The 42,070-nt window shown below is 76.1% G+C and carries 37 protein-coding genes and 1 tRNA gene; 11 read left to right on the top strand and 27 right to left on the bottom strand.

Going from position 1 to position 42,070, the window contains the following annotated elements:
* Positions 1-313: 313 nt before the first annotated feature.
* On the bottom strand, positions 314-841 hold the full coding sequence (locus D459_RS0127925) for a pyridoxamine 5'-phosphate oxidase family protein (protein WP_020380366.1): 528 nt from the start codon (positions 839-841) through the stop codon (positions 314-316).
* A gap of 109 nt (positions 842-950) precedes the next feature.
* Here D459_RS0127925 and D459_RS0127920 point away from each other — a divergent pair, with 109 nt between their 5' ends.
* Positions 951-3,854, top strand: a complete 2,904-nt coding sequence (locus tag D459_RS0127920) for an FAD-binding and (Fe-S)-binding domain-containing protein (RefSeq protein WP_017596289.1) — start codon at positions 951-953, stop codon at positions 3,852-3,854.
* 194 nt (positions 3,855-4,048) lie between these two features.
* On the opposite strand, the gene D459_RS0127915 is transcribed toward D459_RS0127920, so the two are convergent.
* The 3 genes from D459_RS0127915 to D459_RS0127900 all read right to left on the bottom strand — a co-directional run bounded on the left by D459_RS0127915 (position 4,049) and on the right by D459_RS0127900 (position 6,158).
* The gene (locus D459_RS0127915; RefSeq protein ID WP_241485144.1) at positions 4,049-4,501 is read right to left on the bottom strand and encodes a hypothetical protein; all 453 of its coding nucleotides are present in this window, start codon (positions 4,499-4,501) and stop codon (positions 4,049-4,051) included.
* A 622-nt stretch (positions 4,502-5,123) separates the two neighbouring features.
* On the bottom strand, positions 5,124-5,609 hold the full coding sequence (locus tag D459_RS0127905; RefSeq protein WP_026120819.1) for a hypothetical protein: 486 nt from the start codon (positions 5,607-5,609) through the stop codon (positions 5,124-5,126).
* 237 nt (positions 5,610-5,846) lie between these two features.
* Positions 5,847-6,158, bottom strand: a complete 312-nt coding sequence (locus D459_RS0127900) for a hypothetical protein (protein ID WP_017596287.1) — start codon at positions 6,156-6,158, stop codon at positions 5,847-5,849.
* A 176-nt stretch (positions 6,159-6,334) separates the two neighbouring features.
* Here D459_RS0127900 and D459_RS0127895 point away from each other — a divergent pair.
* A tRNA-Asn gene (locus D459_RS0127895) sits at positions 6,335-6,407 on the top strand.
* A 97-nt stretch (positions 6,408-6,504) separates the two neighbouring features.
* Here the strand turns inward: D459_RS0127895 and D459_RS0127890 are convergent.
* The 3 genes from D459_RS0127890 to D459_RS0127880 all read right to left on the bottom strand — a co-directional run bounded on the left by D459_RS0127890 (position 6,505) and on the right by D459_RS0127880 (position 9,675).
* Positions 6,505-7,341: an ABC transporter ATP-binding protein gene (locus D459_RS0127890; protein WP_017596286.1), complete on the bottom strand. Its 837-nt coding sequence runs from the start codon at positions 7,339-7,341 to the stop codon at positions 6,505-6,507.
* Complete coding sequence (locus D459_RS0127885; protein WP_017596285.1) at positions 7,338-8,438, bottom strand: FecCD family ABC transporter permease; 1,101 nt, start codon at positions 8,436-8,438, stop codon at positions 7,338-7,340. Before D459_RS0127885 ends, D459_RS0127890 begins: the two co-directional genes overlap by 4 nt.
* A gap of 172 nt (positions 8,439-8,610) precedes the next feature.
* Positions 8,611-9,675 (bottom strand): FecCD family ABC transporter permease, encoded by a 1,065-nt coding sequence (locus tag D459_RS0127880; protein WP_017596284.1) that lies wholly within the window; start codon positions 9,673-9,675, stop codon positions 8,611-8,613.
* Between the two features lie 159 nt (positions 9,676-9,834).
* Between D459_RS0127880 and D459_RS0127875 the strand changes: the two genes are divergently transcribed.
* Positions 9,835-10,830 (top strand): ABC transporter substrate-binding protein, encoded by a 996-nt coding sequence (locus D459_RS0127875; protein WP_017596283.1) that lies wholly within the window; start codon positions 9,835-9,837, stop codon positions 10,828-10,830.
* 96 nt (positions 10,831-10,926) lie between these two features.
* Here the strand turns inward: D459_RS0127875 and D459_RS0127870 are convergent, their stop codons facing one another.
* The 15 genes from D459_RS0127870 to D459_RS0127800 form a co-directional block, all read right to left on the bottom strand.
* Entirely contained in the window at positions 10,927-11,838 is a 912-nt protein-coding gene (locus D459_RS0127870) for an SAM-dependent methyltransferase (RefSeq protein WP_017596282.1), read from the bottom strand.
* Between the two features lie 204 nt (positions 11,839-12,042).
* Complete coding sequence (locus tag D459_RS0127865) at positions 12,043-12,477, bottom strand: thioesterase family protein (protein ID WP_017596281.1); 435 nt, start codon at positions 12,475-12,477, stop codon at positions 12,043-12,045.
* A complete protein-coding gene (locus D459_RS0127860; protein ID WP_017596280.1) occupies positions 12,477-13,484 on the bottom strand; it encodes a 3-hydroxyacyl-CoA dehydrogenase NAD-binding domain-containing protein in 1,008 nt (335 codons plus the stop codon). The genes D459_RS0127865 and D459_RS0127860 overlap by 1 nt, the downstream gene beginning before the upstream one ends.
* A gap of 272 nt (positions 13,485-13,756) precedes the next feature.
* Complete coding sequence (locus D459_RS0127855) at positions 13,757-14,656, bottom strand: BKACE family enzyme (protein WP_017596279.1); 900 nt, start codon at positions 14,654-14,656, stop codon at positions 13,757-13,759.
* Positions 14,653-15,696 carry a TetR/AcrR family transcriptional regulator gene (locus D459_RS33105; RefSeq protein ID WP_020380365.1) on the bottom strand — a complete coding sequence of 348 codons (1,044 nt, stop codon included), beginning with the start codon at positions 15,694-15,696 and terminating at the stop codon, positions 14,653-14,655. Before D459_RS33105 ends, D459_RS0127855 begins: the two co-directional genes overlap by 4 nt.
* 306 nt (positions 15,697-16,002) lie before the next feature.
* Positions 16,003-17,184, bottom strand: coding sequence for a 4-hydroxybenzoate 3-monooxygenase (locus tag D459_RS0127845; RefSeq protein WP_017596277.1), 1,182 nt, complete (start codon positions 17,182-17,184; stop codon positions 16,003-16,005).
* Between the two features lie 43 nt (positions 17,185-17,227).
* Positions 17,228-17,638, bottom strand: a complete 411-nt coding sequence (gene pcaC / locus D459_RS0127840) for a 4-carboxymuconolactone decarboxylase (protein WP_017596276.1) — start codon at positions 17,636-17,638, stop codon at positions 17,228-17,230.
* Between the two features lie 174 nt (positions 17,639-17,812).
* A complete protein-coding gene (gene pcaD, locus D459_RS0127835) occupies positions 17,813-18,598 on the bottom strand; it encodes a 3-oxoadipate enol-lactonase (RefSeq protein ID WP_017596275.1) in 786 nt (261 codons plus the stop codon).
* Between the two features lie 387 nt (positions 18,599-18,985).
* Positions 18,986-20,326, bottom strand: a complete 1,341-nt coding sequence (locus tag D459_RS0127830; RefSeq protein WP_017596274.1) for a lyase family protein — start codon at positions 20,324-20,326, stop codon at positions 18,986-18,988.
* 121 nt (positions 20,327-20,447) lie between these two features.
* The gene (pcaG, locus tag D459_RS0127825) at positions 20,448-21,008 is read right to left on the bottom strand and encodes a protocatechuate 3,4-dioxygenase subunit alpha (RefSeq protein ID WP_017596273.1); all 561 of its coding nucleotides are present in this window, start codon (positions 21,006-21,008) and stop codon (positions 20,448-20,450) included.
* A complete protein-coding gene (pcaH, locus tag D459_RS0127820) occupies positions 21,005-21,769 on the bottom strand; it encodes a protocatechuate 3,4-dioxygenase subunit beta (protein ID WP_017596272.1) in 765 nt (254 codons plus the stop codon). The genes pcaG and pcaH overlap by 4 nt, the downstream gene beginning before the upstream one ends.
* A gap of 23 nt (positions 21,770-21,792) precedes the next feature.
* Entirely contained in the window at positions 21,793-22,971 is a 1,179-nt protein-coding gene (locus D459_RS0127815) for a thiolase family protein (protein WP_017596271.1), read from the bottom strand.
* On the bottom strand, positions 22,968-23,771 hold the full coding sequence (locus D459_RS0127810) for a CoA-transferase subunit beta (RefSeq protein WP_017596270.1): 804 nt from the start codon (positions 23,769-23,771) through the stop codon (positions 22,968-22,970). Before D459_RS0127810 ends, D459_RS0127815 begins: the two co-directional genes overlap by 4 nt.
* The gene (locus tag D459_RS0127805; protein WP_017596269.1) at positions 23,768-24,607 is read right to left on the bottom strand and encodes a CoA transferase subunit A; all 840 of its coding nucleotides are present in this window, start codon (positions 24,605-24,607) and stop codon (positions 23,768-23,770) included. Before D459_RS0127805 ends, D459_RS0127810 begins: the two co-directional genes overlap by 4 nt.
* A 186-nt stretch (positions 24,608-24,793) precedes the next feature.
* Entirely contained in the window at positions 24,794-25,612 is an 819-nt protein-coding gene (locus D459_RS0127800; protein WP_017596268.1) for an IclR family transcriptional regulator domain-containing protein, read from the bottom strand.
* A gap of 368 nt (positions 25,613-25,980) precedes the next feature.
* Between D459_RS0127800 and D459_RS0127795 the strand changes: the two genes are divergently transcribed.
* From D459_RS0127795 to D459_RS0127770, 6 genes are all read left to right on the top strand, one after another.
* Complete coding sequence (locus D459_RS0127795; protein ID WP_017596267.1) at positions 25,981-26,946, top strand: ABC transporter substrate-binding protein; 966 nt, start codon at positions 25,981-25,983, stop codon at positions 26,944-26,946.
* Positions 26,943-27,812 (top strand): ABC transporter permease, encoded by an 870-nt coding sequence (locus tag D459_RS0127790; RefSeq protein WP_017596266.1) that lies wholly within the window; start codon positions 26,943-26,945, stop codon positions 27,810-27,812. Before D459_RS0127795 ends, D459_RS0127790 begins: the two co-directional genes overlap by 4 nt.
* Entirely contained in the window at positions 27,809-28,630 is an 822-nt protein-coding gene (locus tag D459_RS0127785) for an ABC transporter permease (RefSeq protein WP_017596265.1), read from the top strand. Before D459_RS0127790 ends, D459_RS0127785 begins: the two co-directional genes overlap by 4 nt.
* Positions 28,631-28,791: 161 nt before the next feature.
* Positions 28,792-29,583: an ABC transporter ATP-binding protein gene (locus tag D459_RS0127780; RefSeq protein WP_017596264.1), complete on the top strand. Its 792-nt coding sequence runs from the start codon at positions 28,792-28,794 to the stop codon at positions 29,581-29,583.
* Positions 29,580-31,211 (top strand): thiamine pyrophosphate-dependent enzyme, encoded by a 1,632-nt coding sequence (locus D459_RS0127775; protein WP_017596263.1) that lies wholly within the window; start codon positions 29,580-29,582, stop codon positions 31,209-31,211. Before D459_RS0127780 ends, D459_RS0127775 begins: the two co-directional genes overlap by 4 nt.
* 44 nt (positions 31,212-31,255) lie before the next feature.
* Positions 31,256-32,716: a benzaldehyde dehydrogenase gene (locus D459_RS0127770; protein ID WP_017596262.1), complete on the top strand. Its 1,461-nt coding sequence runs from the start codon at positions 31,256-31,258 to the stop codon at positions 32,714-32,716.
* Positions 32,717-32,774: 58 nt separating this feature from the next.
* Here the strand turns inward: D459_RS0127770 and D459_RS0127765 are convergent, their stop codons facing one another.
* The 4 genes from D459_RS0127765 to D459_RS0127750 all read right to left on the bottom strand — a co-directional run bounded on the left by D459_RS0127765 (position 32,775) and on the right by D459_RS0127750 (position 37,563).
* Positions 32,775-33,620: a carbohydrate ABC transporter permease gene (locus tag D459_RS0127765; RefSeq protein ID WP_017596261.1), complete on the bottom strand. Its 846-nt coding sequence runs from the start codon at positions 33,618-33,620 to the stop codon at positions 32,775-32,777.
* A gap of 89 nt (positions 33,621-33,709) precedes the next feature.
* A complete protein-coding gene (locus D459_RS0127760) occupies positions 33,710-34,747 on the bottom strand; it encodes a carbohydrate ABC transporter permease (RefSeq protein ID WP_017596260.1) in 1,038 nt (345 codons plus the stop codon).
* A gap of 24 nt (positions 34,748-34,771) precedes the next feature.
* Complete coding sequence (locus tag D459_RS0127755) at positions 34,772-36,163, bottom strand: ABC transporter substrate-binding protein (RefSeq protein WP_017596259.1); 1,392 nt, start codon at positions 36,161-36,163, stop codon at positions 34,772-34,774.
* Positions 36,151-37,563, bottom strand: a complete 1,413-nt coding sequence (locus tag D459_RS0127750; protein ID WP_017596258.1) for a glycoside hydrolase family 15 protein — start codon at positions 37,561-37,563, stop codon at positions 36,151-36,153. Before D459_RS0127750 ends, D459_RS0127755 begins: the two co-directional genes overlap by 13 nt.
* A gap of 218 nt (positions 37,564-37,781) precedes the next feature.
* Here D459_RS0127750 and D459_RS0127745 point away from each other — a divergent pair, with 218 nt between their 5' ends.
* Together D459_RS0127745 and D459_RS0127740 are read left to right on the top strand one after the other, a co-directional pair.
* Positions 37,782-38,525, top strand: a complete 744-nt coding sequence (locus D459_RS0127745) for a RibD family protein (RefSeq protein ID WP_017596257.1) — start codon at positions 37,782-37,784, stop codon at positions 38,523-38,525.
* Between the two features lie 119 nt (positions 38,526-38,644).
* Complete coding sequence (locus tag D459_RS0127740; protein WP_017596256.1) at positions 38,645-39,079, top strand: deaminase; 435 nt, start codon at positions 38,645-38,647, stop codon at positions 39,077-39,079.
* A 525-nt stretch (positions 39,080-39,604) separates the two neighbouring features.
* Here the strand turns inward: D459_RS0127740 and D459_RS0127730 are convergent.
* Positions 39,605-40,927, bottom strand: coding sequence for an alkaline phosphatase family protein (locus D459_RS0127730; RefSeq protein WP_017596254.1), 1,323 nt, complete (start codon positions 40,925-40,927; stop codon positions 39,605-39,607).
* Positions 40,928-42,070 lie beyond the last annotated feature (1,143 nt).

Raw genomic sequence — 42,070 nt, 5'->3', positions numbered from 1 at the left:
CCTGCCTCTGCCGTCGCCGCCGGTTCGGACCTTCGCTCTGCGGGGCGCCGCGCCCGACCGACCGGCTGGTCCCCACTCCCGCCTTCGCCGCCCGCTTGAACCCTCGCCCCGTGGGGCGCCGCGTCCGGCTGGGACGCCCGGCCCCGCCCCTTCCTGCGCCGTCGCCGCCGGTTTGAGCCGTCACCCTGTGGGGCGCCGCGCCCGACCGACCGGCCGGCCCCTTCCTCTCCTCTGTGGTGGGCGGTGTGGCAACGGGCACTGGAAACCACCCGCTCTGACAGGACCGCAGCGTCGAGATCATCGGGGCGGGCGGTCAGGTCCGGCGGGTCTCGGTGACGCCGGCGCCCGGGCGCCAGTGCCGGATCACCAGGCGGTCGCCCTCCACAGAGGTGAGGACCGCGTCGGTGAGCAGCAGCCGGAACAGGTGGAAGGGGCCCGCGGGTTGACCCGGGTCCCGGTGGCGCTCCACCTCCCCGGGGTCGGTGACCTCCACCGCCACCCCGGAGACCTTCGCGTCGCCCTCCTCCATCGGCTCGCCGGCCGCCACCTCGCCGGGGTTGGCGTGCATCGCGAAGCGGCCGTCCCGCTGCAGGTCGCGTGCCTTGACCGCGCCGGGCATCGAACCGAGGGCCAGGTCGGGCCCGCGGAAGGCCACCTCGGTGCCGCTGACCCGGGGCGCCCCGTCCCGGCGCAGGGTCGCCAGCACGTGGTGCGGCGTCCGGGCGAACCTCCGCCGGATCCGCTCGGCGAGCTCCGGCGCCTCCGCGGCGAACTCCTCCCAGGTGCGCGCCTCCCGCACGGTCCCGGCGTCCGTGGTCGAAACACTGCTGCTCTGCTCCATGCCGCCAGTCTGCGGCGGATTCCTGCCACCCCCTGTCAGGTCGGATCGCCGCCGCCCGGACCGCGGGGCGCGGTTGTCACTCCGGTGGCGGCGCGCCACGCTGGTGGGCATGGCCGATCCGCGAACCCCAGCGGCACTCGGCGACATCGACACCGCGGGCTTCGAGCGTGCGCTGCGCGCCGAGGTCTCCGGCGAGGTCGCCTTCGATGCCGGAGCACGAGCCCTGTACACCGCCGACGCCTCCAACTACCGGCACGTCCCGCTGGGCGTGGTCCTCCCGCGCACCGTCGACGACGTGATCGCCGCCGTCGCCGCCTGCGACGCCTACGGGGTGCCGCTCACCCCGCGCGGGGGCGGCACCAGCATCGCCGGCAACTCCATCGGCCCCGGCCTGGTCCTCGACGCCTCCCGGTATCTCACCGCGGTCGAGGAGGTCGACCCCGGCGCGCGCACCGCCCGGGTGCAGCCCGGCGTGGTGCTGGACGCGCTGCGCGCCGCGGCCGCCCCGCACGGCCTGACCTTCGGCCCCGACCCCTCCACGCACAGCCGCTGCACGCTCGGCGGCATGATCGGCAACAACGCCTGCGGCTCGCACTCGGTGGCCTGGGGGACCACCGCGGACAACGTCGAGGAGCTGGACGTGCTGCTGCACGACGGCACCCGGATGACGGTGGGCCGCACCTCGCGGGAGGAGTTCGACCGGGAGGCGGCCCGCCCCGGCCGCCGGGGGCGGGTCTACGCGGCCCTGCGCGACCTGGTCGACGCGTCAATGGGCGACCTGCGCACCGGCATGCCGCGGCTCTCCCGCCGGGTCTCCGGCTACGGGCTGGACCGGCTGCTGCCGGAGCACGGCGGGCACGTCGCCCGGGCGCTCACCGGGACCGAGGGCGGCTGCGTGACGGTGCTCGGCGCCACCGTGCGGCTGGTCCCGGTGCCGCCGGCGCGGGCGCTGGTGGTACTCGGCTACCCCGACGCCCCGGCCGCCGCCGACGCCGTGCCCGAGCTGCTGGAGCACGGCCCGCTCACCGTGGAGGGGCTCAACGAGCGCCTGGTGGCCGGGCTGGACCGGCCCGGGGCCCGCTCCGGGGTGTCCCTCCCCGACGGGCGGGCCTGGCTGATGGTGGAGGTGGCCGGGGAGGACCCGGCCGGCGCGGCGGCCGCGGGCGAGGCGATGGTGCGCGCGCTGTCCGCCGGGGCCCGGCCGACCGGTTCGGCCGTGGTCACCGACCCGGCGCACACCCGGGCGCTGTGGCGGATCCGGGAGGAGGGCGCCGGGCTGACCTCGCGCACCGCGGACGGCCGGGAGGCCTGGTCGGGCTGGGAGGACGCCGCGGTCCCGCCCGAGCGGCTCGGCTCCTACCTGCGCGGCTTCGACCGGCTGCTGGACCGGCACGGCCGGGACGGCGTGGCCTACGGCCACTTCGGCGAGGGCTGCCTGCACGTGCGGATCGACTTCGAGCTGGGCACGGCCGAGGGGCGGCGCGGGTACCGCGCGTTCCTGGAGGACGCCGCCGACCTGGTGGCCGAGCACGGCGGGTCGGTCTCCGGCGAGCACGGCGACGGCCAGGCCCGCTCGGAGCTGCTGCCCCGGATGTACCGGCCGGAGCTGATCCGGGCGTTCGAGGCGTTCAAGGCGGTGTGGGACCCGCGCGGGCTGATGAACCCGGGCGCGGTGGTGCACCCCCGGCCGCTCGACGCAGACCTGCGCGTCGCCGCCTCCGGGCGGCCCCCGCTGACCGTGCTCGCGCACGGCGCGGACCGCGGCGACTTCGCCAAGGCGCTGCGCCGCTGCTCGGGCGTGGGCAAGTGCCGCCGGCACTCCGGCCCCGGCGTGATGTGCCCCAGCTACATGGCCACCGGGGAGGAGAAGCACTCCACCCGGGGGCGGGCCCGGCTGCTGTTCGAGATGCTCAACGGAGAGGTGATCACCGACGGGTGGCGCTCCGAGGAGGTCCGCGACGGCCTCGACCTCTGCCTGTCCTGCAAGGGCTGCCTCAGCGACTGCCCGGTCGACGTGGACATGGCGGCCTACAAGGCGGAGTTCCTGCACCACCACTACAAGGGGCGGGTGCGCCCGGCCTCGCACTACTCGATGGGGTGGCTGCCGGTGTGGGCGCGGCTGGCCGGCCTGGCCCCGGCGGAGGTGAACCGGATCGGGCGGGCGGCGCCGGTGGCCGGCGCGGTCAAGCGGCTCGCCGGGATCGCCGCGGAGCGGTCGCTGCCGGAGTTCTCCCGGACCACGTTCCGGCGCTGGTTCCGGCGGCACCCGCCGGCCCCCGGCCACCGGGGGGAGGTGGTGCTGTGGCCGGACACCTTCGGCGACTGGATGCAGCCGGGGGTGCTGGTCTCGGCGGTGCGGGTGCTGGAGGACGCCGGGTTCCGGGTGGTGCTGCCCAAGGGGCCGGTCTGCTGCGGCCTGACCTGGGTCTCCACCGGCCAGCTGGGGGTGGCGCGCGCGGTGGCGCGGCGTGCCCTGCGCGCGCTGGCGCCGCTGACCGCGGCCGGGCTGCCGGTGGTGGGCGCGGAGCCGAGCTGCACCGCGGCGCTCAAGTCGGACCTGGTGGAGCTGGTGCCGGGGGAGGAGAGCGAGCGCACCGCCGCCGCGGTGCACACCCTGGCCGGCTTCCTCCGCGAGCACGCCCCGGACTGGGAGCCGCCCCGGGTGCGGGCCCGCGCGGTCGGGCAGGTCCACTGCCACCAGCACGCGGTGCTCGGCTTCGACGCCGACCGGGAGCTGATGGAGCGGGCCGGGATCGAGGTGGACCTGCCGGACTCGGGCTGCTGCGGCCTGGCCGGGAACTTCGGCTTCGAGGACGGGCACTACGAGGTGTCCCGGGCGATCGGCGAGCGGGTGCTGCTCCCGGCGGTGCGCGCGGCCGGCCCCGGCGACCTGGTGATCGCGGACGGCTTCAGCTGCCGCACCCAGATCGTCCAGGAGACCGGCCGCACCGCCGTCCACCTGGCCGAGGCCCTCGCCGCCGGCCTGCCGCCCGGCCCGCGCCCCCGGAACTGACCGCCGCCCTCCGGGGGACCCCGCCCCGGGCTGCCGCGCGGTGGTCCGGTGCGCTTCGCGGAACCGTAGTCGCGGGCCGGGGCGGGGCCGCGGCCGGCGGGCCGCTCGGCGCCGGGCGGGGGAGAAGGGGGGAGAACAGGGAAGGGGCCCCTGAACGCAGGAGCCCCTTCCGTCGGACCGATCGCGGGGGCGGGTCACACGCCCCAGAAGTCGCGGCCGCAGGGGTACTCGCTCTCCGAGAGGTACTCCGGGAGGTCGTCGCTGAGCAGCGCGGAGTGCTCGGCGGCGCTCATGTTGTACTCCTCGCGGGCGCCCATGCAGTCGTACATGTCGGCGAAGAGCGTCTCGATCTGCTCCACGCTGGCGCCCTCGTCGGTGGAGGCCTCGGCGAAGTCCTTCATCGAGCCGTCCAGGTCGTCGCTGAGGGTCTCCACCTCGTTGAGCAGGCCGGGCAGGTCGGCGGACTCGTAGGCGTCCTGGGCCTCCTGCTCCTGGGCGGCCTGCTCGTCCTCGGTGATGCCGAGCTGCTCGCGGAGGCCCGCGGCGTCGTCCTCGGAGGCCGCGAGCGACTCTTCGGCGCTGGTCTTGCCCAGGTAGAGCCAGACCGAGGCGCCGGCCCCGCCGAGGGCGAGGACGAGCACCACCACGAGCGTGATGATCAGGCCGGTGGGCCGCTTGCCGCCGGAGCCTGAGGAGGACGGGGAGGGGGACGGCGCCCCGGACGGGGGCCAGGGCTGCTTCGGACCGCCGGGGCCGACCGGGCCGCCGGGACCGCTCGGGGCACCGGGGCCCGCCGGGCCGCCCGCGGGACCACCGAGGCCGCCCGGAGGGGTGGGCCGGTTCGGCGGCATGCCAGCCGGGCCCGGCGCCCCGGGCACGGGGGGTCCGCCGGGCGGCGGGGTGCCGGGCGCTCCCTGAGCGCCGGGCGCCCCCGGGCCGGGTGCGGAGCCCCCGGTGGGGGCGCCGCGGTAGGGGTCGGAGGGGCCGGGGGGAGGAACAGGCGGGTTAGGGGACCCCATGGTTCTCCTGTCGTCGACGCTTCGTGGCCTGCGGTGCCGGTCGTCAGCGCCCACAGGCCGAGATTCTCTCAGGGGCCGTACGGCCGCGGGGTCCACTGCCGGCGGGAGTGCGGACAAGGACCGGCTCGGTCACCACGGTAGAGGTACTTGAACACGGATTGTCCCCAGGGGCGGTGGAAAACAGCGAATCGTCCGGCTTCGGCCGCGGGCCGAACGGGATCGGCGGGGCGGGAGGTCTCATGCGCCGCGGTCAGATCCCGGTCTGCTCGCGGATCAGGGCCAGTGCGCGCTCGGCCTCGGCGCGGACCCGGGGATCGCCGGGGTCGACGCCCTCGTCCAGGTGGATCCGCCAGTCGATCCGGGATCCGCCCGGGGGCCGCCGGGCCACCAGCCGGAACCCGGCGCCGCCGGCCCCGGGCAGCGGCACGTGCCGGCCGGCCACGATGGTCGAGGTGACCCGCTCGTGGACCACCTCGGGCAGGCGCCCCGGCTCGGCCACCGGGAAGACGTGCTCCCCGGAGCCCTCTTCGGTGAACCGGAGCCCCTCGTCGTCCCAGCGGGCGCGGTCGATCCGCTCCCAGGGCACCCGGTGCCCGCCGGGCAGGTGCAGCGCGCCGGTCGTGGCGACGAGCACGCCGCCGTCCCCGGCGGCGTGGGCGAGTACCCGCTCCCCCCGTTCCAGCCGCAGGCCGGATCGGACCTCTGGGGGAAGGGAGGTACGGCGGAAACGGCTCATGGAGCCACTCTAGAACCCCGAAGCGGACCGGAGGAGGGCCGGGCCTCCGCCTGCGGCCGGGGACCGGGTCCGCCCCGGCGGCGCCGACCGCCGGGCCCGCCGGCCCGGCCGGGCGCTCCGGAAGAGGCGGGACGCCGCCGTCCCCGGGCCGGCGGCGGGGCCGAGCGGTTCGGCCGCGCCCCGCTCGCTCGGCGCCGGCCGCCCACCGAGCGGGCGGGCGGCGCAGGGCGGCCGGGGCTAGATCCGGGAGTCCTGGGGCGGGACGGCCGCCGCGCCCTCCTGGTCCAGGTGCTCGCTCTCCTCCTGGGTGGGGCGGGCGAGGAAGTCCTTGACCGAGGTGACCGGGAGCCGCTCCTCCACCTTGCCGTAGACCGCCCGGCCCGCGCCGGCCACCTGGGAGCCGACGGCGTTCGCCGCGTCCTGCACCGCGGGGTTGCGCACGATCTTCCGGGCGGTGCCCGCGATCTGCTCGTAGCGGCCCCGGCCGGCCTTGGCCCCGAGGACGTAGCCGATCGCCAGGCCGGCGATGAAGGTGATCCGATAGCGCATGCGTCCCCCTTGGCGTCGGTACCGCTGTCGTGTCCGACGTTACCCGCCGGGCGGTGCGCCGACGGTGAGGCGGGCGCCCGGTGCCTCCCGAAAAGGTGTCACGAGCACGCTCCGGGGTGCGCTAGAGTAATACCTGTCGCCGAGGGGGACGCCCCCCGAAGCGGCAGGGAACACCATCCCGCGTAGCTCAATCGGCAGAGCAGCCGGCTGTTAACCGGCAGGTTATTGGTTCGAGTCCAATCGCGGGAGCAGTAGGCGAAAGGCCCTCTCGAAACGGGAGGGCCTTTCGTTTTGCGTGCATTTCCGGCCGGGCGCCGCGGGGAGCGGGCCCGGCCGGGGCCGGGGGTCACGTCCGGTCGGGGGAGAGGACGCCGACCGGGACGACCAGTGGGCCGCCGGTGACCGGGTCGGGGACGATCCGGGAGTCCAGCCCGAAGACGCCGGCGACCAGTTCGGGGGTGAGCACCTCGGCCGGCGGGCCGCAGGCGCGGATCTCCCCGGCGCGCATCGCGACCATCAGGTCGCTGTAGCGCGCCGCGAGGTTGAGGTCGTGCAGCACCATCAGCACGGTGCGGCCGTGCTCGGTGTTGAGTTCGCGGACCAGCTCCAGCACCTCGACCTGGTGGGCCAGGTCGAGGTAGGTGGTGGGCTCGTCGAGCAGCAGCAGGTCGGTGCCCTGCGCCAGCGCCATGGAGATCCAGGCGCGCTGCCGCTGGCCGCCGGAGAGCCGCTCCAGCGGGCGCTCGGCCAGCTCCAGCATGCCGGTCATCCGCAGCGCGTCGGCGATGGCCGCGGCGTCCTCGGCGGACCAGCGGCGGTACCAGCTCTGGTGCGGGTGGCGGCCGCGCGACACCAGGTCGGCCACTGTCAGCCCGGGCGGGGCCTGCGGCGCCTGGGGGAGCACCGCGACGGTCTGCGCCACCTCGCGCGGGGGCAGCGAGCCGACCGGCCGGCCGTCCAGGAGCACCTGCCCGGAGCTCGGCCGCAGCAGTCGGCCGAGCGCGCGCAGCAGGGTGGACTTGCCGCAGCCGTTGGGCCCGATGACGGCGGTCACCGCGCCGTCGGCGAGGGCGAAGTCGAGGTCGCGCGCGATGACCGCGTCGCCGTAGCCGAGGGTGGCCCGCTCGGCGCGGAGCCGGGCGCCCTCGGCCGGAGCCGGGGTGGAGGGATCGGCGGACGTCACAGGCGGGCCTCCCGGTGCCGGACGATGATGAGGTACATGAGGAACGGGGCGCCGAGCACCGCGGTGAAGACGCCCACCGGAAGCTGGATCGGGAACAGCCCGGCGGCCAGCTGGTCGGCGCCGAGGGTGAGCGCCCCGCCGAGCAGCGCCGAGGCCAGCACCGGGGGCTCGGGGGAGCGGCACATCCGGAGCGCGATCTGCGGCGCGGCCAGCGCGACGAAGTTGATCGGCCCGGCCGCCGCGGTGGCCGCGCAGACCAGCAGGGCGGCGCAGAACAGCAGGCCGGCGCGGACGCGGTCCACCCGCACCCCGAGGCCCAGGGCGGTGTCGTCGCCCAGCCCGAGCGCGCCCACGGTGCGCGCCGCGATCAGCGCGGTCGGCAGCAGCACCGCCAGCGCGACCGCGGCGGCGCCGACCCGCTCCCAGTCGGCGGCGTGCAGGCTGCCGGTGACCCAGGTCTGCGCGCGGGCGGCGTCCTGGACGTCGCTCCAGGTCATCGCCCAGTAGACCAGGTTGGAGCAGACCAGGGAGACGGCGATGCCGATGAGCAGCAGCCGGCCGCTCTGCACCCCGGCCCGCCAGGCCAGGGCGAAGACGGCGAACGCGGCGGCCAGGCCGCCGGCCACCGCGCCCGCCGGGACGCCGAACTGCGCGGCGGCCCCGCTGACCCCGCCGGCGCTGCCGCCGACCACGATCACCGCGACCGCCCCCACCGAGGCGCCCCAGCCGATGCCCAGGGTGTCCGGGCTGGCCAGCGGGTTGCGCGCGATGCCCTGGAGCAGCGCGCCGGAGAGCCCGAGCGCCGCGCCGACCAGCGCGCCGGTCAGGGCACGCGGCATGCGCAGCTCGAACACGATGAAGCGCTGCCCGTCGTCGCCCCCGCCGAGCAGCACCCGGACCACCTCGGCGATCCCCATCGGGTAGTCGTCGAAGGCGACCAGGGCGCGGGCGAACAGCGCCAGCAGTACCGCCGCGGCCAGCACGGACACCGCGGCCGCGCGCGGCCGCCAGGCCCACGAGGCGGGGCCGAGCCGCAGCACCCTGCGGCCGGGCGGGGCGTAGTCGCCGCTCTCTGCGGCGGCGGAGCGGGGCGTCATGGGGCGGTCGGTCCTCCGGGTTCGGTCGGGCGGGCGGGGGAGGGGGAGGAGGCGAGGGCGGGCGTGCCGCCGGCCGGTGCTCCGCGCCCTGCGGGGCGGCCTCCGCGGCCGCGCCCGGCCGCGAACGGCGCGGGCCCCGGTCCGCGCTCGGTCCTGCGGTTCGGCGGGGGCATCAGGCGGCGACCTGCCGGCCTCGGCGGATCAGCGCGATGAAGAACGGGCCGCCGAGCACGGCCAGCACGATGCCGACCTCCACCTCGCCGGTGCCGCGGACCACCCGCCCGATGACGTCGGCCACCAGGATGAGGCAGGCGCCGGAGAGCGCGGCGTAGGGCACGGTCCACCGGTGGTCGTGCCCGGCGAGCGCGCGGGCCAGGTGCGGTGCGGCCAGCCCGACGAAGCCGATCGGCCCGGCGGCGGCCACCGCGGCCCCGGTGAGCAGGGCGATGCCGGTGACGCCGAGGGCGCGGACCCGGCGCACCCGCCGGCCCAGGGCGGTGGCCACGTCGTCGCCGAGGGCGAGCGCGTTCAGCCCCGGGGCGTTGGCCGCGGCCAGCACCAGCCCGGCGGCGATGAACGGCAGCACCTGCCAGAGCACCTCCACCGGCCGGCCGCCCAGCGCGCCGATCCGCCAGAACCGGTACACCTCCAGGCTGGCCTGGTCGAGCAGGACGATCGCCGAGGTCACCCCGGCGAGCAGGGCGGACATCGCGGCCCCGGCCAGCACCAGGGTGACCGGGGTCGGGCCGCCGGAGCCGCCGGAGGCGACCGCGAACACCACCGCGGCGGCGATCACCGCGCCGGCGATGGCGAGCCAGATGTAGGAGGTGAGGTCGGTCATGCCGAACAGGAAGACGCCCAGCACCACGCCGAGCGCGGCCCCGTACGCGACGCCGAGCAGGGACGGGTCGGCGATCGGGTTGCGGGTGTGGCTCTGCATCAGCACCCCGGCCGCGCCCAGCGCGGCGCCGACGGCGATGCCCAGGCCGGTGCGGGGCAGCCGGAGCGCCCAGACGATGGCGTCGGCCTCGCCGCCGTCCGGGGCGAGCAGCGCCTGCCAGACCTCGGCCGGGGACAGGGCGCGGCCGCCGATCAGCACGCTCGCGGCGGTGCAGAGCGCGAGCAGGACGAGCAGCACCGCCAGGCCGGCCAGGCGGCGGGAGCGGGCGGCGGCGCCGAAGGCGGGCGCGCCGCCGAGCGGGGGCGCGCCCGGTGCGGCCGGGGCGGTCGGTGTCACGGGAGGCGGACTCCTCTGGGCGGGGCGGGCGGGGGCGTGCGGGCGGCGGAGAGGCCCAGGTCACCGTACTGGACAAATGCCGCGTTCATCCGCATACTGCCTGATCGTGGGCGAGCGCCCGCTTAGGCAAGACAAACCTAAACCATTAAGAGGTCGGCGATGTCCCCCACTCCAGTCCGCAGGTCCGCGACGTCCCTGATCGGGGCGGTCACCGCGGCGGGCGCCCTGCTGCTGACCGCCGCCTGCGGCGGGGGCGGCGAAGAGGAGCCGGCCGGCGAGTCGGCCGGCGCCGGCTACCCGATGACGGTCGAGCACGCCATGGGCGAGACGGTCATCGAGTCCGAGCCGTCCACCGTGGTGGTGCTGGACACCAGCTACCTCGACTCCGCGATCGCGCTGGAGATGGACGTGATCGGCCGCACCGACTACTCCGACGGCGGCGGCCTCCGCGACTACCTGGGCGAGGAGGGGGAGACCTACGCCGGCGACGCCGAGGTGGTGGGCAGCCTGGAGGCGCCCGACCTGGCCGAGATCGCCGAGCTCCAGCCGGACCTGATCCTCTCCGCCAAGGTCCGCCACGAGGACGTCTACGACCAGCTCTCCAAGATCGCGCCGACGGTGTTCTCCGAGACCACCGGGGCGACCTGGAAGGAGAACCACCTCATGGTGGGCGAGGCGGTGGGCAAGGCCGACCTCGCCGAGCAGCAGATCGAGGAGTACGAGCAGCGCGCCGCCGAGCTCGGCGAGGACATCGCCGAGGCCAACGGCGGCGAGGCCCCCACCATGACGCTGGCCCGCTTCGCCGGGGAGCCCACGGTCCGGCTGTACGGGGCCGAGTCCTTCCCCGGCATCATCCAGTCCGACGTGGGGCTGCCCGTGCCCGAGGACGCGCCGAAGCCGCCCGAGGGCGACATCATGGTGCCGCTCGGCCCGGAGGAGATCCTCGACCTGGACGCCGACCACATCTACGTCTCCACCTGGGACGACGGCACCGGCGACTCGGCCGACAAGGCGAAGGAGTTCACCGGGAACCCGCTCTGGGACCAGCTGGAGGGGGAGAAGCACGAGGTCGACGACAACGTGTGGGTGAGCTCGGTCAGCCTGCAGGGCGCGAACGCGGTGCTGGACGAGATGGCCGAGGCCTTCGGCGTCTGACGCCTCCCGTGCCCGGGGGCGCCCGGGCGTCACCGTCGATCCCGGCACCGCGGGAGCAGAGCGCTCCGACCTCCCGCGGCGCCGGGATCAACGCCGTCAGGGCTTGCGCGCGACCCCGCCGACGATGATCGCCCGGTTGCGCACCGGCATGCTGTACCCCCCCGCCCTCAGGCCGTCCCTGGCCTGGGGGCGCCAGTCGTTGAGCGGGACCAGGCCGGGCGGGACCAGGGTCCAGTCGTGGAAGTAGCGGGCGATCTCCGCCTCGGTGCGCCACCGGCCGGTGCCCAGCCGCTCCAGGAAGGCCCGCTCCAGCGCCGCGGCGCGCTCCGCGCTCCGCGGCGCCCGGGAGGCGTCGGGGAGGCAGAAGTGGCTGACGGCGACGTGGCTCCCGGGGGCCAGCGCGTCCAGCAGGCGCCGGGTGCAGCCCGCCGGGTCCTCGCCGTCCTGCAGGTGGTGCAGGATCCCGCCGAGGATCAGCCCGACCGGCCGCTCGATGTCGATCAGGCCGGTCGCGGCCGCCCGGGCCAGCACGTCGTCCGGTTCGGTCAGGTCGGCCCGGACCACGGTGACGCTCCGGTCGTCGGCGAGCAGGGCGCGCCCGTGCGCCAGCACCATCGGGTCGCTGTCCACGTAGACGACCCGGGCCTCGCGCGGGGCGCCGGCGCTGCGGCCCCGCTCCTGCAGGGTCTTGCGGACGATCTCGTGCACGTTGCCGTCGGAGGGCAGCCCGGAGCCGATGTCCACGAACTGCTCCAGCCCGGCCTCGGCGGTGAGGTAGCGGGTGGCCCGCTGGACGAACGCCCGGTTGCCCAGGGCCAGGTCGGTGACGCCGGGGACGACCCCCTCGGCGTAGTTGGCCATGTCCCGGTCGACCTCGAAATGGTCCTTGCCGCCCAGGTAATAGGAGTAGACCCGTGCGATGGAGGGGCGGGACATGTCGATCTCGGGCGGCTCGCGGTACTTCTGACCGGTCCTCTTCAGGAATTCCGGTGGGTCGAGTCCGGCCATCGGCGTCCTGCTCCGCTTCGCGACTGGGGGGTGCGGTTACGCCTCGGAGTGTATTCCTAACAAGGGGACTTGGTAACCGCCGTCGTGATCCTGTTCGCAAAAAGTCGGGACCGAATCCCTATTCACAGAATTCTTTTTCCATGATAAGAGTCCGCCCCGGAACCGGTCCCGGTCCCGGGGCGGACGGCACTGCCGGAGGGGCCGTCAGCCGATCCCCCGGCCGGCGTAGTCCGGGGCCGGCCCGGCCAGCCCGGCGAGCCGCTCGGCGACCTCGGCCGGGAACGGCGTGCTGCGCCCCTGCTCCTGGTCGACGTGGAGCGCCATGACCTCCTCGGTGGCGCGCACGATCCCGTCCAGCCGCATCTCGTGGCAGAGCCGCACCTTCTTGGCGCCGGCCTCCACCACCACGGTGGACACCTCCAGCTCGGCGCCGGGCGGCACCTCGCGCAGGTAGCGCACGTGCGCCTCCACGGTGTAGAGCGAGTTGCCGGTGGCCTCCCGGTAGCCGGCGCCCAGGCCGACCCGCTCCATCAGCGCGTCCGTGGCGAAACCGAAGACCAGCACGTAGTAGGCCTCGCTGAGGTGGCCGTTGTAGTCGATCCACTCGGGCAGCACCCGCTGCCGGAACACCTCGGCCATCAGCCCCGCCCGCCTTCGCGCGCGGCCTGCGCCGCCTCTTCGGCCTCGACCTCGGCCAGCGCCCGCATCACCGCGATCATCCGGCGGTCGCGCTGCTCGATCAGCTCCGCGGTGGACCGGCCGGCCACCACCTCGTCGGTGCCCGCGACCATCGCGTCGCGCAGCTCCCGGGTCAGCTCGGGGGCTTCCAGCCGCGTCCAGGGCGACTTCAGGGACGGACCGAAATGGTCGAGCATGTGCGCCATGCCGCCCTCGCCGCCGGCCAGGTGGAAGGTGAGGCAGGGGCCGAAGAAGGCCCAGCGCAGCCCCATGCCCGCGGTCATCGAGCGGTCGATCTGCTCGACCGTGGCCTCGCCGTTGGCCACCATGTGCAGCGCCTCGCGCCAGGCGGCCTCCTGGATCCGGTTGCCGATGAAGCCGGGCAGCTCCCGGTCCATCTCGATGACCTCCTTGCCGGCGGCCCGGTAGAACTCCGCGGCCCAGGAGACCGCCCAGTCCCCGGTGGACTCGCCGCCCACCACCTCCACCAGCGGCACCAGGTAGGGCGGGTTGAACGGGTGGCCGACCACCAGCCGCTCCGGGCGGGCCGCCTTCACCTGCATGTCGGTCATCGAGTAGCCGGAGGTGGAGGAGCCCACCACGACCCCGGCGGGGGCGGCCTCGTCGATCTCGGCGAGCAGGTCGCGCTTGAGGTCCAGTCGCTCCGGGGCGCTCTCCTGGACGAAGTCGGCGCCGGCCACCGCCTCGGCGAGCGTGGCGGCGACGCGCAGCCGGTCGGTCGAGGCGCCCTCGGCGAGGCCGAGCCGCTCCAGCGCGGGCCAGGCCGCGTCCACCAGGGCGCGCAGCCGCTCCTCGGCGTCGGGGGCCGGGTCCCAGGCGACCACGTCGTAGCCGCGGGCCAGGAAGTGGGCGACCCAGCCGCCGCCGATGACGCCCGCGCCGATGCACGCCACGGTGCGCACGTCGCTGGGGGCGGTCCGGGCCGCGGGGCTGCTCTGTTCGGGCATGCGAATGGTTCCTTCACTAGTGCGCGGGGGCGGAGAGGTGCGGGGGGTGAAGAGCGGGGGGAAGGACGGGGAGGGCGGCGGCCGGGGCCGGGCAGTGCGGCGCCGCGCCCCGGCGGGGCCGTCGGGGCGCCCTCGGGAACCGCTCCCTCCCAGGGGCGGGGCGCGGGCGGGGCCTCTCCCCGGGGCCCGGGGGTCCCGGCGCTCCCCGCCCCGAGGACGGCCGGGGCGGGGAGCGCCGGAACCCCCGGGAGGGGAGGTTCTCCGCCGGCGGGCTAGCGGGCGCTGCGCAGCTTGAGCTTGGCCCGGGTCTCGTCGGGGGTGACCACCCGGGCGCCGAGCGCCTCGATGATGCCGCGGGCCTTCTCCACCAGCTGGCCGTTGGTGGCCTTGACCCCGCGGCTCAGGTAGAGGTTGTCCTCCAGCCCGACCCGGGCGTGCCCGCCGAGCAGCACCGACTGCGCCACCCAGGGCATCTGCATCCGGCCGATGGCGAAGCTGGCCCACTCGGCGCCGGGCGGCAGCAGCCGGACCATGGACTGCAGCACCCCGGGGTCGGCCGGCGCGCCGTAGGGGATGCCGGTGCACAGCTGGAACATGCTCGGGTCGTCGATCAGGCCCTCGGCGTACATCTGCTTGGCGAACCACAGGTGGCCGGTGTCGAAGATCTCCAGCTCCGGGCGGACGCCCAGCTCCTGGATGCGCTTGGCGCCGGCGCGCAGCATGTCCGGGGTGGAGATGTAGACGCTGCTGCCGTCGCCGAAGTTGAGGCTGCCGCAGTCCAGGGTGCAGATGTCCGGCAGCAGCTCCTCCACGTGCGGCAGCCGGTCCAGCCCGCCGACCAGGTCGGTGCCGGCGCCGAAGGCGAACGGGTCGTCGGTCCCGATCTCCAGGTCGCCGCCCATCCCGGCGGTGAGGTTGATGACGATGTCGGTGCCGGTCTCCTTGATCCGCTCCACGACCTCCCGGTAGAGCGCGTTGTCCCGGGAGGGGGCGCCGGTCTCCGGGTCGCGGACGTGGATGTGCACCGCGCTCGCGCCGGCCTCGGCGGCCTCCACCGCCGAGGCGGCGATCTGCGCCGGCGTCACCGGGACGTGCGGGCTGCGGCCCACGGTGTCCCCGGCGCCGGTGAGCGCGGCGGTCAGGATGACCTCGGTGTTCATGGTCTCGTTCACGGCTTCTCCCCGTTCCTCGGGTCGGCCGCGGCACCGGCGGGCGGGCCGGTGCGCGGTTCGGTCTGCTCGGTCTGCTCGGTTCCGGCCCGGTCCTCTGCGGCCCGCTCGGCGGCCGGATCCGGGCCGGTCCGGTCCCCGGCCGCGCCGGGGGCCTCGATCCAGGTGGCGACGTAGTCGGTCAGCACGGCGCGCATCCGCTCCGCGGTCCGCCCGGGGCGGCCGGTGAGCACCTGGATGCCCAGGCCGTCGATGAGGGCGGTCAGCCGGACGGTCGTCGACTCGGCGTCCAGGTCCGCGCGGAACACCCCGGCGGCGGCGCCGTCCCGCAGCGTCCGCGCGATGGTGTCGTGCCAGCGCTGGTAGGAGGCGGCGTGCAGGTCGCGCAGCTCCGGGTGGAGCATGCTCTCGGTCCACACCTGCAGCCAGATCGACCACTCCAGGGTCAGGTGGCCCGGGGCGGGCAGCTGCAGGTCGATCAGCCGGTACAGCCGCTCCCGGGCGTCGGCGATCCCGTGCAGCGCGGCGACCTGGCGGTCGAAGGCCTGCTTGACCGAGGAGCGCAGGGTCTCGTCGAGCAGGTCGCGCAGGGTGGGGAAGTGGTAGTGGATGGTGGCGCTGGAGGTGCCGCAGGCCTCGGCGATGTCGGCGATGCGCACCGAGTGGTAGCCGCGCTCGGCGATCAGTCGCCAGGCGGCGTCGGTGATCTGCCGGCGCCGGCCGTGCTCGCGGGCGGCCCGGCGGTCCTCGGCGGCGTCCGGCGGCGGCCCGGAGGGCACCGCGCTGCCGGGGTCGGCCGAGACGGCGCTGGAGCGCCCGTCCTCGGAGCCGTTGATCAGCCAGTTGACCGTGACGCCCGCGGTGTCGGCGACCCGGACCAGCTCCTCGGCGGAGAAGCGCCGGGTGCCGTTGAGGGACTTGGACAGCTTGGAGGGCTCCAGGTCGATCGCGGCGGCGAACTCCCGCTGCGGGCGCCCGGAGCGGCGGATCACGTCGCGGACCCGCGCATGCAGGCCCTCCAGGGGGTCGCTCGTCTCGCTCACGGTCGGCGACCGTATCAGCTGGATGGCGATAATCGCAACGACGGGCCCGCACTGAAAGCACCGATATCTCCGCTGAACAGGAGATTCAATGGATCCGTTGCGCCCTTGCTGACTGAAGAATCAGGACGGTTCGGGGCGGTTCGAAGCGCACCCGGCCCTGGAGGTACCCCGTACCGAGGGGAACGAACGGGAGCGCCCCCGCGCCCGCGGGGCGTCCGGCGGGGCGGGGGCGCTTCCCGGCGTCGACCGCGGGGGCGGCCGTGCGGCGGCGGACCGGGCCCGGAGGCCGGGCCCGCCGGCCGCGGGTCACAGCCCGGGGATGCCGGTGTAGTTCTCGGCGAGCGAGCCGGCCGCCGCCCGGGACGCGGCGATGTGCTCCAGGTGCGAGAGCTGCAGCCGGGCCTCGAACGGGGAGGCCTCCGGGTCGGGGTGGAGCAGCGTCGTCATCCAGTAGGAGAAGTGCTCGGCCCGCCACACCCGGCGCAGCGCCGTCTCGGAGTAGCCGTCCAGGAGGCTCCGGTCGCCGCCGTGCCAGGAGTGCAGCGCCTCGGCGAGCAGGATGACGTCGTGCAGTGCCAGGTTCAGGCCCTTGGCCCCGGTCGGCGGGACGATGTGCGCGGCGTCGCCGGCCAGCAGCAGCCGGCCGTGCTGCATCGGCTCGGTGACGAAGCTGCGCATCGGGGTGACGCCCACGTCGGTGATCGGGCCGCGGTTGGGGCGCGCGTCCGCGCCGTCCAGGGCCAGCCGGGCGTCCAGCTCCGCCCAGATCCGCTCGTGCGTCCAGTCCGCCGGGTCGGTCCCGTTGGGCACCTGCAGGTAGAGCCGGCTGACCTTGTCCGAGCGCATGCTGTACAGCGCGAAACCGCGGTCGTGCCGGGCGTAGACCAGCTCGTCGCAGGCGGGCGCGGCGTCGGCCAGGATGCCCAGCCAGCTGAACGGGTAGGTCTTGGCGAAGGTGCGCACCCGGTCCGCGGGCAGCGCGGCGCGCCCGATGCCGTGGAACCCGTCGCAGGCCACCACGTGCTCGCACTCCAGCACCTCCTCGCGGCCGCCCCGGGTGTACCGGATCCGCGGCCGGGCGCCGCCCTCCTCCGCGATGTCCTCGATCGCGGCCGCCTCCGCCTCGAAGCGCAGGTCGCCGCCGTCCGCCAGCCGCCGGGCGATGAGGTCCTTGACGATCTCGGTCTGGGCGTAGAGCACCACGTCGCGGCCGGTGAGCTCGCGGAAGTCGATGCGGTGCCCGCGCCCGCCGAAGCGCAGCTCGATCCCCTCGTGCACGAACCCCTCGCGGTCCAGCCGGTCGCCGACGCCCGCGGCGCGCAGCGCGGCCGCGGGCCCGTGCTCGACGACCCCGGCGCGCTGCCGGCCCTCGCAGTGGCCGCGGTCGCGCCGCTCCAGCACGACGGAGTCGATGCCGCGCAGGTGCAGCAGGTGGGAGAGGAACAGGCCGGCCGGGCCGGCGCCGATGATGCCGACGGTGGTGCGCATGGGAAGCCTCGGTCTCGTGGGGCAGGGGAGGGGTGGGCGGGGGTCAGTCGGTCTCTTCGGCGAGGACGCCGCGGGCGACGGCGAACGCCTTGTTCGCCGCGGGCACGCCGCAGTAGACCGCGGCCTGGAGGAACACCTCGCGGATCTCCGCGTCGGACAGGCCGTTGCGCTTGGCCGCGCGGACGTGCATGGCCAGCTCGTCCCAGTGGCCCTGGGCCACCATCGCGGTCAGCACCATGCAGCTGCGGGTGCGCCGGTCCAGGGTGCCGCCGGTCCAGATCTCGCCCCAGGCGTAGCGGGTGATGAAGTCCTGGAAGGGGGCGGTGAAGTCGGTGGCGGCCGCGGTCGCCCGGTCGACGTGGGCGTCGCCGAGCACCTCCCGGCGGACCTTCATGCCCGCCTCGTGGCGGTCCCGGTCGGCGGAGTCGGGGGCGTGCGGTCGGTCGGCGGTCATCGGTCCTCCATCAGCGGTCGGGTGGTCGGAGAGGGGCGGGCGGGGAAGCCGGGATCAGGGTTCCGGCCGCCCGGCCCGGGGCGATGATCTTGGCGTTGCCGCCCTATGAACGCGCGTCGACAGGGCCGCGACGTCAAGACCATCGGGGGAGGGGAGGCGGCGGGGACGCCCTGTTCAGCGCCGGGTCAGGTGCTCGGTCAGCAGCGGGTTCACCTGGTCGGCGCACTCCCAGGAGGCCAGGTGCGCCCCGCCGTCCAGCACCTGCAGCCGGGCGCCGGGGACCAGGCCGGCGATGGTGCGCGCGTGCTCCGCCGGGGTGGCCGGGTCCTCCCCGCCGGACAGGACCAGGGTCGGCGCGCCGATCCCGGGCAGCTCCGGGCGGAGGTCCATGGCGGCGATCGCCTCGCAGCAGCCGGCGTACCCCTCGGCGGGGGCGGCGGCGACCATGGCGCGCATCCGCGCCGCGGTCTCCGGGTTCCGCTCCGCGTAGGCGGGGGTGAACCAGCGGTCCACCACCGCCTCTGCGACCGCCCCGGCGCCCCGGGCGCGCACCGCCTCGGCCCGCGACGTCCACCCCTCGGGCGGCCCGAGCAGCGCCGAGGTGCACAGCAGCGCCAGCCGGTCGATCCGCTCCGGGTGCACCGCGGCCGCCCACATGCCGACCATCCCGCCCAGCGACAGCCCGGCGACCGAGGCCCGCTCGGCGCCGATCCGGTCGAGCAGCCGGATCAGGTCGGCGCCCAGGTCGGCGATCCGGTAGGGGCCGGGCGGCACCGGGGAGCCGCCGTGCCCGCGGTGGTCGTAGCGGACCACCCGCAGCCCGGCGGCCAGCAGCGGGCCGACCTGCGGCTCCCACATCTCCAGGGTGCTGCCCAGCGACCCGGCCAGCACGACGGTGGGCGCGCCCGCCGGTCCGTCCACGACCGCGTGCACGTCGACCGGGTCGATCTCGGTGGTCATCGGATTCCTTCCGGATGCTCGGGGGAGGCGTGCTCCGCAGGATGCCAGAGGCGCTTCGGAACCGGCCCGGCCCCGCTCCGGGGCGGGGCGCTCCGTCTCCGGTCGCGCCGGGGTGCGGGTGCGCCGACCCGGCCCGGGGCGAGGGAGGGGAGGGCCTGTCCGCCGCCCGGCGCCGGACGCGCGGGCCCGGTTCTGCGGCGGAGGCGGGGGTGCTCCGTCCCCGGTCGCGGCGGGATACGGGTGCGCTCCGCCCTCTGCCGCGAAGAGCGGGTGCGCCGACCCGGTCCGGGGCGGGGAGAGGGGAGGCCGACCCGCCGCCCGGGGTGCGGGCGCGCGGGGACGCGCCTCCGCGACGGGGCGGGGACGCGCGGGCGCGGGGACCGGGGTTCACCGGGGGCCGATCGTCCGGTGCCGGTCCAGGGCGGCGTCGATGAGGGCGGAGGCCGCCCCCAGGTAGTCGGCCGGGTCGAGGAGGGCGGCGATCTCCTCTCCCGTGCGCAGGCCGTCCAGGTGCGCGGTGAGCGCCGCGGCCAGGTCGCCGTCGCCGGCGGCGGCCTCGGCGCACGCCCGCTGCACCAGCTCGTGCGCGGGCAGCCGGCCCAGCTGCGGCGCCAGGTCGGTGGCGACCCGCTCGGCCAGCGGGAATCCGCCGGTCAGCTCCAGGTTGCGGCGCATCCGCTCCGGGTCCGGGCGGAGCCGGCGCACCGACTCGGCGAGCCAGGACACCGCCGAACCGGTGCTGCGCAGCAGCCGGTCCAGCGGCTCCCACTCGGCCTGCCAGGCGCCCGCCGCGCGCTGGTGCGGCTGGTGGATCTGCGCGGCGAGCAGCGTCGCGGCCAGCCCCGGGGCCTGCTCGGCGCAGGCGACGGCGGAGACGGCCGCCACCGGGTTGCGCTTGTGCGGCATGGTGGACGACCCGCCCACACCCGCGCCGCCGGCCTCCGCCACCTCGGCCACCTCGGTCTGGGCGAGCAGCGCGATGTCGCCCGCGGCCTTGCCCGCCGCGCCGCTCAGCCGGGCCAGCGCGCCCGCGGCGGAGACCACCGGCCCGCGGTCGGTGTGCCACGGCGGCAGCGGCCGGGCCAGGCCGAGCTCGTCGGCGAAGGCGGCGGCGACCGCGGGGCCGCGGTCGCCGAGCGAGGCCAGGGTGCCCGCGGCCCCGCCGAACTGGGCCCTGGCCCGCTCGCCGGTCTCGGCGAGCACCGCCGCCGCGGCGTCGTCCAGGGCGGCCATCCAGCCCGCGGCGACCAGGCCGAAGGTGGTGGGCAGCGCCTGTTGCAGCAGGGTCCGCCCGGCCATCACCGAGCCGCGGTGCCGCTCGGCCAGTTCGGCCAGCCCGTCGGCGGCCGCGCGGGCCTCGGCGGCGGCCGCCGCGCCGGCCCGGCGGGCCACCAGCATCGCCGCGGTGTCCATGATGTCCTGGCTGGTGGCGCCCTGGTGCACGTGCCGGGCCGCGTCCCCGCCGACCGCCGCGGTCACCGCTTTGACCAGCGGAACCACCGGGTTGGCCGAGGCGGCCGCGGCGCGGCCCAGCTCCTCGGCGTCGAACCGGCGGTCCCGGCAGGCGGCGGTGATCGCCTCGGCGTGCTCCGGCGCGGCCAGCCCGGTGCGCGCCAGCGCCCGGGCCAGTGCGGCCTCGGCGTCGAGCATGGCGCGCAGCCACGCCTCGCCGCCGGTCTCGGCGGCCGCCGGGCCGCGGCCGAACATCCCTGAGAACAGGCCGCTCATGCCGCTCTCGCTCCTCCTCGCTGCTGCTGGTTCCCGCCCGCCCCCGGCGGTGGTCTCGGCGCCGCGGCCCTGCCGAGCCGCGCTGACGGGGCGGCGGCGCCGAGACCACCGGGGAAGGCGGTCAGATGTTGAAGAACACCGTCTCGCCCTCGCCCTGCAGCCGGATGTCGAACCGGTAGCCGTCCTCGGCGGGCTCGGCGACCAGGGTGGCGCGCGCGGCCTCCGAGGCGATCGAGCCGAGCACCGGGTCGGCGGCGTTGGCCTCCGGCTCGTCGGGGAAGTAGATCCGGGTCACCGTGCGGTTCAGCATCCCCCGGGCGAACACCGACACGTCGATGTGCGGGGCCTGCAGGCCCAGGTGGGAGGGGACCGGCCCGGGCTTGAGGGTGTACACGGCGAAGCGGCCCTCGGCGTCGGTCGGGCAGCGGCCGAACCCGCGGAAGCCCGGCCGGGCCACCGCGCCGCGCGGGTCGTCGGGGTGGTCGAACCGGCCGTCCGGGTCGGCCTGCCAGGTCTCCACCAGGCCGTCGCCGATCGGCGCGCCCGCGCCGTCGGTGAGCACCCCGCGGATCCACACGCCGCCGGGGGAGCCCTCGGCCGCGGCGAACGGGCCGTCCGGCCAGGGCAGCCCGATGTGCAGGTAGGGCCCCACGGTCTGGGAGGGGGTGGTCGGCGCCGTCATTCGTCGTCATCCTCCAGCGCGATCTCGTCCTCGAAGACCGTGGACTCGCGGCCGCGCAGCACGATGTCCCACTCGTAGGCCAGTGCCCACTCCTCCTCGGTCGACCCGTAGTCGAACCGGGCGACCAGCCGCTCCCGGGCGTCCGGGTCGGGGATGGAGTTCCACATCGGGTCCTGGAAGAACAGCGGGTCGCCCGGGAAGTACATCTGGGTGACCAGCCGCTGGGTGAAGGCCCGCCCGAACAGCGAGAAGTGGATGTGCGCGGGCCGCCAGGCGTTGTCGTGGTTCCGCCACGGGTAGGCGCCGGGTCGGATCGTGGTGAACCGGTACCGCCCCTGGTCGTCGGTGAGGGTCCGGCCCACCCCGGTGAAGTTGGGGTCCAGCGGGCTGGGCCAGTTGTCGCCGGTGTGCCGGTACCGGCCCCCGGCGTTGGCCTGCCAGATCTCGATCAGGGTGTGCGGGACCGGTGCGCCGTCGCCGTCCCGGACCTGCCCGTGCACGATGATCCGCTGGCCCTGCGGCTCGCCGTCGTGCTGGCGGGTGAGGTCGTTGTCCAGCTCGCCGATCCGGTCCTCGCCCAGCAGTGGCCCGGTGACCTCGGTGAGCAGGTGCGGGAGGACCTTCAGCCGGCGCCGCGGGTGGCGCAGCGCGGTGCTCCGGTAGCCGGGGTAGTCCAGCGGCGGGTGCACCTCGCGGTCGCGCAGGTAGCCGAGGACGGGCGGGGGCGCCGCGGGCGCCTCCGGGGTGAGGGGTTCGCTCATGGTCGGTCCTTGCTCGGGCTGTCTCAAGCGTGCAGTACGACGGCCAGGCCCTGGCCCACGCCGATGCAGATCGCGGCCAGTCCCCAGCCGCCGCCGCGCCGGCGCAGCCCGTGGGCGAGGGTGCCGAGCACCCGGGCCCCGGAGGCGCCGAGCGGGTGGCCGATGGCGATGGCCCCGCCGTCGGGGTTGACGATCTCCGGGTCCAGCCCCTCCCAGCTGCGCAGGCAGGCCAGGGACTGGGCGGCGAAGGCCTCGTTCAGCTCGACCGCGGCCAGGTCGCCCCAGCCGATGCCGGCCCGGCGCAGCGCGATCTCGGCGGCCTGCACCGGGCCGACGCCGAACCGGTGCGGCTCCACCGCGGCGACACCGCGGGAGACGATCCGGGCCAGCGGCTCGCGCCCGGCCGCCCGGGCCGCGTCGCCGTCGCCGATCAGCAGGGCGGCGGCGCCGTCGTTGAGCGGCGAGGCGTTGCCGGCGGTGATGGTGCCCTCGGGGCGGAACGCCGGCTTGAGGGCGGCGAGCTTTTCCGCGGAGGTCTCCCGGATGCTCTCGTCCCGCTCCAGTTCGGCGCCGGGGACCTGGACCACCTCGTCGGCGAAGACGCCCTTCTCCCAGGCCGCGGCGGCGTTGGCGTGGCTGCGCAGCGCGAACGCGTCCTGCTCGGCCCGGCCGATGCCGAACTCCTCGGCGACCTGCTCGGTGCTCTCGCCCAGTGACACGGTCCAGGCGGGGTCCATCCGCGGGTTGACCATCCGCCAGCCCAGGGTGGTGGAGTGCAGCGTCTCGTGGCCGGCGGGGAAGCCCTTGGCGGGCTTGGGCAGCACCCACGGGGCGCGGCTCATCGACTCCACGCCGCCGGCCAGCACCAGCGAGGCGTCGCCGACGGCCACCGCCCGGTTGGCCGCGATGGCGGCCTCCAGCCCGGAGCCGCAGAGCCGGTTGAGCGTCGCGCCGGGCACCGTCACCGGGAGCCCGGCGAGCAGCGCCGCCATCCGGGCGACGTTGCGGTTGTCCTCCCCGGCGCCGTTGGCGTCGCCGAAGTAGACGTCGTCGATCGCGGCCGGGTCGAGGCCGGGGGAGCGGTCCACCAGGGCCCGGACCACGTGCGCCGCGAGGTCGTCGGGGCGGGTCCCGGACAGCGCGCCGCCGTACTTGCCGAAGGGGGTGCGGACCGCGTCGATGACGTACGCGTCGCCGGTCATCGGGTTCCCTGCCTTCCGTCGTGGGTGGGGGGCGTGCGGCCGGTGAGCGAGCGCAGCACGGCCAGCTCGTGCGGGTCGGGGGCGGGCGTGGTGCGCAGGTCGGCGGAGACGGCCAGGTCCCAGCCGGTGGCCTCGCGGACCTGCTGCACGGTGGTGCCGGGGTGCACGCTGGTCAGGGTCAGCTCGCGGGTGCGGGGGTCGGGCTCCAGCACGCCCAGGTCGGTGATGACCCGGGTGGGGCCGGCGCCGCGCAGCCCGAGCCGCTCCCGGTCGCCGGGGCCGGAGCCGTGCCCGACCGAGGTGGTGAAGTCGACCGACTCGACGAAGGCCCGCCGGCTCTGCCGGACGATCACCACCACCTCGCGGCAGTTCGCGGCGATCTCCGGGGCGCCGCCGGCCCCGGGCAGCCGGACCTTCGGTGCGCCGTAGTCGCCGATGACGGTGGTGTTGATGTTGCCGTACCGGTCGATCTGCGCGGCGCCGAGGAAGCCGGTGTCGATCCGGCCGGGCTGCAGCCAGTAGTTGAACACCTCGGGGACCGAGACCACGGTGTCGGCGGTCTCGGCGAGCTCGCCGTCGCCGATGGAGAGCGGCAGCACCGAGGGGGTGGCGCCCAGGGTGCCCGACTCGTAGATCATCCACAGGCCGGGCGCGTGCGTGCGGCGCGCCAGGTTCGCCGCGGTGCTGGGCAGGCCGATCCCGACGAAGCAGGCGGAGCCGTCGCGCAGCGCGCGGGACGCGGTGACGGTCATCATCTCGTCGGAGGTGCAGGCGGGCGCCTCCGCGGCCGCGGACGTCATGCGCTCTCCTTCGCAGCGGAGCCCTCGCGGGCCGGGGGGAGGCCGTGGATCTCGGTGCGCAGCCATTCGGCGAACCGCTCGCGGTCCCGGCTGATCGCGTCCCAGGCCTGGTAGGCGTCGTTGTCGCGGACGTAGTAGCCGTGCGTGTAGGAGGGGCGGGCGCCGCCGGGGACCACCGAGACGGCGGTGACCACCCGGGAGGGGAGCAGCACCTGGCCGGGGACCGGCTCCAGCTCGTCGACCACCTCCTCGACGGTGACCAGGGCGCGCGAGGAGGCCAGGACGGCCTCCTTCTGCACCCCGGTGATGCCCCACATCTGCACGTTCCCGGCCCGGTCGGCGCGCTGGGCGTGCACGATCGCCACGTCCGGGTTGAGCGCGGGGACCGCGGTCAGCTCCTCGCCGGTGAAGGGGCAGCTGATCGCCTTGACGTTGGGGGTGCGCCCGACCAGGTCGGTGCCGGTGTAGCCGCGCAGCACCGCGAACGGCAGCCCGGAGGCGCCGGCGACGTAGCGGTTGGCCATCCCGGCATGGCTGTGCTCCTCGATCTCCAGCGGGGCCGGCCAGCCGCCGGCGACCGCGTCGCGGAACCGGTGCAGCGACCCCACCCCGGGGTTCCCGCCCCAGGAGAAGACCAGTTTGCGCGCGCACCCCGCGCCGATCATCCGGTCGTAGACGACGTCGGGGGTCATCCGCACCAGGGTGAGGTCGCGGATCCCCTGCCGGATGATCTCGTGCCCCGCCTCCACGGGGATCAGGTGGGTGAACCCCTCCAGCGCGACCGTGTCCCCGTCGCGGACGAGTTCGCGGACGCCCTCGTCGAGCGGCACGAGCATGCGCCCTCCTCTGTGTCCGGCCGATGTGTTCGGATAGCGAACCATTGTTCTTACTGCGAACGTGATGTGGCAGACGTTACTTCCGTCCGACGATCCGGTCAAGGGAGCCCCGGGGCCGCGGCGGGCCCCGGGGCGGAGTGGGGAGGGGAGGGGGAGCGGGCGGTGCGGGGCGCGCCCGCCGGCGCGTCAGGCCCCCTGGGAGCCGCCGATCCGGGTGGCGATCTCCAGGTCGGCCTCGATTCGGGCGATGGTGGCCAGCAGCGGGGGGAGCAGGTCGGTGCGGAGGCCGCGCAGCGTGGTGCGGTCGGCGGGGGCGGAGACGTTGGCGGCGGCGATCACCCGGCCGTCGCGGTCCCGGATGGGGGCCGCGACGGAGCGCAGGCCCTCCTCCAGCTCCTGGTCGATGATGGCCCAGCCCTGGTCGCGGATCCGGTCCAGTTCGGCGCGGAGCTCGGCGGGGTCGGTGAGGGTGTGCCGGGTGAGCGCGGGCAGCTCCGCCCGCTCCAGGTGGGCGTCGATCTCGGCGGGCGGGCGGGAGGCCAGCAGCACCCTGCCCATGGAGGTGTAGCAGGCGGGGAAGCGGGTGCCCACGCTGATCGCCACCCGCATGATGCGCGAGGTCGCGGCGCGGGCCACGTAGACCACCGAGTCGCCGTCGAGCACCGAGACCGAGGAGGACTCGCGGACCTCGGCGGCGAGCGCCTGCAGGTGCGGCTGGGCGACCTCGGGCAGGCCGGCCGCGGACAGGTAGGCGTAGCCCAGTTCCAGCACCCGGGGGGTGAGCGCGAACAGCCGCCCGTCGGAGCGGACGTAGCCGAGGTCGGTCAGGGTGAGCAGGAAGCGGCGCGCGGCGGCCCGGGTCAGCCCGGTGGCGCGGGCCGCGTCGCTGAGCGTCATCTCCGGCCGCTCGGCGGAGAAGGCGCGGATCACCGCCAGCCCCCGCTCCAGGGACTGCACGTAGTGGTCGCCGCGCGCCGACTGCGCGGATCCCTCGGTATCGGTCATGCGTTCCCTTCCTGTTCACCGCGATGTTCTCATACCGAACAGGGGTGCGGCAGGCGACGGAGAAGTTACCGCCGAGGATCGCTGTTTTTCTGATTTGTCTGATTCTGGGGTGTTTGTGGTGCAGTGGGGCTGATCGTGTCGATTATCAGTTAATGGGGGTTTTTCTGGGTCGATTCGTCGGGTGAATCGCGAAGAAAAACGGGTTTTCGTTCGGGCTTGACGGGGCATAGGGAATCAATTACGTTCGCTTTTTGAACTCTCGTTCGGAAAACGAACATTTTCGGATCCGGGGTGGAGTGCGACGTGCCCCCCGGCACCCCTCCCTCCGCGGCTCTCCACCCCTCCACCCCCTTCCCCAAGGAGACCCGATGCCTCGCAGACTCCTCACCGGGGCCTGTGCCGTTCTGCTGGCCGTCGGAGCCAGCGCCTGCGGCGGCAGCGACACGGAGACCACCGAGGGCGGCCTGACGAAGATCACCGTCGGCGCCATCCCCATCGTCGACGTCGCCCCCCTCCACCTCGGCATCGACCAGGGGTACTTCGAGACCCAGGGCCTCGAGGTCGAAGTGAAGAACACCAGCGGCGGCGCGCAGGCCGTCCCCGGTGTGGTCAGCGGCGATTTCGACTTCGCCTTCGGCAACGTCACCTCGCTGCTGGTGGCCCGCGACTCCGGGCTGCCGGTGCAGACCGTCGCCAACGGAGTCTCCTCCACCGGCAAGGAGGGCGAGGACTTCGGTGCCATCGTCGTCCCCGAGGGCAGCGACATCAAGAGCGCCAAGGACCTCGCCGGCGCCAAGGTCGCGGTCAACAACCTGAAGAACATCGGCGACACCACGGTCCGCAACTCGGTCCGCACCGACGGCGGCGACCCGAGCAACATCCAGTTCACCGAGCTGCCCTTCCCGGACATGCCGGCCGCGCTGGAGAAGAAGGAGGTCGACGCCGCCTGGGTGGTCGAGCCCTTCCTCACCACCGCGCTGGACGGCGGCGCCACCGAGATCGCCTCCAACTTCGTCGACGCCCACGAGCAGCTCACCGTCGCGGTCTACTTCACCACCGAGGAGACCGCGAAGAAGGACCCCGAGCTGGTCGAGAAGTTCGTGACCGCGATGAACCACTCGCTCTCCTACGCCGAGTCCAACCCGGAGGAGGTCCGCCGCATCCTCGGCACCTACACCGAGATGGACCAGCAGCTCATCGAGGACATCCGGCTGCCCGCCTTCCCGCCGGACAGCAGCATCGACTCCGTGCAGACCATCGGGGACATGATGAAGGAAGACGGCCTCATCAAGGAGGACCCGCAGGTCTCCGAGCTCTTCCCGGGACGGGCATGACCGCCCCCTCGGCACCCGCCGGGGCCGCCTCCGCGGCCCCGGCCGCACCGCCCCCGCCCGCGAAGAAGTCCCCTCCGCGGCCCCGCCGCCGGCTCCCCGGCGGCGACGCGCTGCTGGGCACCGGCGGCGTGCTCGCCTTCCTGCTGATCTGGGAGATCGTCCCGCGGACCCCCCTGGTCTCCGCCGACTACCTCCCGCCCGCCTCGGAGGTGCTGGCCACCCTGGCCGAGCGCACCGCGACGGCGAAGTTCTGGACCGCCGTCGGCGACACCCTCGCCGCCTGGGGCCTGGGCCTGGCCATCGCGGTCGGCGCCGCCGTCCTGCTCGGCTTCGCCATCGGAACGGTGCCGGTGCTGCGCGCCTACACCGCCTCCACCGTGGAGTTCCTCCGCCCCATCCCCTCGGTCGCGCTGATCCCGCTGGCGATCCTGATCTACGGCACCGACATCGCCTCCACCCTGATGCTCGTCATCTACGCGGCGTTCTGGCAGGTCTACGTCCAGGTGCTGTACGGCGTCGCCGACATCGACCCGGTCGCCGACCAGACCGCCCGCGCCTACGGGCTGGGCCGGTGGGCGCGGATCCGCCACCTCATCTGGCCGACGGCCCTGCCCTACCTGATCACCGGGGTGCGGCTGGGGGCGGCCGTCGCGCTCATCCTGACCATCACCGCCCAGCTCACCATCGGCAGCCCCGGCCTGGGACAGGAGATCGCCGTGGCCCAGTCGAGCGGCGCACCGGACGTCGTCTACGCGCTCATCGTCGCCACCGGCATCCTGGGCGTCGCGGTCAACACCGGCGTGCGCGCCCTGGAGCGGCGCGTACTGCGCTGGCACCCCTCCGTCCGAGGGGAGGCCGCCGTATGACCGCGGCCACCACCGGCCGCACCGCGGCCCCCGCCGGCCGGCTGCTCCGGCTGCCCAAGGCGCTGCTCCGGGTGCTGCTGCTGCCCGCCGTGCTCATCGCCGTGTGGTGGTGGGCCTCGGCGACCTCCGGCAGCTACTACATGCCCACCCCCGACGTGATCGTGCAGACCTTCGGCGAGGTGTGGACCGCCGAGCGGTTCACCGTCGACGTGCTCCCCAGCGTCGGCCTGCTGCTCACCGGATACGCCCTGGCCGCCGTGATCGGCGTCGGCCTCGGCCTGCCGCTCGGCATGTCGCCGAAGCTGCGCGCGCTGGTCGAACCGGTCCTGGAGTTCCTCCGCGCGATCCCGCCGCCGGTCCTGGTGCCGCTGCTGATGCTGCTCATCGGCCTGGACTCGTCGATGCGCGCCGCCGTCATCGTCTCCGGCTGCGTGTGGCCGGTGCTGCTCAACACCATCGAGGGCGTCCGCGCGGTCGACCCGGTCCTCGCCGACACCTGCCGCGTCTACCGGATCCGCGGCCGCCGCCGGCTCACCACCCTGGTGCTCCGCTCGGCCAGCCCGCAGATCATGGCCGGCCTGCGCCAGGCGCTCTCCCTCGCGATCATCCTCATGGTGATCAGCGAGATGTTCGCCAGCTCCAGCGGCCTGGGCTTCGCCATCGTCCAGTTCCAGCGCAGCTTCGCCATCCCGGAGATGTGGAGCGGGATCATCCTGCTCGGCCTGCTCGGCGTCCTGCTGTCCGTGCTCTTCGCCCTGGTGGAGCGGAAGGCGCTGGGCTGGTACCGGGGCGTGCGGGCGGCGTCGAGAGGCGAATGACCCGACCCGCGCGCCGCCCCGGCCGCCGGCCCGGCGCACGCCGGGCCCTCCCTCCCGCCCCCCCCCCCCGCTCCGGCGGGGCGCCGCGGACCCGACCGGTCCGCGGTACCCCGCCCCACCGCCCGACCCCCCTCCCCGACCAGCAGATGTAAGGGGTCCACATGCTCGACGTGACCGGACTGCGCAAGATCTACCGCGGCGGCGACCGCGAGGTCGAGGCCGTCCGCGACCTCACCTTCTCCCTCGCGGACGGGGAGCTGGCCTGCCTGGTCGGCCCCTCCGGATGCGGCAAGACCACCCTGCTCAAGTGCATCTCCGGGCTGATGCGGCCCACCTCGGGCACGGTCCGGGTGGACGGCCGCGAGGTCACCGGGCCGCCGCCGGGCATGGCCGTGGTCTTCCAGGAGTACGGGCGCAGCCTCTTCCCCTGGCTCACCGTGCAGGACAACGTCGAACTCCCGCTCAAGGAGAAGCGCCTGCCCAAGGCGCGCCGGAAGAAGCTGGTCACCGAATCGCTGGAGGCCGTCGGGCTCGGCCACGCCGCGTCCGCCCACCCCTGGGAGCTCTCCGGCGGCATGCAGCAGCGGGTCGCCATCGCCCGCGCCATCGCCTACGAGCCGAGCGTGCTGCTGATGGACGAGCCGTTCGCCGCGGTCGACGCCCAGACCCGCGCCGACCTGGAGGACCTGGTCCGCGGGCTGTGGAAGCGGTTCTCCATGACCGTGCTGTTCGTGACGCACGACATCGACGAGGCGGTCTACCTCGGCGGGCGGGTCCTGGTGCTCTCCTCCTCGCCCACCGTGGTCCAGGACGACGTCGAGATCGACCTGGGGGACGAGCGCGACCAGCTGTCCACCCGCTCCGAGCCGCGCTTCGCCGAACTCCGCGCGCGGGTCTACGCCGAGATCCAGAACGCCAAGCAGGGCGCGGCCGCCGGAGGTGCGGGCCGATGACCGACCGGTCGCAGCAGACCCCCACCGTCCGGGACGCGGCGCTGCAGACGCTCCGCGAGTACGGGCTGACCACCGTCTTCGCCAACCCCGGCTCCACCGAGGTCGCCTTCCTCGCCGACCTGCCCGGCGACATCGAGTTCGTGCTCGCGCTGCACGAGGGCTCGGTGGTGGGCATGGCCACCGGGTGGGCCCTGGCCCGCCGCCGCCCGGCACTGGTGCAGCTGCACACCACCGCCGGGCTCGGCAACGCGGTCGGCGCCCTGGCCACCGCCCGCGCCAACCGCGCCCCGCTGGTCGTCCTCGTCGGCCAGCAGGACCGCCGCCACCTCGCCCTGGAGCCGTTCCTCACCGGCCGGCTGCGCGACCTGGCCGGCGACTACCCGGTGTGGACCGAGGAGCCCGCGGTCCCCCAGGAGGTCCCCGGCGCGATCGCCCGCGCCCACCACGAGGCCGAGCAGGGCAAGGGCCCCGCGATCGTCATCGTCCCCCAGGGCGACTGGGGCGAGCCCGCCGACACCGGCAGGCCCCGCTCCGCCGCCGAGCGGGTGGTCCGCTCCGCCGCCGCCGACCCGGCCGCCGTCGACGGCCTGGCCCGCCTCCTCGACGAGGCCTCCGCGCCCGCCCTGGTGGTCGGCGCCGGCGCCGACGGGGAGGAGGAGTGGGCCGCGCTCACCGCCCTCGCCGAGCGCCTCGGCACCCCCGTGTACCAGGAGAGCTTCGGCGCCCGCGCCGGGTTCCCCCAGGACCACCCGCTGTTCGCCGGCTTCCTCCCGGCGGACCGCCCCCGGCTGCGCGAGGCCCTCGCCCCCTACGACGCGGTGCTCGCCGTGGGCGCCCCGGTGTTCCGCCAGTACCCCTACTTCGACGGGCCGCTGGCCGAGCCGGGCACCCGCATCGCGGTGCTCACCGACGACCCCGCCGAGGCGCACCGCAGCCCGGTCGAACTGGCCGTGCTGGCGCCGGTCGCCCCGGCCGTGCGGCTGCTCGCCGACCGGGTCCGCCCGCGCACCCCCGCGCCCGCCCCCGCCGCCCCGGCCCCCGCCGCCGAGCAGCAGGTCTACGGCCCCGAAGGGCTGCGCCCCGCGCACGTGCTGGCGGCGCTCGCCGCCCGCATCGACCCGGACACCGTGCTCGTCGAGGAGACCCCCTCCAGCCGGCCCGACCTGCACCGGCTCGTCCCGGCCCGGCGCCCGATGGGCTTCCTCTCCGCCGCCATGGGCGGCCTGGGCTTCGCGCTGCCCGCCGCCACCGGGGTGCGGATGGCCGCCCCGGACCGCCCGGTGGTCGCGGTGGTCGGCGACGGCTCCTCGCTCTACCAGGTCCAGGCGCTGTGGAGCGCCGCCCGGTACGGCGCCGGCGTCTGCTTCCTGGTGCTGTCCAACAAGCGCTACGCCATCATGGACCGCCTGGCCGACGCCCGCGGCGGCAAGCCGCCCTGGCCCGACTTCTCCCAGGTGTCGCTCGCCGCGCTCGCCCGCGGCCTGGGCTGCCCGGCGCGCACCGCCGCCACCGCCGAGGAACTGGACGCCGCCCTCGACGAGATCGTGCCCACCCTGCGCGACCGCACCGAGCCGGTCCTGCTCGACGTCGCGGTCGACTCCAACGCCGACATCGCCTTCCGCCCCTGACCGCGCCCGCGCGCATCCCCCGAACCGACCCTGAGGAGGCACCCATGCCCCTGCTCGAATCGCAGGAATGGCACGGCAACGTGTTCACCGGCGCCTGGACCGCGGCCCGCGGCGGCGACGCCCCGGTGACCGCCCCGGCCACCGGCGCCGAACTGGCCCGGATCGGCAGCGCCGCCGCCGAGGACGTGACCGCGTCGGCGGAGGCCGCCGCCGGCGCCCAGCGCGCCTGGGCCGCGGCCTCCTTCGAGGAGCGCGCGGCGGTGCTCCGCCGCGCCGGGGCGCTCTTCGAGGAGCACGCCGAGGAGATCGCCGGCTGGCTGGTCCGCGAGGCCGGCTCGGCCCGCGGCAAGGCCGCCTTCGAGACGCACCTGGCCGTCACCGAGGCCTACGAGTGCGCCGCGCTCGCCTCCCAGCCCGCCGGCGAGGTGCTGCGCAGCGCCCGCCCCCGGCTCAGCCTGGCCCGCAGGGTGCCGGTCGGCGTGGTCGGCGTCATCGCCCCGTTCAACTTCCCGCTCATCCTCGGCCTGCGCTCGGTCGCCCCGGCGCTGGCGCTGGGCAACGCCGTCGTGCTCAAGCCGGACCCGCGCACCGCGGTCTGCGGCGGCGCGGTGATCGCCGAGGTGTTCCGCAAGGCCGGGCTGCCCGAGGGCGTGCTGCACGTGCTGCCCGGCGGCGCGCAGGCGGGGGAGCGGCTGGTCACCGACCCGCGGGTGCGGGTCATCTCGTTCACCGGCTCCACCGCGGCCGGGCGCCGGGTCGGCGAGGCCGCCGGCCGCCACCTCAAGCGCGCCCACCTGGAGCTCGGCGGGAACTCCCCGCTGATCGTGCTGGACGACGCCGACGTGGAGCGGGCCGCCTCCGCCGGCGCCTGGGGCTCCTTCCTGCACCAGGGCCAGATCTGCATGACCACCGGCCGGCACCTGGTGCACTCCGCCGTCGCCGACGCCTACGCGGAGCGGCTCGCCGCCAAGGCCGAGGCGCTGCACGTCGGCGACCCGGAGAAGGAGGAGGGCGCGCTCGGCCCGCTGATCGACGAGGGCCAGCGCGACCGGGTGCACGACCTGGTGCGGCGGAGCGCCGAGGCGGGCGCGCGGGTGCTCGCCGGCGGCACCTACGACGGCCTGTTCTACCGGCCCACCGTGCTGGACCGGGTCGGCCCGGACGCCCCCGCCTACGCCGAGGAGGTGTTCGGCCCGGTCGCCCCCATCGTCCGGTTCGACACCCTGGACGAGGCCGCGGAGCTCGCCGCACAGGGCGAGTACGGGCTCTCCCTGGGCATCCTCACCGGCAACCCGATGCGCGGCCTGGAACTGGCCGACCGCATCCCCTCCGGCCTGGTGCACATCAACGACCAGACCGTGGACGACGAGGCGGTGGCCCCCTTCGGCGGGGTCGGCGCCTCCGGCACCGGCTCCCGGTTCGGCGGGACCACCGCCAACGTCGAGGCCTTCACCGAGACCCAGTGGGTCACCATGCAGGCCGAGATCGAGCGGTACCCGTTCTGAGACCGGGCCCGCCGGGCGGCGCGGCACCAGGGCGGACGCACCCCGCCCGCCGCCCGGCTCACCCCTTCTCCGCCCCGGCCGCCAGGCCGGACACCAGCAGCCGCTGGGCCAGCAGGAACCCGGCCACCACCGGCACGGTGATCGCGATCGACCCGGCCATCAGCACCGGGGCGGGCACCGCGAAGTCGGCCAGCCGGGCGACGCCCAGCGACACCGTCCACCGCTCCCGGTCGGCGACCAGGAACAGCAGCGCGAACAGGTACTCGTTCCAGGCGATCAGGAACACGTAGAGCGCGGTCGCGGCGACCCCCGGCACCGCCATCGGCAGCACCACCCGCACGATGACCTGCAGCCGGTTGCAGCCGTCGACCTCCGCGGCCTCCTCCACCCCGGCGGGCACCGCCTGCAGGTACCCGCGCAGCATGTACAGCGCCACCGGGACGGTCTGCGCCATGTACACCAGCACCAGCCCCGGCAGCGACCCCGCCAGCCCGGCCCGGCCGAGCAGCACGAACAGCGGGACCGCCAGCACGATCCCGGGGAGCAGGTAGACCGCCAGGAAGAACCCGCCGACCGCGTCCCGGCCGAAGAACCGCAGCCGCACCGCCGCGTAGGCGCCCAGCACGCTGCAGGCCACCGCCAGCACGGTGGTCCACCCCGCCACCGCCAGCGAGTTCCGCATGAACCGGGCCAGCCCGAACCCGCCGTCCTCCTCATCGGCCAGCGCCCTCGGGTAGGCGGACAGGTCCGCGCCGCCGGGGGAGGGCGGCGCCAGCGGGTCGGCGACCACCGACGCGAACGGGCGGACCGACAGCACCGCCCCGTAGAGCAGCGGGCCCGCCGCCGCGGCCGCCGCGGCGGCGATCACCGCGACCCGCAGCACCGCCAGCACCCGCCGCTCCACCGAGGACCGGTCCCACCTCCTCCGGGCGTGCGGAGAGCGCGCTCTCCGGGCGCCCCGGCCCGGCCGCGGGCCCGGTCCGCGCCGCCCGGTCAAAGCCGCCCCCTGTACACCGCCCGCAGGTACCCGGCGAGCGGCAGGCTCAGCGCCAGCGCCATCAGCACCCCCAGCGCGGCCGCGGTCCCCAGGTCCGCGCGGACCGCCAGCTCCTGGTAGACCCGGACCGCCACCACCTCGGTGCCGCCCGCCCCGCCGGTCAGCAGATAAACGTCGTTGAAGTTCTGGAACGACCAGATGAACCGGAGCACCGCCAGCACTCCCAGCACCCCGGCCAGCTGCGGCAGCAGCACGTGCCGGAACACCTGCACCGGCGAGGCGCCGTCCACCACCGCCGCCTCCTCCGTTTCGCGCGGCACCGCCTGCAGCCGCGCGGTGATGAACAGGAAGGCCAGCGGGAACGACTTCCACACCTCGAAGGCGACGACCGTGCACAGCGCCACCGGGACCGGCACCCCCGCGACCTCCGCCTCGCCCAGGGTGAGGAAGGAGACCGGCGCCTCCCAGCCGAGGAACCGCCGCCCGATCTCGTTGACCGCCCCGTACTGCGGGTTGAGCAGCGTGGTCCAGATGGTCGTCCCCGCCACCACCGGCAGGGCGTAGGGCACCAGCATCAGCGCGCGCAGCGCCCCGCGCCCGGGGAAGGGCCGGCGCAGGGCGAGCGCCACCACCAGCCCCGCCGCCAGCGAACCGGCGGTGGTCAGTACCGCGTAGGCCACGGTGGTGCGCACCGCCGCCCAGAACCCCGGCCCGGACAGCACCCGGGCGAAGTTGTCCAGGGTGAAGCCCAGATCCGACAGGGAGAGCGAGCGGATCTCGATCAGCCGCAGGTCCTGCACGGACAGCACCAGCACCGCGGCCATCGGCAGCACCACCACCCCGCCGACCACCAGCAGCGTCGGCGCCACCAGCAGCCGGCCGTGCAGCTCCTCCCGGCGCCGCCGCCCGGTCCTCCGCCGGAAGGCCCGCCGGCCCGCGGCCCGCCCGCCGCCGCCCTCAGCGGAGGCCCGCCGGCCCGCGGCCCCTCCCGCCCGTCTCCCGCCGCCGCCCGCGGCGAGGGCGCTCCAGGACACCGCTCCCCCTTCCCGCCTCCCGGTTCACTCGATCTCGGCCTGGACGGCGCGGGCGTCGTCGGCCATGCTCCGGGCCACCTCGGCCGGCGGGGCGCCGCCGAACAGCGGCCCCACGTCCCGGGAGAGGGTGTTCTGCGAGGCCAGCGCCCCGGCGAAGGCGGCGTGCCGGGTGCCGAACCCCCACCGGCGGAAGGCCTGGGCGCTCTCCGCGATGTCGCGCACGGTCGCCTCGTCGTAGAAGTCGGAGAGCGGGGCGCGGGTCGCGTCGTCCTCCCCGGCCGGCAGCTCGGCCCAGGCCCGGGTGTAGGCCTCGGGGTCGTCCGGGGTGCCGGTCCGCATCGGGATCCGGCCCTCCGGGGAGACCGCGAGCACCTCGGTGTAGGCGGGGCCCAGCAGGTACTCGACGAACCGCCGGGCCGCGGCGGTGTCCGCGCCGCGCGGCACCCCCAGGTTGAGGGTGAGTCCGTACTGGGCGGCCGACCCGTTCGGGGTGCGCAGCGCGCCCACCGCCGCGGAGCGCTCGGCCAGGAACGCCGGGTCGCCGGCGCACTCCTCGCAGGTGGGCGGGAAGTCCGGGGCCAGCCCGGCGAGCTCGTCGAAGATGTGCGACCCCCAGAACAGCATCGCCGCGTCCCCGGCGAGGTAGGCGGCGCGGGTCGTCTCCACGTCCTGGTCGCCGGGGACCGACGCGCCGGCCATCCGGGCGTACTTCTCCAGCGCGCCGACGCACTCCGGGGTCTCCAGCGCCACCGCCCCGGTGCCGTCCACCAGCTCGCACCCGCCGGCGAGCAGCACCGCCTCCAGGGTCTGGGTGGTGAACGGGTCGCCCGGGGCGGTGCCGAGCACGATCCCGGCCCGGCCGCCGGAGTCCAGCACCTCGGCGGCCTGGGCGACGTCGGCGAGCGTCTCCGGCGGGTCGAGCCCGGCCTCCTCGAACAGGTCGGTCCGGTAGACGAGGACCTGGCCCCAGCCGTCGCTGGGCACCGCCACCGGGCCGCCGTCCAGCGTCACCATGTCCACGGCGCGGCCGCTGAACGTCGACGGGCCCAGCGCCTCGATCACCTCGGCGGGCACCTCGGTGTCCAGCAGCCCCTGGTCGTGCCAGGCGGAGGCCTGGTCGGGCGCGATCAGCGCCACGTCGGGCACGTTCCCGGAGACCGCCCCGCTGACCATGCTCTGGTTCTGGTCCGCGGCGGACATCGGGACCACCTCCACCTCGATCCCGGTCTCCTCGGTGAACGCGCGGGCGGTGGCCTCCTGCTGGGCCAGCCGGTCCGGCGTCACGTGCGGGGTCCAGAACACCAGGGCGCCGTCCCCGCCGTCCTCCTGCGCCCTGCAACCGGCGGAGAGCAGCAGGGCGGCGCAGAGCGCGGCGCAGGGGACGGCGCGGGCGGCGCGGCTCGTCAGGGCGGACACCGGCGGCCCCCTTCGGCGGCGGAGGGCGGGGCGGCGGCCCGGAGCACCCCCGCCGACGGCGGCAGCGGCAGCGGGCGGCCCTCCAGGGCGGCGAGCGCGGCCAGCACGGTCGCCCCGGTCAGCGCCAGCGGGGCGACCGCGGCCGGGCGGCCGTCCGCGGTGACCTTCTCCGGAAGCGACCCGAGCCGGGTGCGCCGCGCCGCCAGCCAGTCCAGCAGCTCCTCGGCCAGCGCCCGCTCCCCGGAGCACGCGGCGGTCAGCGCGAACAGCGACACCTGCGGGGTCCACGCGGTCACCGGGTCCGGCCAGTCCTCCCCGGGCCGGACCCCGCCGTTGGCGGTGCGCAGCGCCGACACGGCCCGCAGCCAGGAGGAGTGCGGCCCGGACCGCGCCGGCGCGAACGGCGGCAGCAGGAAGGCGACCGAGGCGTCGAGGCCGGGGGAGTCCGGGTCGCGCGGGTGGCCCAGCGGCGCGAAGCGCCGCTCGATCCCGCCCTCCAGGGCCGCGGCGGCCTCCGCCGCCGAGGCCGCGGCCGCCCTGTCCCGGCCGCGGAACAGGTCCGCGGCGCAGCGCGCGCCGAGCAGCAGCGGCGCGGCGGTGCCCAGGGTCACCGCCGGGGTCCGCTTCTCCCAGTAGTCCGCGGAGGCGCGGGGCAGGCCGGGCTCGGGGCCGCGGGCCAGCGCCCCGAGCACGATCGACAGGGCGGCCCGGGCGAGCGGCTCGATCCGCGGCCAGCCGGGCTCCCCGACGGCCACCGCCCCCCTCGCCCGCGGCCCGATGGCACCCTCGGCGGAGGCCCTCCGGGACACGGCCCCCCGCGCCCAGCACCACACCGCCCACAGCACCCAGCCGGCGCCGTCGAGCTGGACGCCCCGGCCGTCGGGCACCCGGCCGGAGCCGTCCGGCAGGTACCGGGCGTCCCACGGCCGGTCCCTGGGCAGCACCCGGGCGAGGTAGGCCAGCACACGCGCGGCCTCGCCGCCCAGGCCGCACAGGTGCAGCGCGACCGCGCAGTAGGAGGCGTCCCGCGGCCACACGTACCGCCAGTGCGGGCTGGACGCCGCCACCATCGCCCCGTCGGCCGCGCCGCCCCGGAACATCAGCGTCCGGATGTCGATGAGGGCGGTGCGCGCCATCTCCTCCCACCGGGTCCCGACCCCGGGGAGGCGCGCCCGGGCCAGCACGGTCCGCTCCTCGGACACGGCGTCCGGCGTCGCGGCGGCGGCGCCGTCCGGCGCGCCCCCCGGTTCGGCCAGCCCGGTCCCGGGCACCCGCTCCGCCGCCGAATGCGGCGGCACCGTGACCGGGCCGCCCCGGGCGCCGAGCACCGCCCCGTCGGCGTACAGCCGCGTCTCCGGCGACCACGCGGTGCCGCGTACCCCCAGCTCCTCCTCGGGCATCGGGACCCCCTCGCCTTCTCCCCCCGATGCTCCCCGCTTCCCGCCGCCGAGGCCAGACCCGGCGCCCGGCGCGTCTTCCCTGACCAGGGGGCGTATCGGTGCGGACCGGGCGCGGAGCGCGCCCCGGGGCGACGAGCCCGGCGCCGCGGGGGCGCCGGAGCGCCCTGATACCCCCGCACCGTCGAGGTCATCGGGGGAGGGGCGCTAACCTGGCCGCCATGGAGCGCCCCTACACGATCCTGAGCTGCGCTGTCTCACTCGACGGGTACATCGACGACGCGAGCCCCGAGCGGCTGCGGCTGTCCAGTGCCGAGGACTTCGACGAGGTGGACGCGGTGCGCGCGGAGTGCGACGCGATCATGGTCGGGGCCGGGACGGTGCGCAAGGACAACCCGCGCCTGCTGGTCCGCTCCGAGGAGCGGCGGCTGCGGCGCAGGGCCGAGGGGCGCACCGGGGACCTGCTGAAGGCGGTGCTCAGCGAGAGCGGAAAGCTCGACCCGGCCGCGCGCTTCTTCACCACCGGCGACGCCGGGAAGGTCGTCTACACCGGCTCCCCCGCCTACCCCGCGGCCGAGCAGCGCTTCCTGCGCGCCCCCGGGGTGGAGGTGGTGGACGCCGGGGACCCGGTCGGGCTCCGCGCCGTCCTGGTCGACCTGGCGGGGCGCGGGGTGCGGCGGCTCATGGTGGAGGGCGGGACCCGGGTCCACACCCGGTTCCTCACCGAGGGGCTCGCCGACGAGCTCCGGCTGGCGGTCGCCCCGTTCTTCGTCGGCGACGCCACCGCCCCCAGGTTCACCGGCCCGGGGGTGTTCGCCGACGGGCCGGGCGCCCCGCTCCGCCTGGAGCGGGTCCGCGAGGTCGGCGGGATGGCGGTGCTGCACTACCGCGCCGACCGCACTGACCGCCCCGACCACGCCGACCCGGGGGGCCGGGAGAGCCGGCCCGGGAAAGGGGAGCGGTGAGCGCGCGAGGCGGCGGACCGCGGCAGGGCCGCCCGGCGGAGGCGGCCGGCCCCGGTAGAGAAGGGACGCGGCCCGACGGGTCTCCGTCGGAGGAGGCGGGGGGCGACCGGGACCGCGCCGTGCTCCGCCGCGCCATCGGGCTCTCCCGGCTCTGCCCGCCCTCGGAGACCGCGTTCTCGGTGGGCGCCGTCGTCTGCGACGCCGACGGCCGGATCATCGCCGAGGGGTACTCGCGCAGGGACGACCCGCACGACCACGCCGAGGAGGTCGCGCTGCGCGCCCTGGCCCCGGACGACCCGCGGCTGGCCGGCGCCGTGCTCTACACCTCGCTGGAGCCGTGCGGCCGCCGCGCCTCCCGGCCCCGCCCGTGCGCCGAGCTGATCCTGGGCACGCCCATCCCGCGGATCGTCTACGCCTGGCACGAGCCGGCGCTGTTCGCCGCCGGCGGCGGAGCCGAGCGCCTCGCCGCGGCCGGCCGCACCGTCGTCGAACTCCCCGACCTGGCCGAAGAGGCCCGCGCGGTCAACGCACACCTGCTCGGCCAGGAGGGGTGACCCCGGGCGGGTGATCCCGCGCGGACGAGCCCGGGCGCGGGCGGGGCCCCGGGTCAGTCCCGGCACAGCGACCGCACGGCCGCCCCGTCCCGCACCTCGGGAACGTCCCGGTACCCGTCCACCAGGCCCGCCAGGACGCCCGCTCGGAGGCCCCCGCCCACGCGGAGCAGGAGGCCCCGTCCGCGGTGGTGCACACCGCGACCGCTTCAGCGCAGAGGTACCCCGCCTCCACCGCCTCCGGGGGCGGCCGGACGCGCACCCATGCGACGTCCCCGCGCCGTTCGATCGCGCGCAGCCGCTCGGCCGGCACCGCGATCGGCGGGCGCCCGTACCCCCACCGGCCGGGGGCGATGGACTCCTCGTCGGTGTCGCCGGCGAAGAACTCGTCCAGGGTGAGCAGGGGCATCGGCCCGTCCTCACCGGTGCGCGCGATGACGTCGGCGGCGGAGATCACACGGGACCGATCGTCCCGGCCCTTGAGCGAGCGGTCGTGCCGCCCCTCTCCGAAGGCGCCCGGCGGGGCGGCTAGACGCGCGGGTCGGGGCGGAGGACCTCGTCCAGGGCGCGGCCCTCGGCGCGGGCCGGCGGGTCGGCGCCGAGCAGGCGGGCGATGGTCGGGGCGACGTCGATGGTGCGCGGGGCGTCCGGGCGGGCGCCCGGGACGACGCCGGCCCCGGACAGCACCAGCGGCGCGGCCGCCTCGCGCAGGCTCGCGTGCCCGCCCCGCTCGGTGCCGTCCAGGTCGGCGGGGTCGATGAAGGCGTACGGCGGGCGGGCGTCCACGGCCAGGTCGCCCTCGTCGGGGGCGGCCCCCATCGCGTCCAGCTCGGCCCGGTCGTACACCCCTTCCAGCACGTTCAGGCCGCGCAGCACCCGCTCGACCCGGTCCCGGCCGGCGGGCTGGGCGGCGGCGCCGCGCAGGTAGACGTTGGCCGCGCGCGGGCTCGCGGTGAGCACCACCTCGGTGCCGGGGGCCGGCGCCTGCCCGGAGTGGAGCCGCTGTGCGGAGAACCCGGCGTCGGAGAGCGCGCCGAGCACCGCGGGCTCCAGCGACTCGGTGTAGCCGGTCATCCCGTGGTCGGAGGCGAACACGAAGACGGCCCGCCGCTCCAGCCCGGCCCGGCGGACCGCGGCGGCGATCCGGCCCAGGCCGGCGTCCAGCTCGGACAGGGCCGCCGGGATGCGCGGCGAGGACGGCCCCTCCTCGTGCCCGATCGCGTCCGCGTCGGCGGCGTAGGCGGCGATGAGGTCGGGGACCCGGGGCAGCCGCACCGGCCCGCCGTCGGCCCGGACCGGCTCGCCGAGCAGCGCGGCCACCGCGGCGTCGACGTTCTCCTCCCAGGTCTCGCCCTGGACGTAGAGCGCTTCGGGGTCGTCGCGGTCGGCGCCCTTGCCCTCGACGATGTACCAGCCCGCGGAGAGCAGGGTGCGCCCCTGCCGGCGCAGCGCCTGGAACAGCGTCTCGGCGTGCAGCGCGCGGCTCTGCCCCCGCGCCTTCCCGGTGCCGGGGTCCAGCACGTAGGCGGTGTTGAGGTGCACCGCGGGCCGGGCGCCGGTGGCCAGGCCGGCCCGGTTGGGGTTGGACACCGCCTTGTAGGTGCCGGACGCGACGGCGCGCACCCCCCGCTCCGCCAGGGCGTGCAGCGCGGGCATCCGCCCGGCCAGGTGCAGGTCCAGGTAGCAGGGGTCCACCCCGTCCCAGTCGACCAGGATCACCGGGCCGGGCGGGTGCCCGTCGGCCGCGGCGGCGCCGGCCCGGGCGACGGCCAGCACCGCCAGGGCCCCGGCCGCCGCGGCGGTCGCCGCCCCTCGCGCGATGAACGCTCTCCGGTGCAGGTGGTTCGGCACGTGCGGGCTCCCAGCGGGCGGCCGTGGTTCGGACGGGGCGATGGTAACCCCGCGCCCTCCGGGCGGCGGCCCACCGGGACGGCCCCGCGTGTCGGTCCCCGTGTGCCGGGCTCCGCACGCGCCGCGGGTGCCCCGCCGCCGATGATCTTGACGTCGCTGCCGTCTCGAAGCCGGTGGTTTCCAGTGCCTGTTGCAAGGCCGCCCACCACAGAGGAGAGGAAGGGGGCGGCCGGTCGGTCGGGTGCGGCGCCCCGCGGAGCGGAGGTCAAGACGGGCGGCGACGGCGCCGGTAGGGGCGGGGCGGAGGTGGTCGCCCGGGCGCGGCGCCCCACGGGGCGGGGGTTCAAGCGGGCGGCGAGGGCGGTGGTGGGGGGCCGGCCGGTCGGTCGGGTGCGGCGCCCCGCAGAGCGAAGGTCAAGACGGGCGGCGACGGCGCAGGTAGGGGCGGGGCGGGGGTGGTCGCCCGGGCGCGGCGCCCCACGGGGCGGGGTTCAAGCGGGCGGCGAGGGCGGTGGTGGGGGACCGGCCGGTCGGTCGGGTGCGGCAGAGCAGGGTGGGAGTGGTCGGGACGGGCCGGGGGGGCGGGGCGCCGTTCCCGCGTCGCCCGGGTGCCGTTGCCGGCCGTCTCTGAAACCGCCGCCCCTCCCTGACCTGGGTGAATACGCAGGGTGATGGCGGGGCGGGGTGCCCTGCGCACCGCGAGAGCACCCCGGTGATTCCTGGGCGCGCATCCCGGCCCGGATCGGGCCTCCCGGGGCCCGAATCGCCCTGATCGGGCCGGTGATCGGGGGTTGGAGCCGCCCGGAAGACCGGGAGGCGGGGGCCGAACCCCGGGCAGGGGCGGCACGGGGGCGAGATGTCGCTTTCGTCCTCCGGGGAGGCCCTGCTTCAACGACTCTGGGTGACCGGCGAGGGGGCGGTGGGGGCCTGGGGGCTTACTACTCGCTGGTAGATGTAATCGGGGTGCCGCCGAGGTGCGCAGGGCGCCCCCGCCCCCGCCTGCCCCCTGTCGTGAACCGGGCATAGGGGGATAAGGCCCCCTGGTGGGCGCGTGCGGGCCCGCCCGCACCCACCAGGGCGCCCCTTCCCCCGCCCCTCCCCGATGATCTTGACGTTGCGGGGGGTATCAGAGCGCTCTGATAC

This window comes from Nocardiopsis potens DSM 45234 (genome assembly GCF_000341105.1).
In the GTDB taxonomy this organism is placed as follows: Bacteria; Actinomycetota; Actinomycetes; order Streptosporangiales; family Streptosporangiaceae; genus Nocardiopsis_A; species Nocardiopsis_A potens.
The sequence above is the reverse complement of the archived record's forward strand: the minus strand, read 5'-3'. Positions and strand labels throughout refer to the sequence as shown.

Excerpts from the sequence above, each read along its gene's own strand:
- D459_RS0127875 (WP_017596283.1), top strand. The coding sequence starts at position 9,835 with ATGTCCCCCACTCCAGTCCGCAGGTCCGCGACGTCCCTGATCGGGGCG.
- D459_RS0127830 (WP_017596274.1), bottom strand. The coding sequence starts at position 20,326 with ATGAGCGGCCTGTTCTCAGGGATGTTCGGCCGCGGCCCGGCGGCCGCC.
- D459_RS0127925 (WP_020380366.1), bottom strand. The coding sequence starts at position 841 with ATGGAGCAGAGCAGCAGTGTTTCGACCACGGACGCCGGGACCGTGCGG.
- D459_RS0127810 (WP_017596270.1), bottom strand. The coding sequence starts at position 23,771 with ATGACGTCCGCGGCCGCGGAGGCGCCCGCCTGCACCTCCGACGAGATG.
- pcaH (WP_017596272.1), bottom strand. The coding sequence starts at position 21,769 with ATGAGCGAACCCCTCACCCCGGAGGCGCCCGCGGCGCCCCCGCCCGTC.
- D459_RS0127785 (WP_017596265.1), top strand. The coding sequence starts at position 27,809 with ATGACCGCGGCCACCACCGGCCGCACCGCGGCCCCCGCCGGCCGGCTG.
- D459_RS0127870 (WP_017596282.1), bottom strand. The coding sequence starts at position 11,838 with ATGGCCGGACTCGACCCACCGGAATTCCTGAAGAGGACCGGTCAGAAG.
- D459_RS0127865 (WP_017596281.1), bottom strand. The coding sequence starts at position 12,477 with ATGGCCGAGGTGTTCCGGCAGCGGGTGCTGCCCGAGTGGATCGACTAC.
- D459_RS0127750 (WP_017596258.1), bottom strand. The coding sequence starts at position 37,563 with ATGCCCGAGGAGGAGCTGGGGGTACGCGGCACCGCGTGGTCGCCGGAG.
- D459_RS0127920 (WP_017596289.1), top strand. The coding sequence starts at position 951 with ATGGCCGATCCGCGAACCCCAGCGGCACTCGGCGACATCGACACCGCG.
- pcaG (WP_017596273.1), bottom strand. The coding sequence starts at position 21,008 with ATGACGGCGCCGACCACCCCCTCCCAGACCGTGGGGCCCTACCTGCAC.
- D459_RS0127860 (WP_017596280.1), bottom strand. The coding sequence starts at position 13,484 with ATGCCCGAACAGAGCAGCCCCGCGGCCCGGACCGCCCCCAGCGACGTG.
- D459_RS0127845 (WP_017596277.1), bottom strand. The coding sequence starts at position 17,184 with ATGCGCACCACCGTCGGCATCATCGGCGCCGGCCCGGCCGGCCTGTTC.
- D459_RS0127900 (WP_017596287.1), bottom strand. The coding sequence starts at position 6,158 with ATGCGCTATCGGATCACCTTCATCGCCGGCCTGGCGATCGGCTACGTC.
- D459_RS0127790 (WP_017596266.1), top strand. The coding sequence starts at position 26,943 with ATGACCGCCCCCTCGGCACCCGCCGGGGCCGCCTCCGCGGCCCCGGCC.
- D459_RS0127885 (WP_017596285.1), bottom strand. The coding sequence starts at position 8,438 with ATGACGCCCCGCTCCGCCGCCGCAGAGAGCGGCGACTACGCCCCGCCC.
- D459_RS0127815 (WP_017596271.1), bottom strand. The coding sequence starts at position 22,971 with ATGACCGGCGACGCGTACGTCATCGACGCGGTCCGCACCCCCTTCGGC.
- D459_RS0127770 (WP_017596262.1), top strand. The coding sequence starts at position 31,256 with ATGCCCCTGCTCGAATCGCAGGAATGGCACGGCAACGTGTTCACCGGC.
- pcaC (WP_017596276.1), bottom strand. The coding sequence starts at position 17,638 with ATGACCGCCGACCGACCGCACGCCCCCGACTCCGCCGACCGGGACCGC.
- pcaD (WP_017596275.1), bottom strand. The coding sequence starts at position 18,598 with ATGACCACCGAGATCGACCCGGTCGACGTGCACGCGGTCGTGGACGGA.
- D459_RS0127745 (WP_017596257.1), top strand. The coding sequence starts at position 37,782 with ATGGAGCGCCCCTACACGATCCTGAGCTGCGCTGTCTCACTCGACGGG.
- D459_RS0127780 (WP_017596264.1), top strand. The coding sequence starts at position 28,792 with ATGCTCGACGTGACCGGACTGCGCAAGATCTACCGCGGCGGCGACCGC.
- D459_RS0127775 (WP_017596263.1), top strand. The coding sequence starts at position 29,580 with ATGACCGACCGGTCGCAGCAGACCCCCACCGTCCGGGACGCGGCGCTG.
- D459_RS0127800 (WP_017596268.1), bottom strand. The coding sequence starts at position 25,612 with ATGACCGATACCGAGGGATCCGCGCAGTCGGCGCGCGGCGACCACTAC.
- D459_RS0127905 (WP_026120819.1), bottom strand. The coding sequence starts at position 5,609 with ATGAGCCGTTTCCGCCGTACCTCCCTTCCCCCAGAGGTCCGATCCGGC.
- D459_RS0127795 (WP_017596267.1), top strand. The coding sequence starts at position 25,981 with ATGCCTCGCAGACTCCTCACCGGGGCCTGTGCCGTTCTGCTGGCCGTC.
- D459_RS0127805 (WP_017596269.1), bottom strand. The coding sequence starts at position 24,607 with ATGCTCGTGCCGCTCGACGAGGGCGTCCGCGAACTCGTCCGCGACGGG.